Source organism: Nocardia jinanensis, assembly GCF_014645735.1.
GTDB classification, from domain to species: domain Bacteria; phylum Actinomycetota; class Actinomycetes; order Mycobacteriales; family Mycobacteriaceae; genus Nocardia; species Nocardia jinanensis.
The window spans coordinates 633,387-691,057 of the sequence record NZ_BMMH01000001.1 but is presented as its reverse complement, the minus strand read 5'-3'; the positions used below and the strand labels follow the sequence as shown (position 1 = coordinate 691,057).

The window sequence follows — 57,671 nt, the reverse complement described above, 5'->3', positions numbered from 1 at the left end:
GAAGAACAACTCGTCGGAGCGGTAGTAGCGGTACAGGATCCACAGCGAGACCAGCACCAGGACGACCATCGTGAGACGGATGGTCCAGGTGAGCCAGGGCGGCAGCCCGTAGTACTCCGCGTTTCCGGGGATGGCGCTGTTGAAATAGTCCCGGGTCTCGAACAGGTACGGCAGGGTGCGGGTGAAGAAACGTTCCGGATCCCGGGAGAGCGGCCAGGCGACGGCGGTCAGCGCGATCGGGATGGTCACCGCCGTGGCGACCAGGGTCCACTGTTTGCGGACCAGGGCGATCAGCAGCAGCGGCGCCAGGGTCGGTTTGACGGCGATACTGAGGCCGAGCACCACGCCTGCCCATATATCGCGGCGTCGTAACAGCAGGATCAGGAACAGCATCTCCGCCAGCAGCAGGCATCCGTTGACATTGGTGAACACCAGCGTGTTGATCACCGTCTCGGACAGGAACATCGCCAGCAGCAGCACCGGAGCGGCGATCGAGCGCAGGGTGTAGTTGAACAACCGCAGCAACAGGTACCAGGCGATCAGGATGGCGACAGCGTTGAGCAGGATGAACAGCCAGCGCGACTTCTCGTAGTCGATCACCGCGATCGGCGCGATCAGCAGGGTGCCGCTGGGCGGATACAGATAGTGCGGATCCACCCAGTCGAAGTTGGACGTGTAGACCTCGCGTCCGTTCAGGAAATCCAGCGAGGCCTGGTAGACCGGCTTGTAGTCATCGGTGATGAAACCGTTGACAGCCTTGATGAACACCCGGTTCAGCACGGTCATGACCGCCAGCGGCCAGAGCGCGAACCGGATCACGTCGGCGGTTGTTCGAGCAGTGCGGGGCTCGAGCTGTCGAAGGAACACCACGGCACGGTACACCGGGCGGTGCCGCGGTGTTGCCGGGGCCCACCCTCGACGCGCCGGTCAGACGCGCCTCGGGACGTGCTCGGGGAACCTTCGGGCGGTCGCGGTCAAGCCGGGCAGGCGGTGCCGTCGCCGGGCAGCCGGCCGTCCTTCAGGTAGTCCACGAGCGCGGTTTGCGCGCATCCGGAATGGGCGCTCACCGGATGACCCCAGCCCTGCCAGGTCATGGTCGAGCTGCGGGCGCCCGCGGCGCCGAGCGCGCCGGTCACCGAGGCCTGCGCGGTTCCGGTGACCGGGTCCCCGATACCGGTGAGCACCAGTACCGGCAACGCGAGCTTCTCCAGTGCCGGCGGTGCCTCGGTGACCGGCCACGCCGAGCAGGCCAGCATGGAGAGTGCGGTAGCGCGTCCGAACGCGGGGTACTTCTGCGCCCAGATGCCGGTCAGATCGGTGATCTGGGGTGCGGGCGGGCTCTGCGGCATATCGGTGCAGCCGTTGACGAACTGGCCGTCGCTCGTGGTGGCGGCTTCCTGCTGGTCGATGATCGCCTTCAGGGCCCCCGGATCGCCGCGACCGGCCGCCGACAGTGCGTCGGCGAATTCGCCGACCCGGCCGGTCCGGTCCGCGCGGGGGCTGCCGAGGAACCCGGTCACGGCTGTGCGGACCGCGTTTGCCGAGATGTCGCCCAGCCGGCCGTCGGCGGCTTTCTGCACCAGTGCGGTCACCGCCGCGCGCGGATCCGGTCCGAGCGAGCAGGAGATCCCGACGCACTGCTGCGCGAACGCCGACAGCGCGGCCTCGGCGCCCTGGACCGCCGTCTCGGTCCGGGTGATCGTGTCCACACCCACCGGAGCAGGAGAGTCGAGGACGAGACGGGCGAGCCGGTCACCGTATTTGCGGGCGTACTCCATCCCGACCAGTGCACCGCTACCGGTACCCAATACGGCGATGTGGCCGACATCCCACTCCCGGCGCAGCTGCTCGATATCGTCGGCGGCGTGCGCGGCATCGAAGGTGCCGTCGTAGGGCTGCAGGAAGTCGCGGCAGGCGATGGTCCCGTTGCGAGACAGGTCGGACATCCCGGTCACCGGATCGCCGCCGGGGCTGAACTGGGCATTGTCCTGCAGGCCCGCGCGGATATCGGCGGGCAGGCAATCGATCGCCTGGGAGGTGCCGATACCGCGGCGGTCCACCGCGACCACCGGGTGTGCGGTGAGCAGCGCGTTCGCCGGGCCGCTCGCCAGACCGGCGAGAGTGGCGCCGGAGGAGCGGTCCACACCGGAGGTCAGTACGACGGGTGTGGCGTCGGGCGGGGTCTGCGGTAGCCGGGCGCGTACCGCACCGGCGCGGAAATTGCCCAGTACCGAGCCCGCGCTGTCGATCGGAGTGGAGAAATCGGCGCATTCCAGCACCAGCCCGGCCGGTCCCGGACCCATTCCGGACCGGTCGAACGTTTCGCGGGTGCAATCGCGCCAGGGCAGATCCCTTTTCGGGACCTCCGCGGTGGGCGGCGGCGGGACCTGGGCCGAAGTGATGGAATCGCCTGGTACAGGCGGATGTTCGACGGCCACGTGCGGGCGGTCCGACGGACCGGCACCACATCCGGCGATCATGATCAAGAGTGCCGAGGCCGGCACCACTGCCCGAGTCCAGCGCATGCGCTACACCCTGCCAGGTCCGGATCGGATTCGCCCGAGCGGGACGTCCCGCATCCGCGCGGCCGCCGGCGTCACCTACTCGCGCCGCCGCGGGTTCACCCGCGCACCCAGCGAGCGAGCATCGTTCCGTCCGCGTCGAAGAGCAGATGCGCCGGGGCCATACGCAGGCCGAATTCCTCATGGGATACCGAAATCCGGCGTGCCCCACCGCCGACGAGCAGGGGCGCGGTGGTCAGGCAGAGTTCGTCGACAGTGCCTGCGGCCGCCAGCGATCCGAACAGTTGCGGGCCGCCCTCGCACAACACCCGCCGCAACCCGCGCGCGGCCAGTGCTTCCGGGACCGCGCGCGGCGCGATGACCTCGTCGCCGATCTCGATCACTTCCGCACCCGCGTCGGCGAGGGCGCGTACCCGGTCGGCGGGCGCCGCCGCCGTGGTGAGGATCAGGGTCGGGGTGCGAGCGGTGGTGATGACCCGATGGCCGGGGTCCAGCGCGGCGGAGGCGGTCACGATCGCGATCGGAGGTGGGGCGCCTTCGGGATGACCGCCGATGCCCCGGGCGAAGAGGTCGCGGCGCAGCCCGGCGTCGGTCTGCGCGCCCCCGTAGTTCTCGGCGCGTACCGTGCCCGCACCGACCAGCACCACTTCGCACAGTTCGCGCAGCAGATGGAACACCCGTTTGTCCGCCGGTGTGCCGAGCGCACCCGAGACACCGCCGGGGCCGGTGACGGCACCGTCGATACTGGAGACGAAATTGACCCGCAGCCAACTCTCTTCCCGTTCGCCCGGGTAGGCGTACAGATCGGCGAGCGCGTCGTTGTCGAGGTCTGTGAGCTGGATCGCATCGGGGATACGCTGCATACCAACAGCTCATACCACGTCACTAGGCTACGTCCATGCCGATGCGCCTCGTCGACCGCCGTCCGGAGGTCCCCGCCGACCAGCTGGTCGCCCAGATGGTACCGCCGCCCATGTTCGACGAGGTCGGTTTCGACACCTATATCCCCGACCCGAACGAACCCAGCCAGGCCGCGGCGGTCACCTCGGCCCGCGCGTTCGCGGACAAGGTCACCGCCATCCACAGGGCCGCGAACAAGAAATCCCTCTTCGGGAAGAAGAAACCGACCCAGGGGGCGGGCCTGTACCTCGACGGCGGCTTCGGCGTCGGTAAGACCCACCTGCTGGCCTCGATCTTCCACGGCGCCCCCGCGCCCAAATCGTTCGGGACCTTCGGTGAACTCACCAATCTGGTCGGTGCGCTGGGATTCGCCGGCGCGGTCGAGCGACTGTCGGCGAACAGCGTGCTGTGCATCGACGAATTCGAACTCGACGATCCGGGGGATACGATGCTGGTCTCCCGGCTGCTCACCGAGCTCTCCGCGAGCGGAGTGTCGGTGGCGGCCACTTCCAACACGCTGCCCGGTCAGCTGGGTGAGGGCCGGTTCGCGGCCCAGGATTTCCTGCGCGAGATCAAGAAGCTCGGGTCTATTTTCGATACCGTGCGGGTCGACGGCCCGGACTACCGCCACCGCGATCTGCCGCCCGCTCCCGAACCCAGCAGCGATACGCAGTTGACCGAGCGGGCAGCGGCCACGCCCGGCGCGACGCTGGACGAGTTCGACGCCCTGCTGCGCCATCTGAGCACACTGCATCCCTCCAAGTTCAGAGCGCTGATCGACGGCGTATCCGCGGTTTTCGTCTCCGGTGTGCATCCGGTGAACGATCAGGCGGTGGCGCTGCGCCTGGTGGTGCTGGCCGACCGGCTCTACGACGCGGGTACTCCGGTGACCGTCTCCGGTGCGAAACTCGACGAGATCTTCTCCCAGGAGATGCTCGACGGGGGGTACCGCAAGAAGTACCTGCGCGCGATCTCCCGGTTGCTGGCGCTCTCGCGTTTCGAGGTCCCGGCCTGAGGCAGCCCGCCGGTAGCCGGGCCCGCCGGATCGCTGTGGCGCCGACGCGTACGACAGGCCGCGACGCGCCGTTTCCGGGTTGACCCGGGGACCCCGGGTTGGTTTGCTGAGTCCGGCACGCCGCGCGGGGGTGCCGGCGAGCAGGATGGGAGTTCCGCCATGGTTCATCGTTCGGCGCGTGTACCGGCCGCTGTTCTCACCGGAGCACTGGTGGTGTTCGCTCCCGTCGCGGCGGTGAGTGTCGCCGCGCCACCGGCGGTCGGCGATGTGCTCACCGTCGATCGGTCACTACATCTGACGGGTGCGCCCAACGCCCGCGACCTCGGCGGTTACCGCACGATCGACGGGCGCACGGTGCGATCCGGTATCGCCTTCCGCACCGATCAGCTCAACAACCTCACCCCCGCGGATCTGTCCGAACTGAACCGGCTCGGAGTCCGTGAGGTCGACGATCTGCGCACCGTCTACGAGCGCGCTCTGGGACCGGACCGGGTTCCCGCCGGTGCGCGCGCCAACTGGTACGACATGATCGGCGCCGCCCCGTTGCCGGAACTGATGTCGACTCTCGCCGGTGGTAACGATCTGTACCGGGCGTTCATCACCGCCCCCGGGGCGAACCAGGCGGTGGCCGGAGTACTGCGTGATATCGCCGCGTCCGGGGCCGGTCCCGAGCCGGGGGCGGTGCTCTTCCACTGCACCGCGGGCAAGGACCGGACGGGCTGGACCGCCGCGGTCCTGCTCACGGTGCTCGGCGTGGATCGGGCCACGGTCGGCGAGGACTATCTGCTGTCCAACCACTACCGCGCCGCAGCGGCCGGTGACCCGGTGGGCGGGGTGCGGCAGGAGTGGCTCGACTCCGCTTTCGATCAGGTCGCGCGCAGCTACGGCAGTTTCGACCGTTACGTGAGCGAGGGACTGGGCCTCGGCCCAGCGGAGATCGACGCGCTGAAGCAGCGCATGCTGAGCTGAGAGCGATCGGGCGGGCCGGAAAACGAGCCCGTCAGAACTCGAGCCGCAGCACGTAATCGTGGTGCACCTGACGTCCCACAGTGAAGGTCCTGGTACCCACCTGCCGGAAGCCGTATCTGGCGTAGAAGCGCTGCGCCCGCAGGTTCTGCTGGTTCACGCCGAGCCAGACACCGGCACAGCCGGTGCCCCGGGCCTGCTCCAGTGCCGCGTGCATGAGCGCGCTGGACACCCCGGTGCCGTGATGGCCGGGTAGCACGTACATCTTGCTGATCTCGAGGACCGGATCCAGCGATATCGCCGTCGCCACCGCGGGGTCGGCCGGTGGGCCGCTGTGCAGGATGGCATATCCGACGATCTCGTCGTCGGCAACCGCTTTGAGGACCGTGCGTGCCGGATCGGACAGGTATTCGCCGAACCGTTCACCGGAAAGGACCTCCGCCAGGAACACCTCGATATCTTCCATATCCGAACCCGGCGGGCAGGCCAGCGGAAAGGTCGCGGCGGCGACATCGCTGAGCGCTTCGGCGTCCCACAGTCCGGCCCGGTCCACGGTGACAGTGGTCATATCTCAATGAGACCACAGCCCGGTGACGCACCGGTGTGTCCGCAGGTCCGGGAGGTGCGGGCGCATCACGCGGACAGCTCGTCCGGGCTCGCGCCCGGTCTTCCGCGACCTGCGGTGATAGGCGTAATGGAGCCTTCAGCTTTGCTGCCGGACACATCCGACGTAATCTCTCGCCCATGAGGAGCGGGAACCGCATCGCAATCGTCGGTGCGGGTATCGCGGGTCTGGTCTGCGCGAAGGTCCTGAGTGAGGATGGGTTCGCGGTCGAGGTATTCGACCGAGCCCCCGATATCGGCGGCGTGTGGAGCGAGACTCGCCGTTACCCGGGCTTACGCGCGCAGAGCAGCAAGAACACCTACCACTTCTCCGACCATCCGATGCCCGCCGACTATCCGCGGGTGCTCGACGGAGCACGGATGCAGGAGTACCTGGCGAGCTATGTGCGTGCCTTCGGCCTGACCGACCGGCTCCGGTTGCGCACCGAGGTGGTCGCGGCCGACCCGGTCGACGGCGGCTGGCTGCTCGAGATCCGCGACCTCGACGGTGTGCATCGCACGTCTTGCGATCACCTGGTCATCGCCAACGGTGTGTTCAGCGAACCCGCGGTCCCCGAGTTCGCGGGTGCGACCGAATTCGGGCGCGCCGGTGGTCAGTTGGGTCACAGTACGCAGTTCCTGGATGTGGACGCGGTGCGCGACCGGTCGGTAGTGGTGGTCGGCTACGGTGCCGCGGCCTGCGATCTGGCCACCGAGATCAGCCGGGTGGCCGCCGAGACCACGGTGGTGGCACGCCGCCTGCTGTGGAAGATGCCGCGTCGTCTCGCCACCGGACTGGACGCCGAACGGGTGCTGCTCACCCGCACCGGCGCCGCCCACTTCCGGCATCCCGAACCCGGCCGGTTCGAGCGGTTCCTGCACGGTCCCGGCCGCTCCTTCCGGGAGAGCAACCTCGATCTCGTCGAAGCGCTCGTGGCGCAGCGCTCCGGTGCCGCCGAGCTGGGCCTGGTGCCGCCCGCGCGGTTCGAACAGGCGCACGAGGCCGCGTTCGGCCTGGCCGCGGACGGTTTCGCCGAACAGGTGACGGCCGGTCGTATCACCGTATGCGGCGAGACGGATATAGCCGCACTGGGCGGCAGCCAGGCCGGGCCCTACGCCGAACTGTCCGACGGCCGGTTGGTCCGCGCGGATATCGTCGTCTGCGCCACCGGGTTCCAGCAGCGCGTACCCTTCCTGACCCCGTACGTGCAGCGTCAGCTCACCGACGACGACGGTAATTTCCGGCTGTACCGCCAGATTCTGCCGCTACAGGTACCGCATCTGACCTTCGCCGGCTACAACTCGTCGCTGCTGAGCGCGGTAGGCGCTGAAGTGGGCGCGCACTGGACCTCGGCCCTGCTCACCAGGAACCTGTCCCTGCCGCCCGCGGAGACGATGAACGAGCGGATCGAGGCCCGGCTGCATTGGATGCAGGAATATACCGGCGGGCATCACGCGCACGGCGCGTCGGTCACTCCCTACGCACTTCGCGATATCGACGAGCTGCTGGCCGATCTCCGGGTGAAACTGCCACTCGCGGCCCGCGCCGCGCAATGGGTGCGCCCCGCCCGGCCCGGTGACTACAAGGCGGTGTCGCGGCGGAAACGGGGCCCGGTGGCCCACGATCCCGGCTCCGCAGCGTACGGCGCACCTACGGTGCCACCGCAGCCCACGGCGCGCACCGGTGCGACCGAACCGATCCACACCGGCGCCGCCCGGCCCGAATCGCCGGGCGGACAGCCGGTGGCGTCCGAATCCCCGACAGTGCAGTTGCCGGGTTCGGCGCTCCCGGGCGCCGACGATCGGACCAAGATCCTCGCGGTGCCGGCCGGGCGCCCGCCCGGTTCGGACGAGAATCGGGCCACCCGATCTGCGCCCGGGAAGGCTCCGCAAGCGGTGAACGAGCCCCGGCCGGGTAACGCCCCCGAGCCGGTGAACACCCGGTGGCCCGTGAGCGCGCCGCAGCCACCGAATGCGCCGCGTCCGGAAGATGCCGTACCACCCGCCGCGCCCAATGGCCGATCCGCGGACACACCACCGCCCGCTGCCGCGCCGCAGCCGCCCGTGGATGCCGCACAGGCCGCGGATGCCGCCCGGCGCGCCGCGGCGGAGAAGCGGGCGGCGGGTATCGCCGCGCGGTCCAACAGCCCCACGATCCGGCTCGATATGCGTGCGGCCCAGGCCGCCGCGGCCGCCTATCCTCCCGCAGTGCCCGAACAGTCGCCCGCCGGCCCGGTGACGCCGGACGGGGCGCCGCAGGTCACGCACCCGGCGTCCCCCGCCGAGTCGGCCGAACCGAAACCGGAGTCGGCCGAACCGGATTCGGGGACGACCGAACCGGAGACCACGGATTCGACCACGGCGCCCGGAAGTACGGAATCGGACGGTATCGAACAAAGGCCGGACACCGAGTCCACCGATCCGGCCCCCGCGGCCACCGGACCGGAGTCCGCGGATTCGGTGCCCCCGCCCGGTGAATCGGAGTCCGCGAATTCGGCTCCCGCAGCCGATGATTCGGCGACCGCGGGTTCGGCGGCCACCGAGGCGGGATCGGCGACCACCGAGCCCGAAACGCAGGCCACCGGCGCGTCCTCGCGCACCTGATCCGGCCGTGCCGGATCTGGATCTGAACCTGCTGGTGGCGCTGCACGCCCTGCTCGAGACGAACAGCGTCACCCAGGCCGCGGAACGGCTCAACACCTCACCGCCCGCGATGAGCCGCACCCTGGGCCGGTTGCGCCGCGTCTACGGCGACCCGCTGCTGGTGCGCGCGGGGCGTCAGCTCGTGCCTACTCCGCGGGCGCTCGAGCTGCGGTTCGAGGTGAGCGCGCTGGTCGAACAGGGCCGGGCACTGCTGGCGAAACCCGATACGGTCGACCCGGCCGCCCTGGTGCGCGGTTTCGCGCTGCACGTCGACGACGCGGTGCTGCCCGAACTCGCTGCCCGGCTGCTCACCGAGGTCCGTGCCCAAGCACCGGGAGTGACACTGCGCTTCGTGCCGGGCGATACGGCTGCCTCGGCGAACGCGCTGCGCGACGGCAGTATCGATGTCCAGGTCGGTGTGATCGCACAGGCCGATCCGCAGACCAGGGTGGAACGGGTGCGCGGAGACCGGCTGATCGGTGTCGCCGCTCCCCGGCATCCACTGGTCACCGAACGGGTGACCGTCGCCGCGTATGCCGCCGCGGCCCATATCAGCATCTCGGCACGCGGTATCGCCCGCGGACCCATCGACGACCGGCTCGCCCTGCACGGCCGCACCCGCCGCGTGGTGGCCACTGTCCCCGATCTGACAACAGCGTTGCTGGCGGTGCGCTCCGGCGCCGCGGTGTGCCCGGCCCCGGCGGTCGTCGCGGCCACCGCGCTGCCCGCGTTGGGTCTGTGCTCGTTCGAGATCCCGCTGCCGCTGCCGGAAGTGACGATCTCGCTGGCCTGGCATCCGCGCAATACCCCGGACCCCGCGCACGCGTGGTTGCGCACCCTGGTGCGTACGGTCCTGGCGGCCTCCGATCCGGTGACCGGGACACCCCCGGGCGGGAAGATTGTACGGGTCCCATCTGGGTAACTGCTGGGCAGAAACCTGGCGGTGACCGGCATCTGTGGAGCACCCTGGAATATGTCGGCGTGGTGTCGGGCCGACATGGTGGGACGGGTTAGATGGGTGGTCGCATGCAGACGAAGCGGCGGACTGAAATACGGTGTGGGCGCCGGACGATGTTGTCCGACCTGGGTATATCCGACGGTCCGGTGGGTACGGACGACGCGGAGAAGACCGCATCGGGTTACGGTTGCGGCTGTGCTCGCTGTGTGGAGGCGCAGTGGGACGCGCAGCGACTCAAGTACTGGCTGGCGAGCCGGCTGCTCGCGTTCGGTGCGGACGAGGCGGTGGTGGACCGGCGCTGTGGTCCCGTCACGGTCGATGTCTGGTGGCGGCGCGGTACCGAGCAGTTCGCGATCGAGGTGCGTACCGGCCCACTGACTCAGGAACTCGCGCAGGAGCATACGGGCCAGTTGCGCGCTCTGGGGTACGCGGGCGTGCTGTGGTTGTGCGCTCCGGGTTTCTGGGTGTCTCAGCTGCCGGCCCTCGGTATCGCCGATCTTGCTCCTGTCTCCTGTGAGTACCGCGCGGTGACCGGCATGTTGGAAACCGGCCCCACCGGGCGGGTCGCGCCGGGTGAACGACCCTACGAGTTGCGGGAATTCCTCCGGCAGTGGGTGGCAGGTGAGGTCGCGTGGGGATACCGCGACCATATGCGGAAGGGATGGGCGGCCGTGACCGATTGGGAGAAGCACACCAGGACCCAGGCGCTGCTGCTCGAACAGCAGCGGCTGGAACTGATGACTCAGCGCACCACCCTGGCTGTGGCGCGGCAGGCGGTGCGGGAGAAGAAGCAGCAGCTCGCCAGAACGGTTGCCCGGATGGAACGTACCGCGCAGCGTGCGCGGGAACAGGCCGAGGCGGTGGCGGCCGTGGATCGCCGGATCGCCGATCAGCAGCGAGTGCACCGCGCGCTGGAGGACACCATCCGGCGCCTGCACAAAACCATCGACAACTGGCAGTTGATAGTCGTTTTCGTGATGCTGTTGCTGGTGACCTTCATCGCGGCGACCATGCTGGTCAAACCCTGACCCGCGGCTATCCGGGCCTGGGCGGTCCTTCGGCGTGGGTCACAGCGCGCGGAGGGCGGGCGGGACACCGAAGCAACCGTGGACGGACCTTCTCCAAGGCTGCGCAGGCCGCGCCGAGCGCGGCTGCACCAGCAGTAGGTCTCGCCGTGCCGGAACCGCCCCCGCGCCCCGAGGGTTTCCGGGACCGGCCGTAGCCTCACCGGTGAACGGGCTCGTACCGCGTGGCCGGGGCGCCCCGGCGGCCGGTGCTATCCGGCGGCCAAGCGGAACGGCGCCCGGTCCCACTGCCATTCGTGGCGGATCACCAGCGTGATCAGATCGAGGAGATCGAATCCGGTGTCCGCCCGCAGCTGTCGCAGCGCGGGCAGCCGGGCCGGACCCTCGGCGAGTAGTTCGCTGAGACGGTTCTCGATCCCGGCGGGCACGCGGCGGGCCGCCAGTTCCGGTTCGCCCACGGAGCTGCCCGTCCAGAGCAGCCAGCCCCAGCCGTTCTCGTGCGCGCGGGCCCGGGCGGCCGCGCACTTCATCCGGTTCACGTGGAAACCGATATGCCCCAGTGGTTGTTCATCGATCAGCACCCGGCGTCCGTCGGTGAGTTCGGCGACCACGGTCGGGAAGTGCAGATATTCCTCGCCGTCGATCCGATATCCCACGGCGTCCGGATATTCCTGAAAGGTGTGGATCCGGTCGTCGGTGTCGAGCAGGCGCAGGAGCCGGGCCTCCAGGCCGGAGTCGAATCCGATATCGCGTCCGGGTTTGTGCAGATAGAACCAGCCGCGGCCGTCGTCGTCCAGATCGAAGGTGCGTGCCGGAGCGGTGGGCAGCGGTGCGGGCGAACCGGATCCGGTGGGCCAATCGATCCGGTTCGGCCAGGGCGGCGGTGGTCCGGCGGGCGTCCCGTCGGCGCGCAACCGGGACAGCAGGTGATTGGTTTTCTTGCGCCAGCCCACGATGCGCTGGGTGACGAATCCGGCGATCCGTTTCGCGTCGGCGGCGGTATGCCCGGCCAGGCGCAATTTCAGGTACGACAGATCGTTCACCGCGATATCGGTATCGGTGGCGTAGGTTTCGGCCAGCAGCGCGCGCGTCAGCACCGAATCCCGGGTGCCCACCGGGTAGCGCCGGGCATACTCCGGGACCGGTAGCCGCCCCGCGCGCGCCGTGTGCCGGAGCAGTTCGCCGGCCGCCTTGGTGTGCAGCTGGCGCGCGCGGTCGCGGGAGAAGTCCAGCCGCGCGCCGATCCGGGTGAGCGTTTCCGGGCGGTCTCCGGAGATACCGAGCCGTAGCCGCAGGATCGTACCGGCCCGTTCCCGGTCGACCGCGTAATCGTCGACGAGCCCGGCCAGTTCGTGGGCACATTCCTCGAACTCGAAGGACAGGTGATCGCGCAGATCGTCGGGAAAGGAGTCCCCGGTATCCGTGCCGGCCGGATCGTCCGGCAACACGTCTCGGGCTGGTTCCGTCTGCACACACACCCCCTGTCGGGACCTCGGCGGACCGGTCGGCTCTAGCTCGTGCCGGTCAGCTTAACCTCGTCCGCCGACAATCCCGGCGGCTGCCGGGAGCCGCCGTTCGCGCGCCCGGGGCGATGCGGCACCCCGATCGGCCGGGAGGTCGTCCGCCCAGGGCCCGGCCCCGGACTCTCGGTAGCCGCCTTCTGGAGGCAGTAGCGACCCGGTCGCCCATCTGCGCGAGGTATCGGATCGCCGGAGGATCCGGTCTGTCCGAGCCGCGTATCGCGGGATCCCCGTCGAGGCAGATCGGGCCATTCGGACCTGTGATCTAAGATCTAATGAGGTTTGCCGAGTAATTGCCGAAGAAATATCGATCCACCGGCCGACGTTCGCGGAAACACCAGCGGAGACGAGCCCGCCACGACCGGTCACCGAGTTCGGACACGGTTGCACCGGATATCGGCGCGCTGATCCGACCGACAGATGTGGAGGATTTCGTGCTGCACACCGATATCCCGACCCGCGGCGAAATCGAAGCGCTCGCGGCCCTGACCGACAATTGGTGCGTCTCGATCTACACTCCCACCGAATCCGATTCGGCCAACCCGGACCGCAACCGGATCGCGTTCTGGGATCAGGTCCGCCGCGTGCTCGACCAGGTCACCGATCCCGAGGCCCGGGCCGCCCTGGAAGAGGAGTTCGACGTCCACATCGACGACGCCGAGTTCTGGCGCTACCAGTCGCGCACACTGGTCGTTCTCGCCACCCCGACGCGGATCCGCAGCTATCGCTTGCCCAACGAACTGAACGCCTCCGAAACGGTGGGCGACCGCTTCTACCTCAAACGCCTGCTCCGCGCGGTGACCTTCCCGCAGTCGGCGTTCGTTCTGGCCCTCGCCGAAGGCGGCGTCCGCCTGGTGGAGGTCACTGCCGACAAACCGGCGTACACGGTGCGGGTCCCCGGTCTGCCGACGAGCGCGGCCGATCATGCCGGCAGGGCGAGTCTCGGCGATCGGGCCCCGAAACGGCGGGTACAGGGCGAAGAGGGCCGCAAGATGCGGGTCCGCCAATACGCCCGCGCCATCGATACCGAACTCCGTGATTTCCTGTCCGGCCGTCACGTCCCGCTGATCCTCGCCGCGACCGAACCGATCGATTCCCTGTTCCGCTCGGTGAACAGCTACGACAACCTGCTCGCCGAAAGCATCCCCGGCAACCCGGAACACGCCTCCGACCAGGAGCTGGCGGAGCGCTCCCGGGCGATTCTGGACCGCCACTACGCCGCGCAGCTGGCCGAGCTCACCGAGCTGCTGAACCAGCGGCGCAGTGAGGGCCGGGCCGCCACCGACGTCTCCGATCTCGCCAGAGCGGCCGTCGCGGGCGCTGTCGACACCTTGCTCGTCGATATCGACGCCGCGGTCCCCGGCACCGTATCCGCCGACGGTTCGGTCACGTTCGGTGAACCGGGCGCGACCGACGCTCCGGGCATCCTGGACGAGATCAGCCGCCGCGTTCTGCTGACCGGTGGCCGGGTGCTGGCGGTCCGCGCCGACGATCTGCCCGACAGCGCACCGATCGCGGGGATTCTCCGCTACGCGGCGTAGCCGCCGGAAACTGAACGCGCTCGCCAGATTCGCGCCAGTGAGGTTCGCAGCGGGCATGACCGCGCCGTCTAACTTGGCGAAGTCCAGCTTGGTGCCGATCAGGCTCACAAAGCTCAAATGAGATCCGCGAAGATCGGCTCCGCTCAGATCGAGGTCGCCGAAGTCGACGCTGTCTAGCCTGCATCTGGGTAGAGATGCCTGACGCAGGTCGATAGACGTATTTGCCCAGGATTTCGGGTCGTCCAGCGGCCTGTGGCGGCGCTGGGTGAGAACGCTGACGATGGTCTGGCGAATCTCGCGTTCGGAACTATCAGGCTCCGAGTGATCTTCTCGTTGAGGAAAAGGGACCCATAGATACCACCGCAAGAGATTGATGCAGACCTGACGCTCGTCGTCCTCACCGAAGGCGTGCCAGTCGTCGGCGAGCGCGGTCAGTGCGTACACGCCCGCCTGCCGGATGGCGGAGGACTCGTCCGCGATCTGGGCGGCAATCGCGGTATAGCGGTCTCTGAGGTCCGATTCCCGCTCACGCTGGGTGTCCTCGGTATGCCGCCGGCGTTCCCGGGCTGTGTCGGCCTTGTGCTGCGCATCCGAGACATAGGCCAGGACACCGGCGCTGAGCGCGCCTGCTCCGGCGAGGAAGGTCGCGAGGGGCTGCGAGAATCCGGCAGGGACTCCGAACAGCAGGGCAGCCCCAAACCCGCCGATACCGCCCCCGGCTCCGGCGAGCGCTAGGCCGAACCAGTGCGACCGGCTCAGCCGGCATCGGGGTCGCCAGCGCCGCGCGCTCGGTGATCATGTTCCGTACCGGGTCGGCGTGCTCGAAGGACGGCACGATCACGGCGGTGGCGTTGTGCTCGAGCAGAGCGCCGGTCAGGATGAGCGCGGTCGCCAGCGGCCCGCAGTCGAGATAGACGGTGTGCACCAGGCGGTAGCCGTAGCGCTGCGCCACCTGGTGGATATCCACTCCGTTGCCGTGCGCGTCCTTGCGTATCAGGCCGATCGCCTTCGGTGAATCGCTCTGCATCGTGGGTCCCCTGTCGTATCCCCAGTTGGTATGCACCCGCCGCCGAGGGCTCGACCTCCCGGCGGCGGGGCTGTGAAAACCATCACGCCGTGGCGTACGAACCTTGTTCCGCTGGGGAACATTTGGGTCCGCGCCCGGTCGCCACACCGTCGCCCGAGAGATGAGGGACAATGCACGTAAGGCGTGGGTACTCGATAGGGAAAGCGCAGGTGCGCGGTATGACCGACGAACCGGATACCTTCATCGGGCAGCGGGTGCGCCAGATCCGGGCGCGGCGCGGCATCTCCCAGCAGGTCCTCGCAGACCGGGCAGGGGTGAGCCGGTCGGTGGTCGCGAAGTACGAGACCGGGCTACGGCCGGTCGATTCCCGCCGGACGCTGCTCGCGCTGGCCGGTGCACTCGGCTGCACACTCGGCGACCTCACCGGCGGCGAGGACCGGATAGACCCGGCCACCAGCGCATTTCACCGGTCGGTAGCCGATATCGAAACCGCCCTGTGGACACAGGGGAGCATCACCGACACCCGCCCGCCGCGCAGCCTTGATGAGCTGGCGGAGGCGGTCGAACTGGCTTCCCGGCTGCGCCATGCCGGGGACTATGCGGCGCTGGGTCCGCTGCTGCCCGATCTGCTGACCGATGCCTACCGGCTGACCGATGACGGCAGCGCGCAGTCGTGGGACCTGCTGGCGACCGCCGCCTACGGGGTGTCCTCCGCGCTGCGCCAGCGCGGCCATGACGCGCTGGCGTGGACGGCCGTGCAGGAGTCCGAGCGGGCAGCGGAGCGGGCCGACTCTCTTGCCCCGGTCGCTGCTGCCCAGTTCCTGAAGTCTCAGATACTGGCCGCGCGCCCCGGGGCGCTCACGGCAGCGCTGAGCACAGCGACCGGGGTGGCTGACCGGCTGACCACCGACGCACGCACGCGCGGCGAACTGGAGACGGTGGGCATGGCCCGGCTCCAGGCCGGATTCGCGGAGACCCTGGCCGGAGGGGACGCGGCACCCCACATTGCGGAGGCGGCGGAACTGGCGGAGCGGCTGGCGGAGGCCCCGGCCGGGCACAGCTCCGCCCGCAACCGGACATTCGGCCGGGCGAACGTGGCCCTCTGGCAGATGAGTTCGGCCGTGGAGCGGCGCGAGCCCAGTGAGGCGCTGCGGATCGCGGAGACGCTGGACCCGACTGCTCTCCCGAACGGGGTGCGGCACGCGCAGTTCTTCGTCGAGTTGGGCCGTGCGCACGCGATGAAGCGCGATCACCGTGCGGCGCTGCATGCGCTGCTGCGGGGTGAGCACGCCGCTCCGCAGCACGTACGCGGTATGGCTCCGGTGCGTGAGCTGGTAGGCGGGATGCTGCGCCAGGCTCAGCGTGGCCTCACCACGGGGGAGCTGGGGCGGCTCGCTCAGCGCGTCGGCGTCGTGGTGTGAGCCTGGGCCGCGCGCAGAGGATCAGTCCCAGGGCGTGGTCTTGAATCCGGCTGCCTTCATATCCCGCTTGGCCTCACGGACCTACGGAGTCGGGTCGATCTGCACGGCGAGTACGGCGCACTCGTAGGCCACGGTCACGATTCGCTCGGACAGCCCGTACACCGAGTTGTTGAACTCCGGGGTGCCGCTGCTGCCTACCGTCACCACATGCTCGAACGGGGGATACCACCAGGCGAAAAGCTGGCCGGTGGCAATGAGCGTGTCTCCCAGGGTGTCCGCGTACCCGCCGCCGAACACCCACGTGTTCCCGAGGTTCGTGCGCATTAGCGCGCCACCGCTGCCGGTCGCATTGAGGTCGCCCGCCGCCGCAGCCCAGCGCCGTGCCGCGTGGATGTACCCCGGTGTATCCCTGCTCCCCGACGAATTCCTCGAGCACGCCGATCGCGGTCGCCAGGTCGGGGACGACCGTAGGCGCCCCGGCATCGGTCAACAGCCGGGAGGAGAACGCGGACTCTACGAGTAACGGCTCATGGAGGCGGCGGGTATGCGCGGCGCGGTCCATGTCTTCCTGCTCCGTCTGATCCGGCGCGCATTCACTGGCGGCGTAGACCACCATCGGGGAGAACTCCAGCAGTTCGCCGCGCTCCCCGGCAGCCTTCACCGCCGGATCGACGTCACACAGGTCGGTGCTGTGGGTCCCGGCCCCGGTGTCGCAGTTGTACGGCTCCACGCGCACGCCGCCCAGTAGCCGCGCAGGCTCGTTCAGGTCGAACACGGTGGCTGCGGCAAACAGCCCGTGCCCGGCGGGTGCGAGCGGCGGTGCCTCGAATCTCACGGCGGGCAACGGGTTCGTCATGGTGATGGCCTCCTGGTCTCTGCGACCGAAGTTACGGCCGGACACCGCAGCCCCCGGAGGAGACGAGAGCGGGCGCGGCCCCCGAGACAGAAGGAGAGGGATGGTAGGCCGCGCCCTGAATCGGACGGTACGGCCGCGCCGCGCAGAGCCCCAGATATACAAACGGCCTCCGGTCCGTGAAGGACTGGAGGCCGTTCAGGGGTGTCCGGCAGTATCGAACTCCGACGAAACCGAGGGGGATCGATGGACATTACCGAGTGTAGGTAGTGGGTCTGCGACAGCCGGACCGCCGCATGCCTCAGATCAGAAGATGCACGAAAGATGCTCAGAAATCAGAAAGCCCCGGCAGTAACCGGGGCTGAACTGTGTAAACGATGGTGCGCGATACTGGGATTGAACCAGTGACCTCTTCCGTGTCAGGGAAGCGCTCTCCCGCTGAGCTAATCGCGCGAGGTGGAGACGGGAATCGAACCCGTGTGCACGGCTTTGCAGGCCGTTGCCTCACCACTCGGCCACTCCACCGCGCAAAGGGGGAAGGCATTCAATGCGCCTGGCCCTACCTCTCGAGCGGATGACGGGATTCGAACCCGCGACCCTCACCTTGGCAAGGTGATGCGCTACCAGCTGCGCTACATCCGCATTTCGCATCCCCGGCGGCCGTTCGGTCCTCCGTGGTGCGAGACAGAACATTAGCCCACGTTCGGCGGAACCTACAAATCGCCTGGTAGGCGTGTGTAAATCACAAACGTGTCATTTTCGGCGCCGCGGGGATGTCCGCGGGGGTGTGGGCAAGGCCGCTGGAGGGTCGGTTCCGGTTGTCGTGGGCGCCTGAAGCGGCCGAGCGCTTACGCGGACGAATGACAACAGGGTGATTTGGTGGCGAACGGGTGGTGCGTGTTAAAGTTCCTACTCGTTCGGAGGGCTTCGAAAATCCCGCCGAGCGGTTCTTCCCGGTCTCATAGCTCAGCGGGAGAGCGTCCGCCTCACACGCGGAAGGTCGCTGGTTCGATCCCAGCTGGGACCACTCGAATACGCCCTGATCTGTCCAGTTCAGGGCGTATTTCTATATTGTCTGACTGTCCGGGAGGGGAGGCCGTGATTGACCGCCCTGTACCCCCGTTTTCCGGTCTCTATCGCACGTAGATCGCACGGAGTCGGCCACGGTTTGGCCCTGCTGGGTGGTGGTCTGCGCATAGGTGGGGCTGGCTACCCGCCTGCCCCGATAGGGCCTGCCCTTCTCGCGTAGAGACTCCGCGGTCAAGAGTGGCGAATGCCATCAGCGAAGCTGACGCCGTAGGCGCTCTTGACGGTGGAGGGGCGCGGGAACATAATGCAGGCCACCAGTCAGCTGGGCCACGCGACCGAAGGTCGCGCAAATGCTGGATGGATCGCCGGCCTCATATCGCGATGACGGCTCAGAAGCGGACAATGACAGCCGTGCAACACTGGAATCTTCGTCTCGATGGACCCGATCAGGCTCTTGCCCTGCATCGGATGCTGATGGACCGCAAGTTCGACGGCCCGCCTGACGTGTTCTTCGGCAGCCCGTTCATCGCGGTCGTCCAGCACCGTCTACTCGACATGATCGCTGAGGCAGATCCTGCGAAGGAGCAGGATTGGCACCGATGGCGTCAGGCTGAACATCACCCCCATCGGGTGAAACAGGTCCGCAACTATCTTCAGGGTGTGAAAGGCTGGCCCACCATGACCGCTGATACTCGGCGCCAGTTCGTCCGGGATCTGTTCGCCCCGTTGCTGCCCAGCGAAGATCTGCTCGAAGAGCTGATGGGTCACGAGTCGTGACCGAGAATGACGGGTGCTCACCGTCTACAGGCGGGACCACAGCCGGTTGACCGGGCAGAGTGCCGGCCGATTCGTGGGCAGCTGCGGGAGGTAGGTCGGGTACGGCTCTCGTCGTGCCCACACTTCTCGGTTATCGAAAATCAGCCATCTCGGATCGGTGGCTGTAGCGCCAGCCGCGCCGCTGTCGGCCGACGCGCCGCGCTGGCCAAGCCTGCGCCGGTCTGCGCGGTTGCGTGGCGGACGGCGGCGGCACATAAGCGCCGTCGCTCTTGAACCTATATGGCGAAACTCGGCAACCACTTCGCGAAGGTGATTGTCGTGGTTCAACTGATGCTTGACACACCGGCTCCACCTGATGCTCGACACCGCTGGCCGTGGGTTGGATCGCTCGAACGTGAACGTTCGTGGTGAAGGACCCAGGCCTGATGCTGGTGGAGTTGAGTGTGGTCGAGCAGCGGTATTGCGACGACACTGGATGGAAGTCGTCGTGCTCGATGGCCGGGCTACGATCCGAGCAACTGGATTGGGCTACCGGAATTCCTGCACCACTTCGATGCCGCCCACGAGGTGGCGGTTGAACTCTTCGAGTTCCTCGGCGGGCACCCACAGTTCGAGGATCGTCTGCCCGCCTGCCTGGCGGATGGGATACCTGGCCGCGAAGTCGGCATCGATCTCGAACCGAGTCACGTAGCCGACGCCCGATGCCGCAACATTCCAGTCTCGTGCGATACGTATCGCGTAGTCCTCGTTCAACACCGGATAGAAGATCGGCTGATCGGGCAGCCGCGGCGGCCACGCCGTCCATCCTGACGCCTCGACCAGCGCCAACTCCTCCGGCCCCGTAGGTCGCCACAGGGTCAGTGTCTCGCGTTCATCCATCGCCGTTCCTCGGTCGCTCAGTTCGGCGAATCATGCCCCCTCCGACTGTCGGACAGCCAGTCCTTATTCGCGGCGGAAGCATCCACTGAACTCTCTAGAACAAACGTCAAGCCTCAACAGAGGCCACAACGTCAACCATCACCTGAACCTCGACAACCGCGCTGGGGCCGGAGAAGGCAAACCGGATCAAATTATTTCGAGCACGCTGGAGTGCGCCGCTGCTGTCGATCTCCGGTCGCCGCATCCGCTGCGTCGCTGGAATCGGGAAGGCTTGTCGCCGTGCGCAGGTTGTGGATCGATCAGCCGGGGTGCGCACGGAGTTTTTCGGCTGTGATCAACTCCGGGGGCTTGTGGATCCGCAGTGGTGGGAGTTCGTCGTCGTAGCGTTCGATCTCGACCAGGCAGCTGTTGACCGAGGGCCCCTGGGCCAGCGAACTGGTGCCGATATCGTTGGTGACCGTGTTCGGGTTGCCGTGTACGTCCAGCGAATCGGGGGCGGCGGGGTCGAGCGGGTCGTACCAGGCGCCGGTGGCCATGTGTACGACTCCGGGCCGGACCGCGTCGGTGAGCCGGAGGCCCGCGAGGAGGGCACCGCGGTCGTTGAAGACGCGGACGATATCGCCGTCGCGCAGGTCGCGGGTGGCGGCGTCGGCCGGGTGCATACGCAGGGGTTCGCGGTCGCGGATCTTGGATTCCCGGCTGGTGACGCCGTAGTCGAGCTGGCTGTGCAGGCGGGTCGCCGGCTGGTGGGAGAGCAGATGCAGCGGAAAGCGTTGTGCGCGTGGGCTGCCGAGCCATTCGCGGGCGGGGAACCAGGCGGGATGGCCGGGGGCGTCGGGATAGCCGAAATCCGCGACCGTGCCGGAGAAGATCTCGATCCGGCCGGACGGTGTGGCCAGCGGATGGCAGTCCGGGTCGTCGCGGAACCGTTCGAGGACGTGTCGGCTCTCGGGGAGTACCGGACGCAGATCGATCGGTTGCCCGGATCGGAACTCGGTGTAGCCGGGCAGGGTTATACCCGCGGCGGCCGCGTTGTCGGCGGTTGTCTGCCACAGGTGTTGCACCCATTGGCGCGCGGTGCGTCCTTCGGTGAACCGCTGCCCGAAGCCCAGCCGCTCGGCGAGATCGGCGAAGATGGCGTAGTCGTCGCGGGCCCGACCGTAGGGCCGCAGGGCCGGGAGCATGGGGGACAGCCAGTGGTCGGTGCGGGAGGCGGCGAAATCCTCGCGCTCCTGGGCAGCTGTGCTGGGCAGCACGATATCGGCCAGACGGGCGGTCGAGGTCCAGCTGATCTCGTTGACGACGACGGTGCGGGGGCGGGCCCAGGCGCGGCGTAACCGGTTGAGATCCTGGTGGTGGTGGAACGGATTACCGCCTGCCCAGTAGATCAGGTCGATCTCCGGGTAGGTGAGGACGCGGCCGTTGTAGTCGACGGTTTCGCCGGGGTGTTCCAGCATTTCGGTGAGCCGTGCCACCGGAACCACATCGGAGACCGGGTTGGTGGGCTGCGGCAGGGCGGGGATCTCGAAGGGTAGGTAGCGCCGCTGCATGGCGTTGGTCATGCCGACGCCGGTGCCCATGAGCACACCGCCGCCGGGCAGGCCGATATAGCCGAGTGCGGCGGCCAGCGCCCAAGCGGCCCAGTAGGTCTGCTCGCCGTGTTCGGCGCGTTGCAGTGCGTAGGGCAGCCCGATGACACAGCGTTCTCGGGCGAGCAGCCGGGCCAGGTCGCGGATCTCGTGCGCGGGCACCTCCGACAGCGTCGCCGCCCACTCCGGGGTTTTCGGCTCACCGTCCGCACGGCCCGTTACGTAATCGGCGAAGCGGTCGAAACCGGTGGTGTAGCGGTCGAGGAAGGCGCGGTCGTGCAGATCCTCCACAACCAGGGTGTGCACTATGGCCAGCATGATGGCGGTATCGGTGCCCGGCCGGCACGGGATCCAGCGCGCGGCCAGCGCGGGGTCGAGGTCGTCGCGGACGGGTCCGATATTGACGGTGTCGACTCCGGCGGCGCGCAGGGTCGCGAGATGGTCGCGGTAGCGGTGAGCGCCGTAGCCGCCCGGATTGACCTGTGCGTTCCGTGCCGCCGCGCCGCCGAAGAAGACGATGCGCGCACAGTGTTGGGCGATCTCTTCGGTGGTGGGCGACTGCCGCGCCGCGAAATAGGCGTTCATGCCGAGGACGTGGGGGATCGTCACCTCGGCAGCGGCGAACGAATAGGTGTCCACCGATGCGGTGTAGCCGCCGAACATCCGCAGGAAGCGATGGATCTGTCCCTGCGTGTGATGGAACCGGCCCGCGCTGGCCCAGCCGTAGGACCCGCCGTAGATCGCGCGATTGCCCGCCCGCTGCTGTGTCGACCGCAGGGCACCGGCGGTGATGTCGAGCGCTTCGTCCCAGTCGACCTCGACGAACGGTTCTCGGCCCCGGTGCGAGGTATCGCTTTTCTCGCGGTCCCGGTAGTAGCCGAGCCGGATGGCGGGGCGGGCGATGCGGTGATCCGGGTCGTGCAGTGCGGTCAGCGAGCGGCCGATCGGCGACGGGTCGGGATCGTGCCCGGCGGGAGTGACGTGGAGTTCGCCCGCGCCGCCGCGGCCGAGGAGGAAATTCCCCCAATGTGTGGCGGTCGGCAGTGGCTGCGTCATGCTGGTCCTTCCGGCGGTCCTGTGGCGATCCGGGTCATCGATCACGGTACGACCGGACTGTGGGTCGTGGTTGTGGGTGGGCCCGGGATCCGCGGTGGTGCGGAGTTGGCGCACCGTCTTGGCTCGATATCGCGGTACCGAGCGCCGGGTGCCGGGGGCACCCGAGTGCGACGGTCTGGGCGATTGCTATCTTGAACGTTGTTCAAGTCTGGGTGTGGCGGAGGTGTCGCGGTGAGCGGTGTCGAAAACGAGCGGGTGCCGCGGGCCGGTATCACCGCGCGCGATATGGCACAGATCGCGGTGTTCGCCGCGTTGATCGCGGCGCTCGGGTTGCCGGGTGCCATCACGGTCGGGTTCAGCGGTGTGCCGATCACTGTGCAGACCCTCGGTGTCGTGCTGGCCGGGGCGGTTCTGGGACCGCGCAAGGGCACGGCCGCCGTCGCGGTGTTCATCGCACTCACGATCATCGGGTTGCCGCTGTTGTCGGGCGGCCGGACCGGGTTGACCGCACTGGCCGGCCCGAGCGCCGGATATCTGGTGGGCTGGATCCCGGCGGCGCTTTTCATCGGCCTGCTCACCGCCCGGATCGTGCCCAAGTATCCGGTGGTACCGGCGCTGCTGATCAATGCGGTCGGCGGCATCGTGGTCATCTACTTCTTCGGCACGGTCGGGTTGTTGTTGCGCACCGATATCGGGCTGTGGCCGGCGATCACCTCCAACGGGGTGTTCTTGCCGGGAGATCTGCTGAAGGTGGTCGTCGCGACGACGGTGGCCAAGGGTGTGCACCGTGCCTATCCCGGGCTGATCCGTGCCTGACCGCGAACTCGGCGGGTACGGTGACGCGCCTGCGCTCGATATCGGCGGGCAGACCCTGACCTACGCCGAACTCGATCGCGCCGTCGACCGCTGGATCGACCGATCCGAACCGGGCCCGGCCGGATACGACGCATCGACACTGCCGATCGCCGAGGCGCTGGTCTGCGTCTGCGCTGCCGCCCGTCGCGGCGTCCCGGTCGCCGTCGAGGACCCTGCCGCGCGCCCGGTCCGGACCGCGCGCCCGGACTCGGCGTTCCTGTTGGTCGCCACCTCGGGGTCGACCGGGCGGCCCCGCCCGCTGGCCCGTACGGCGGCCTCCTGGTACGACAGTTTCCCGGCGTTCACCGCGATCACCGGTGTCACGGCCACCGATCGGGTCCTGCTCACCGGCCCACTGCACGCGACGATGCATCTGTTCGGGGCCCTGCACGCACTCTGGCGCGGGGCCTGCGTGACCGACGATCCGCGGCACGCCACCGTCGTGCACGCTGTCCCGGCGGTGCTGCGCGAGGTGGTGCGCACCGCGCCCGAGCTGCGTACTGCCGTGATCGCGGGAATCGCCCCCGATCCCGGGGCGCTGGCGGCGGCCCGCCATCTGCGCGTGGTCGAGTACTACGGATCCTCCGAAGTCTCCCTGGTCGCGGCGCGGCGAGTGCCCGGACCGCTGCGTCTGCTCGACGAGGTGGACGCCGAGATCCGCGACGGGTTGCTCTTCGTTCGATCGCCCTACACGGTGCTCGGGGCGCCCGAATGGTTCTGTGTCGGCGATCTGGCCGTACTCGGCGACGATCGTGAACTCGAGGTCCGTGGCCGCGGTGAGGCGGTGATCAATGTCGGCGGCACCACAGTCGTCGCCGAGGATGTGGAACGGGTCCTCGGCGGTATCGACGGTGTGGTGGCGGCCGCCGTGATCGGTTCCGCGCATGCGGTGTTCGGTGAAACAGTCGCGGCGGCAGTGCAATTGGACGGCATCGAGGTCGAAGACGTGCGGCGGCGGGCCCGCGGGCTGTTGAGCCGGGAAGCGATACCGCGCCGCTGGGTCCGGGTCGGTGAGCTCCCCACCACGACCGCCGGGAAGGTCGCCCGCGGCCGGTTGAAAGACTTGCTGGCGTGAGTGCTGTTCCTGTTCTCGTCGCCGCGCGGCGCACCCCGATCGGTACGGCCGGTCACGGGTTCGCCGAGTCGACGGTGATCGATCTGGCCGCCCCGGTGCTGGAAGCCGTGGTCGGTTCGTTGCGCGCGGCCGGGGTGGACGACGAGATCGACGATGTGGTGCTCGGCAACTGCCTGGGTCCCGGCGGGGATCCGGCACGGGTCGCCGCGCTGCGGGCCGGACTCGGGGTGCACGTGCCCGGAGTGACAGTGGACCGGCAGTGCGGTTCCGGACTCGACGCGGTGATGCAGGCGGCGCTGCGGGTGCGCAGCGGCGGTGACGAACTGATCCTGGCCGGTGGTGCCGAATCCGCGAGCACCGCGCCGTGGCGGTTCTGGCCGCCGCGGCCCGAGGACGAACCCGTGCGCTACACCCGGGCCCCGTTCGCCCCCGCCGGTTTCCCGGACCCCGATATGGGTGCCGCCGCCGACGATCTCGCCCGTATCCGCGGGATCGGGCGGGTACGCCAGGACGCCTACGCGGCCCGATCTCATACCCGTGCCGCGGCCACCGATTTCGGCGCGGAGATCGTGCCGGTGGCCGGGGTGAGCCGCGACCAGCGCATCCGTCCGGGAATGACCGCGCAACGGCTGGCCCGGTTGCGGCCGAGTTTCGGAGCGGAGGGAACCGCGACGGCGGGTAATTCGTGCGGTATCTCCGACGGAGCGGCCGTGCTGGCCGTGACGAGTGAGACGAGGGCGGCCGGGTTGCCCGCGTTACGGATCGCCGGCTCGGCGGTATGCGGTTCGGATCCCGCGCTGCCCGGGCTGGGGCCGGTCCCGGCGATCCGGAAAGTTCTGCGCCGCACCGGATATTCGGTCGCCGACCTCGGGATAGTCGAGATAACCGAGGCCTTCGCCTCGGTGGTGCTGGCCGTATCCGACGAACTGGGCTTGGACGAATCCGTGCTCTGCCCGGAGGGTGGCGCGATCGCCATGGGGCACCCCTGGGGTGCGTCGGGCGCGGTGCTGCTGGTGCGGCTGGCGAGCCAGATGTTGCGCCCGGGCGGGCCCGCGCTCGGGCTCGCGGCCTGTGCCATCGGCGGTGGACAGGGAATCGCCGTACTCGTGGAGCGGGTGGAATGAGCGAGATCGTTTTCGACGGGGTGAATCACCGCTACGGCGAACGCCGGGTGCTGCGCGAGGTGGACCTGCGCATCACCGAACGCCGTGTCGGCATCATCGGCGCCAACGGGTCGGGGAAGTCGACGCTGGCCCGGATGATCAACGGCCTGCTGACCCCGACCTCGGGCACCGTGACCGTGGACGGCTTGGACGCGTCGAAAAAGGGCGCCAAGGTCCGGCGCAAGGTGGGTTTCGTCTTCACCGACCCGGACTCCCAGATCGTCATGCCCACCGTCGCCGAGGATCTGGCGTTCTCGCTGCGACGTACCGGCCTGAACAGGGCCGAGATCGCGGAGCGGGTGACCGGGACCCTGGACCGGTTCGGGCTGGCGGCGCACGCCGAACATCCGTCCCATCTGTTGTCGGGCGGGCAGAAGCAGTTGCTGGCGCTGGGGGCTGTACTGATCCGGCGCCCGGAGGTGATCGTCGCCGACGAGCCGACCACACTGCTGGATCTGCGTAACGCGCGTGCTGTCGCGGCCGCGCTGGATTCGGTGGACCAGCAGGTGATCGTGGTGACCCATCAGCTCGGGCTGCTCGACAGTTTCGAACGGGTGATCGTTGTCGACGAGGGCGCGGTGGTATTCGACGGCACCCCGGCCGCGGCGGTACCGGCCTATCGGGAGTTGATCGAGTGATCGGGCTGTACCTACCCGGCCACTCGCTGCTGCACCGGACTCCCGCCGGTGTGAAACTGCTGTCACTCGTCACGGTCATCGTGGCGGCCACCGTTCTCGTGCGGACACCCGTTCAGGCCGGGTCGCTCGCGGTGGTCGTCGTAGGGCTGTTCGGGCTCGCCCGGATCCCGTGGCGGGTCGCTCTGGCGCAGTTGCGTCCGGTGGTCTGGATGTTGGCGCTGATCGCCGTGGTGCAGGTGCTGACGACCTCACCCGCGCGCGCCGTGGTGGTGTGCGGACTGCTGCTGATCTCGGTCGCGCTGGCCGCGCTGGTCACCCTGACGACCCGGGTGACCGAGATGTTGGACGCCGTCACCCGCGCGCTCGGTCCGCTGCGGCATATCGGTGTCGACCCGGAACGTATCGGTCTGATGCTGGCGCTGGCCATCCGCTGTGTGCCGTTGCTGGCCGGGATCGTGCGGGAGGTCGCCGACGCGCGGCGGGCGCGGGGCCTGCAGTGGTCGGTGACCGCGCTGGCGACTCCGGTACTGGTCCGGGCCCTGCGCACCGCCGACGCGATGGGTGACGCCCTCGCCGCTCGTGGTGTAGACGATGACTGAGCTGCTCGCCGACCGGATCGCGAGACAGGCGGCCCGGTATCCGTCGGCGACTGCCGTCGTCGCCACTCGAGGCCGTATCGCCTACGGCGAGTTCTGGGACCGGGTCGGCCGTACCGCCGCTGGGCTCGCCGGCGCGAACCGGGTGGCTGTACTGCCCACCTCCGATATCGACTCGCTGGTCACAGTGGCGGCGGCGATGTATGCCGGTGTGAGCGTGGTGCTGCTGCACCGGCATCTGCTGCCGGGGCAGCTGGACCGGGTACTGACCCTGAGCCGTCCGGCGCAGGTATGCGCCGCCGCCAGACATCATCGGCTGCTGCGCCGACTGGGCTGGGCGGGCCCGATCCGCACCGCGGCGGACCTGGAATCGGATGGGCCGGGTGGCCGGGCGCGGTTCGGCGGTGAACTCCTGGCCGGGATCACCTCGGGAACCACCGGTGAACCGAAACTGTTCGTCCGCGATCAACGGTCGTGGGCGGCGACCCTGGACCGGTCCGACGCGACCTTCGATATCGGCGCGGGGGATCGGGTCTCGGCGCCGGGCGTACTCGACCACACGCACTTCCTCTACGGCGCCTTGCACGCGCTGACCCGGGGCGCGGCGGTAGATCTGCGTCCGGTCATCGCGGCGCTGGCCGATCGTCCGACGCACCTGTACTCGGTGCCCGCCATCGCCTGGGAGGTGGTGCGGTCGGGGACGGGTCCGGTCGGCAGCGTGCGCGAGGTGCTGTCCTCCGCGGCGCGCTGGCCCCGGCCGGGCCGGGTGGCGTTGCGGGCGGTGCTGCCGAACGCCGCGCTCACCCATTTCTACGGTGCTTCGGAGCTGAGTTTCGTCTCGTTCGACCGCGACCTCGGTGGTTGCGACGAGAGTTCGGCGGGGGAGCTGTTCGACGGCGTCGAGGTGCGGATCCGCGACGGTCATGTCCACGTACGCAGCGATATGGTCTTCACCGGTTATCTGACCGAGGCGGGTGTGGTGGACGGCCCCGTCGACGGCTGGTTCTCCGTCGGTGACCGGGGAGCGTTGTCGGGCAACAGGTTACATCTGTTCGGACGCGACGGTGAGATGCTGATCCGCGGAGGTCTGAATGTGGAACCGGCGGCGGTGGAGGCCGCGCTGGCCGCGATCCCGGGCGTCCTCGAGGCCGCGTGCATCGGAATCGCGGACGAGCGCTGGGGCCAGATCCCGGTGGCCGCCGTCGTGGTGACCAGCGCCGCCCCCGGCCTCGAAGAGATCCGGAAGCGGCTGCGCGCGATCCTGCCGAGCCCGAGCATGCCCGACCGGATCCAGGTGGTGGCGCGGCTCCCGCGTACGCCCCGGGGCAAAGTGGACCGCACCGCGCTCACCACCCTGTTCGGCTGATACCGGGGCGGATGGGTCGTGCCGGTGCGACCCGGTGCCCGCGGCGATATCCCTGGAGGTGCAGAACCCGCCCTGCTCCAGGTAATCTCGCGTTTCTGACGCTTCCGGGACTTCGGTCGAGTGGCACCGGTTGCCGAGGCTCAGCTGCCGCGACTGGAGGACACTCTGAATTCCGTACGCCCCGCCGCTCCGATCGCCTTCGGGTCGCCCGAGAAGAGCGATGGACCCCGGATCCCCCTCTACTCCGACGAGATCGCCACGACACCCCACCGCGCCTATCAGAATATGCGTCGCCGGTACGGTTCGCTGGTACCGGTCGAACTGTCGCCCGGGATCCCGGCGACGCTGGTCATCGGATACCACACCGCAGTTCGGATTTTGAACGATCCCGAACATTTTCCCGCCGATTCCCGGATCTGGCAGCAGGACATCCCGCGCGACTGCCCGGTGCGGTCGATGCTGGAGTGGCGTCCGGCCGCGATCCGCAGCACCGGCTCCGAGCACACGCGTTATCGGCGAGCCACGGTCGCCGGCCTCGACGGTGTGGACCTGTTCGCGATGCACTCCACTGTCGAGCGGATCGCGCTCCCGCTGATCGACAGCTTCAGCGTGACCGGTTCGGCGGAACTGATCGGGCAGTACGCGTTTCCGCTGACCTTCGCGGTGGTCAACAGCATGCTGGGATGCCCGGCGGAAATCGGCCAGCGGGCGGCGGCCGGTATGGCGGCGATGTTCGAGGGCGCCGACGCGGACGCGGGCAATATGATGCTCGGCCAGGCGATGGCGGATCTGGTCGATTTGAAGCGGTCCGAGCCGGGCGACGATGTGGTGACGCGGCTGCTGGCGGATGCGGCCGCCCTCGACGACGAGGAGATGCTGCACCAGGTTCTCAGCTTCTTCGGTGCGGGTATCGAGCCGTTGCAGAATCTGATCGTCAACACCCTGCGGCTGATGCTCACCGACGAACGTTTCGCGGGCGGCATCCTGGGCGGGAGCCTGTCCACCCGGGACGCGTTGGACGAGGTGTTGTTCACCGACCCGCCGCTGTCGAACTATACGGTTTCGTTCCCCCGCCAGCCGATCCTCATCGACGGTGTGTGGCTGCCCGCACATCAGCCGGTGGTGATCAGTATGGCCGGTTGCAACAGCGATCCCGCGATCGATACCGGTGTCTACACAGACAATCGTTCGCACCTCGCGTGGAGTATCGGCCCACATGCCTGTCCGGCGAAATCAGTGGCTTACCTGGTAGCCCAGGACGCTATCGATCAGCTGCTGGACGCGCTGCCCGAGATTCGCCTGGCGGTCCCGGCCGATGAACTGACTTGGCGACCGGGACCCTTCCATCGTTCACTCACCGCGCTGCCGGTGACCTTCCCCGAGTCCGCGCCTCTGAGACCGGCCCCATAGAACCGTTCCACCGGCGCTCGACCGGCCGCGCCGGGGGAACGTGGACCCGGCGTAGCGCCGGCCGTTGCCACGGCTGGGAGCGCAGCGTTGGGCCCACCAATTAACGTGCTGGTCGCAGAGTTTCGAGTGTGAAGGGTTCTGGTGGTCGAGGTGTCGGTTCGGGATAAGAGCAGGGCGGTAGGGCTCACTACGCGTATCGCGGGGTACTACCTGCGGGATGTGATCCGGAGAACGGCTCCCACCGACCTCACCGAGGTGCCCGCGGCACCCGAACGGCTGACCGAGCAGTGGTTGACCGCAGCGCTGTGCGCACAGCATCCGCAGGCGCGGGTGGAATCGTTCACGTTGACCGAGGGCAGCAACGGCACCTCGTCGCGGCGCGGGCTGACCGTTCAGTACAACGAGGCCGGTACGGCGGCCGGACTGCCCACCGACCTGTTCACGAAATCCACTGCGGCGCTGACGATGCGCGTCGTCTGTGGGCTGTGCGAACTACTGGGGAACGAATCCGGTTTCTATCGACACATCAGGCCCGAACTCGATATGGAGGCGCCGTGGTCCTACCATGCTGCCTTCGATCCACGGTCCTATCGGTCGCTGTTCGTCCTGGAGGATGTCGTGGCCACCAAGGGTGCGACTTTCGGCAACCCGCTCACCCGCGTCCTGGACAAGTCCATGGCCGAGGATATGGTGGGCCAGCTGGCGGTCTATCACGGCGCGTACTGGGACAGCCCGCGGTTGCGCAGCGATTTCGGATGGTTGCTCACCGGTGAGCAGTGGCACACCACGATGAACAATATGATCAACACCGGCCGGATGTTCCGCAACGGTCTCGCGCGCGGTGCGGATGCGATTCCCCCGGAACTGCGCGGCCGCCAGGACGAATTGTGGCCGGGCCTTTTCCGGGCGATGTCGCTGCACGACCGCACCCCGCAGACCCTGCTGCACGCGGATGTGCACGCGGGGAACTGGTACGTCACCGGAGACGGCCGGATGGGCCTCTACGACTGGCAGTGCACCCTGCGCGGTAACTGGGCGCTGGATTTCGCGTACGCGATCATGTCCGCGCTGACCGTCGAACAGCGCCGGGAATGGGAGCGCGACCTGCTGGAATTCTATCTCGACCGGCTGCGGGCCGCCGGTGGCGCGGCGCTTGGTTTCGACGCGGCGTGGCTCCAGTACCGGCAGCAGACCTTCCAAGGTGTTTTCGCCTGGGTCGGCACCCTGGGGCAGGGCCGGATGCAGCCGGATATGCAGCCGCGCGATATCAGTCTCGCGAACTTCGAGCGGATCCTGCAGGCGGTCGTGGACCTGGAGTCCCTGGACAGTCTGGCCGAGTAGGGCGAGGCCGCGGCCGGCTCAGGTCCCGGGCCGGCCGGGGAGGGGATGGGCCAGGAATCCGTCGGCGAAGTACTGCATCGAGCCGCATCGGTCGCAGCGGTAGGCGTGCTGGTGGAGCAACTCCTGGCCCCATTCGGCGGGACGATCGGTGAGGATACCCGCGACCCCGGTTATGAAGCCGAGTACGCCGATATAGGTCCGTCTCCGTTCACACCAGGGACAGTCGAGGTCGACGGCTTCATGAATCCGGCGGATCTCGTTGTCCTGCTCCCGCATTCGCTGCCGCGCCTGCTCTATGTAGCGTTCCGCGTGGCCGAGTGTGAGCTGTTCGGGGGCGCTCCGGCCGCCGTCGTAGCCGGTATGGGCGGAGGTGCGCAGGTGCGCGAACTCGGCGGCCGAGCGGTGCACCTCACGGCTGCCACGTAAGCCGCCCGCTTTCCGGTAGGAGATCTCCGCCCGTGAAATACCTTCCGGCAGTCCGGAAGTCAGCTTCACATATTTGGGATCATCCATATTCGGTTTGAACTCGATGCCCCGGTCCGACACATGACAAAGGGTACCGCCGAGGGGTGAACGATGGCGGTCCGCGAGATGTCCGGCGGACCGTACCGGCGTTTGCCGGGCCCGGTGCGCGGCGGGTGCGCGGGGACGGTTACGCACGGTCACCGGTAAACATTGTGTTTCCGCTGGTCAGCGCATAGCGATGTTCGATAGAGTCGAACTTGTCCATCGAGGCGAGCCGATCGCGCCGATGGCCCGGTCACACGGGGGTGACTTCGGGGCGACGTGGTTCACCGGGTCTCAATGACACGTATCGATTGGGTAGCGATTGTCATTTTCGTCTCACTACCTCTATTGCCAAGTTTGGGTAGTTCTTTACTATATGTGGAGCCGGACTGTGGCTTCTCGCACGAGCGGGACGCCATGGGCATGGTTGTGACGGTATGCCGTAACGGTTCGTCCGCTCGCCGTTCGGTGAACTTCGATCAGCTGTCCTGCATGGGTTTTCGGCAGTATTCTGATAGTCGAGCCTGCTCGTCCGATGTGGTTCGAAGGGTGAGATCGTCCCCGTTCGATCGTCGCGGAGGCGGTATCACCAGCGGTGGCGATCCTCTCTTAAGTTTTGCTCAGTCTTTACCAATACCATAGCGATGGTTTAAAACTCGGCCCGTTGCCGTGCCGAGGACCTACTTCACCGCGAGATGCCGGTTCGCGGTCTGTGCCCGACTGGACATGTTGATCGTCAACCGACCTCGGCTTCGTGCCGAGTCGGCGAAGGAGAACAATGGCAACCAATAGCCCGAATTCCCCTGTATCACCGCCTGGATCGGGCTCGTCCGTGTTGGCGGCCGGGCCCGGATCCCGCTTTCCCTCCCTGAACCTGAACTCGATACTGCGCCACGACGTTCCGGCCTCGATCGTGGTCTTCCTCGTCGCGCTACCCCTGTCCCTCGGCATCGCGATCGCCTCCGGCGCCCCGGTGGCGGCCGGTCTCATCGCTGCCGTCATCGGCGGTATCGTCGCCGGCGCGCTCGGGGGCTCCGCACTGCAGGTGAGCGGCCCGGCGGCGGGCCTCACCGTGATAGTCGCCGAATCCATTCATCAATTCGGCTGGCGGGTGACCGGGTTCATCGTCGTGGCGGCGGGGGTATTGCAGATCCTGTTCGGTCTGAGCAGGATCGCTCGCGCGGCACTCGCGGTAGCGCCGGTGGTGGTGCACGCGATGCTCGCGGGTATCGGTGTCACCATCGCGCTGCAGCAGGCCCATGTGCTGCTCGGTGGTGAATCCAACAGCACCGCCTGGGAGAACCTCACCGAACTGCCCGGCCAGATCGTCTCCACGCACGGTCCCGCGGCCTTCCTCGGGATCACCGTCATCGCCATCATGCTCGGCTGGAAATACCTGCCCGAACGCGTGAAGGTGGTACCCGGTGCGCTGGCCGCCATCGTGGCGGCGACCGTGCTCTCGCTGGCGCTGTCACTGGACGTGAAACGGGTAACCATCGACGGGTCGCTGTTCGACGCGATCGGCCTGCCCGAACTGCCGCGCGGCGATTGGGCCGGTATCGCGATGATGATCCTGACCTTCGCGCTCATCGCCAGCGTGGAGAGCCTGCTGTCGGCCGTGGCCATCGATAAGATGCATACCGGGCCGCGAGCGGATTTCGATCGCGAGATGATCGGTCAGGGCTCGGCGAACGTGCTGTCGGGTCTGCTCGGTGGCCTACCGGTCACCGGTGTGATCGTGCGCAGCTCCACCAATGTGGCCGCGGGTGCCCGCAGTCGGGCGTCGGCGGTTCTGCACGGGGTGTGGGTGCTCGTGTTCTCGGTACTACTGGTGTCGCTGGTGGAGCAGATTCCGCTGGCCGCGCTGGCCGGCCTGCTGATCGTCATCGGCGTGCAACTGGTCAAACTCGCGCATATCCGGCTCGCGCACCGCACCGGCGACCTGCTCGTCTACGTCGTCACCCTGGCCGCGGTGGTGTTCCTGAATCTGCTCGAAGGTGTGCTCATCGGCCTGGCGCTGGCGTTCGCGCTGTTGATCTGGCGGGTCGTCCGGGTCACGGTCACGGCCGAACAGATCGGTGGCACCGACCGGTGGCTCCTCCGAATCGATGGATCCTGCACCTTCCTGTCGCTGCCGAAACTGTCCACCACTTTCGCGAAGATCCCGCCGGGAGTCGCGGTGACGGTGGAACTAACGGTGGACTTCCTCGATCACGCCGCCTACGACGCCATCACCGACTGGGCGCGCCAGCACGAGAGCAACGGTGGCAGTGTCGATTTCGTGGAGATCGGCGCCGCGCGGATGGCGAACGCGGAAGCGGCGCCGCCCTCGCGCAGTATGGGCCGGGTCGTTCTCGACGATGTTCTCGGACCCTGGCAGGTGGACCGCAACGGCGCGTCGAACGGAACAGGTGACAGCGGCGATCCACTGGTCAGCGGTATTGCCGCCTACCATCGCAGCCACGCGCATCTGGTGCGACCGCATCTGGACGAGCTGCGTCACCGGCAGGATCCGGATTCCTTCTTCCTGACCTGCTCGGATTCGCGGATCGTCCCGAATGTGATCACCAACAGTGGTCCGGGCGATCTGTTCACGGTCCGCAACGTGGGCAATCTGGTGCCCGAACAGGGTGACGCCTCGGTGGAGGCGGCGCTGGTCTTCGCGCTGGAGAAGCTCAATGTCCGGTCCGTGGTCGTCTGCGGTCACTCCTCCTGCGGGGCCATGGGCGCACTGCACTCGGGTGAAGCGGCCGGTCCGGGTATCGACCGGTGGCTCGAGCACGGGCAGCCCAGTCTGGAGCGGTACCGGGCCGGACATGTGGTCGGGCGCGCGGCCGAGGCCGCCGGGTTCGGTCCGGTCGAACAGCTGAGCATGGTGAACATCGCGGTTCAGCTGGAGAATCTGCGGCGGCATCCGTCGGTCCGCAGGGCTATCGCCGAGCGCGGGCTCACCGTCTCCGGTCTGTTCTTCGATATCGCGAGTGCCCGGGTCATCGAGGTCCGGGTCGACGGGACCGCTCCCATCGAGGACAACGACGGCTTACTCGAGCAGTTACAGAGAGAGCCGGCGCAGAGCGCCCGTTGAGGTTTCCGGATATGACCCGCCCGGGTGTTCCGGGCGGGTCACATCCGCCCTCTCCGGAGCCGGCCTCTCGTAGGCTGGTTTCCGTGGAAAGTCGTTCCGATTCCGTCGCGGATCGCCCTGGAGCCGAAAACGGCGCACAGGTGGATACCGCTACCGAACCCCAGGACTCCGAACGGTCCGGTCCCGCGCTCTGGCGTGCCTACCGGGACCGGATCGCGCGACGTCCTACGCTCGAGCTCGTCTACCGGGTCGGGGTGGCAGTCGTCGGCACCGTGGTGTTCGTCGCCGGGGTGATCACCATCCCGTTCCCCGGCCCCGGGTGGGCACTGGTATTCGCCGGTATCGGCATCCTCGCCACCGAGTTCGCGGTGGCGCGGCGTGCGCTGGTGTGGTTGCGGGACAAATATCGGCGCGGTATGGCCTGGTACATCTCGAGCGGGCCGCTGGTGCAGGTGATCGCCTTCCTCGCGACCTGCGCACTCGTGGTGGCCACCCTGTGGATACTCGGGACGTTCGGATTGGTCGCTGACTTGATCGGAGTCGATTGGCAGTGGTTGCACAGCCCCTTGATGTCGTGAGCCCGGTGGGTGGCGCGATGCTCACCGACGAACCGTGGCTCGCGGCCCGGATCGCGGACCTCAGCGCATCCTGGCGTACCGATTCGATGCGGGTGGGCGCGACGCTGTGGTGGTGTATGACGGCCTCGGCGCTGGTCGAACAGGTGGTGGGAGCGCTGGCGCAGGAGCGTCCGATACCGGCGCCCACGCTGGATCGTCTCGCGCTGACACTGCGCGCCGACGGGACGGTGGAACGGATCGAGATCGATGATGCCGGGACCGGTGAACCGGGCGGGGCTCCGGACGTCGCGGAACCGACTATGGGCCGCGATGCCGGCACCGCCGAGATCGATATCGCGGCGGCGCTGCGGGAGACCCTCACCACGGTGATCGACCGTCTCGCGGCGGTTTCGGGTGTCCGAGAAGCGGCGCTGTGGGCGGTGGTCACCGACGTGGTGGCCAGTTGGGCCGTCGACGCCGGGCGGCCGATCATCGGCCGGCGGCTGGCGGACGCGATCGGTGCGGTGCTGCCCGAACCCCGCTTCGTCGAGGTCGCCGGGCGAACGTTCGTCCGCCGTGCCTCCTGCTGCCTGGTGTACGAGGCGCCGGGCCGGGAGAAATGCGTGAGCTGCCCCAAGCGTCGCCCGGAGGAACGTGCAGCGCTGCTCGCGGACTACGCGCGGCGGGGGTGACGAGCCGGTTCCGCGTCGCGGCGGCCGGTGGCCCGCCGATCGTGCGGACGCCGCGTGCGACGACGCCCGGTCCATCGACACGCGTTACCGGCCGTGCCGATAGCATGGTCGCGGCCGGGCTGTGCCCGGTCACCGAAGACGGACGAGCCGTCACCGAACCGGACTGAGCCGGTGTGGGGCGAGCGGTCCGAAGCCCGAGCGAGCCGGAACGTATCCAGCCGCGGAGACCCGAGGAGAGCCCCACCGTGACCACCACAGCCCCCCGCAGCCCAGCCACCCTCGTCCGGGTGCCTGCCGGGACGACGGCGGGTGCCGCGGTGCGTGAGGCGGGCCTGCCCACCAAGGGCCCCGATACCGTCGTCGTCGTCCGCGATGCGGCCGGACAGCTGCGCGACCTCTCCTGGACCCCGGAACTCGATACCGAGGTCACCCCGGTCGCCGCGAACACCGAGGACGGCCGCAGCGTGATCCGCCATTCGGCCGCGCACGTCCTCGCTCAAGCGGTCCAGCAGGAGTTCCCCGAGGCGGTGCTGGGTATCGGCCCGCCGATCAGGGACGGTTTCTACTACGACTTCCGGGTCGACCGGCCCTTCACTCCGGACGATCTGGCCAAACTGGAAACCCGGATGAAGAAGATCGTCAAGGGTGCGCAGCGGTTCGCGCGCCGGGTGGTCGAGGTGGATCAGGCGCGTATCGAACTGGCGAAGGAGCCGTTCAAACTCGAGCTGATCAGCGATAAATCCGGGATCGACGATCCGGAGATCATGGAGGTCGGCGGTAACGAGCTGACCATCTACGACAATCTCGACCCGCGCACCGGCGAACGGGTGTGGGGCGATCTGTGCCGGGGCCCGCACATCCCCACCACCAAGTTCATCCCCGCCTTCAAACTGACCCGCAGTTCGGCCGCGTACTGGCGCGGTGATCAGAACCGCGAGGGTCTGCAGCGGATCTACGGCACCGCCTGGGAGTCCCCGGAGGCACAGGACGAGCACCTGCACATGCTCGCGGAAGCCGAGAAACGCGACCACCGCAAACTGGGCCTGGAACTCGATCTGTTCTCCTTCCCGGACGAACTGGGTTCGGGCCTGCCGGTCTTCCATCCCAAGGGCGGCATCATCCGCAAGGAGATGGAGGACTACTCGCGTCAGCAGCATGTGGCGGCGGGCTACGAGTTCGTCAACACCCCGCACATCACCAAGGCGCACCTGTTCGAGACCTCCAAGCACCTCGAGTGGTACGCCGACGGTATGTACCCGCCCATGCACCTGGACGCCGAACTCGATGAGGACGGCACCGTGCGCAAGCCGGGGCAGGATTACTACCTCAAGCCGATGAACTGTCCGATGCACAACCTGATCTACCGGTCTCGTGGCCGGTCGTACCGGGAACTGCCGCTGCGGTTGTTCGAATTCGGTTCGGTCTACCGGTACGAGAAGTCCGGCGTGGTGCACGGCCTGACCCGCGCCCGCGGTTTCACCCAGGACGACGCGCATCTCTACTGCACCCAGGAGCAGGTGGTCGAGGAACTGACCAGCACCCTGCGGTTCGTGCTCGACCTGCTGAAGGCCTACGGTCTGGACGACTTCTACCTCGAACTGTCCACCAAGGACCCCGACAAGTACGTCGGCTCCGACGCACTGTGGGAAGAGGCCACCGAGACCTTGCGCCAGGTAGGTGAGGCATCCGGTCTGGAACTCGTGCCGGATCCCGGGGGCGCCGCCTTCTACGGTCCGAAGATCTCGGTGCAGACCAGGGACGCGCTCGGCCGCAACTGGCAGATGTCGACCATCCAGCTCGATTTCTTCGAACCGGATCTGTTCGAACTCGAGTACACCGCTTCCGACGGCACCAAGAAGCGGCCGGTGATGATCCACCGTGCCCTGTTCGGCTCGATCGAACGTTTCTTCGGCGTGCTCACCGAGCACTACGCGGGCGCTTTCCCGGCCTGGCTGGCGCCGGTACAGGTCGTCGGCATCCCGGTCGCCGACACCTTCGTCCCGCATCTGGACGAGGTGGTGGCGCAATTGCGCGCGGGCGGCGTCCGCGCCGAGGTCGATCGCGGTGACGACCGGATGCAGAAGAAGATCTTCAACCACACCGCGCAGAAGGTGCCGTTCATGTTGCTGGCCGGCGCGCGGGATGTGGAGGCCGGCGCGGTGAGTTTCCGGTTCCGGGACGGCACCCAGGTCAACGGTGTGCCGGTGGGCGAGGCGGTGCGAGTGGTCGTGGAGTGGGTCCGCCGCCGCGACAATTCCTCGCCCACCGCGGAAACGGTTCGCCCCCTGGTGGACGGCGAAGGCGGTGCGCCCGAGTGATACCGGGTCGGCCCGGGCGGGGAAAGGGTATGGAGCATGAGTGAGCGCACGGTGCCGGATGATCTGACCGAGGAGTCCGGTCCGACCGGCCGGCGGTCGGACGAGATCGTGGATCGCGGTGCGGGCGAACCGGATCGGTTGCAGCGGCTGTGGACGCCGTATCGGATGTCCTATATCGCGGAGGCCGCCACCACCGCCCCCAAGGGCGCGACCGGGCATCCGTTCACCGATATCCCCACCATGTCCGACGAGGACGGTCTGGTCATCGCCCGGGGCGAGCAGGTGTACGCGGTGCTGAACCTGTACCCCTACAATCCCGGGCACATGATGGTGGTGCCGTATCGCCGGGTCGCGAACCTGGAGGATCTCACCGCCGCCGAATCGGCCGAGCTGATGGAGTTCACGCAGCGGGCCATCCGGACGATGAAGAAGGTGTCGCGGCCGCACGGTTTCAATGTGGGGCTCAACCTCGGCGGGGTGGCGGGCGGCTCATTGGCCGACCACCTGCATCAGCACATCGTGCCGCGCTGGGGCGGCGACGCGAACTTCATCACCGTCATCGGCGGCGTCAAGGTGATGCCGCAACTGCTGCGGGAGACCCGGGCCCTGCTCGCGTCGGCCTGGGAGGAGGCGTAGATGGGCGACGCCCGCTTCTTCTCGTTCGCCGGGATCGGCCCGGTGCGCGGATACCGCAGCGCAGAGGAGGGGTAGGTGCTGAGCATCTTCGGCCGGGCGACCTTCGCCAAGGCCACCGCCCCGCTGGGTAAGGCACTGGTCGGCACCGGTCTCACACCTGACGCCGTCACCCTGATCGGCACCGCCGCCTCGATCACCGCCGCCGTCACCCTGTTCCCCACCGGTCATCTGTTCTGGGGAACGATCCTCATCTGGCTGTTCGTCATGTTCGATATGCTCGACGGCGCCATGGCCCGGGCCCGGGGCGGTGGGACGCGCTACGGTGCGGTTCTCGACGCGACCTGCGACCGCGTCGCCGACGGTGCCATCTTCGGCTCGCTGGCCTGGTGGGCGGTCTACCACGAACAGAGCAGACCGCTGTTCGTCGCCACCCTGGTGGTACTGGTGACCTCCCAGGTCATCTCCTATGCCAAGGCCCGCGCCGAGGCCAGCGGCCTGTCCGCCGACGGCGGTCTGATCGAACGGCCGGACCGGCTGGTGATCGTGTTGGTGGGCACCGGATTGACCGGTATCGCCGGCTACTGGGGTATCGAATGGCTGACCTGGGCCGTGCACGTGGCGATGTGGATTCTGGCGGTACTGAGCATCGTGACGGTGGGGCAGCGAGTGCTGGCGGTGCGTAACTCGCCCGATGCCCGCGAAATCCTGGGTACGCCGAACAAGGGAACGGAGCAATCGTCGTGACGGGGTGGCGGGCCGGCGCGAGCGACCTCGGGTATGCCGCGAGCTGGCGACTGGTGCGCGCCCTCCCGGATGGGGTGGCGCGCACTCTGTTCGACCGGGTCGGCGATTTCGCGGCCCGGGAAGGGGGCCCGCTCCAGTTGCGGCGCAATCTGGCCCGGGTGGTCGGAATACCCGTGGAGGCTGTCTCCGACAGACTGGTCCGCGCGAGTATGCGTTCCTACGCCCGGTACTGGCGGGAGGCGTTCCGGCTGCCGACGATGGATCACGCCGATCTGGTGCGGTCGGGCCGAATCTCGGTGGTCGGCCGGGAACACCTGGACGCGGCCCTGCAGCGCGGGCGCGGTGTGGTGTTCGTACTACCGCATTCGGGCAACTGGGATATGGCCGGCACCTGGCTCGTACAGAACTACGGCACGTTCACCACGGTCGCCGAGAGGTTGGAACCGGAATCGCTGTTCGAACGGTTCGTCGCCTACCGGGAAAGCCTCGGATTCGAGGTGTTCCCGCTGACCGGGGGCGAGCAGCCGCCGTTCACCGCGTTGGCGAAGCGGTTGCGTGACAACAAGATCGTCTGTCTGATGGGGGAGCGCGACCTCACCGGTCGCGGTGTCCCGGTGACCTTCTTCGGTGAGCGCACCTGGATGCCGGCCGGGGCGGCCGCGCTCGCCGCGGAGACCGGTGCCGCGTTGATGCCGGTACACGTCTGGTTCACCGTCGACGAACAGGGCCGCGAAGGCTGGGTGGTGCGCACCCGGGAGCCGCTGGACGTCACCGGTGGAGTCGCGGCGGCGACCCAGGCCCTGGCGGATTGTTTCGCCGCCGGGATCGCCGAGCACCCGGCCGATTGGCATATGTTGCAGCCGCTGTGGGAAACGGATCTGTCCGAGGCCCGTCTGGACCGGATCCACACCGAACAGGCGCAGCGCGGTCTCCAGTCGATAGACGCCGGCGGAGATCGCGGCTGATGAGAATCGGCATGGTATGCCCCTACTCGTTCGACGTACCGGGTGGCGTACAGGCGCATGTGGTCGAACTGGCCCACGTCTTCCTGGAACGCGGGCACAAGGTGAGTGTGCTGGCGCCCGCCTCGGAGACGACCGAACTCCCCGATTTCGTGGTCTCGGCGGGCCGGGCGGTGGCGATTCCCTACAACGGTTCGGTGGCCCGGCTCTCCTTCGGACCGACGGCCTACACCCGGATCCGCCGGTGGATCGAGAGCAACGAGTTCGATGTCCTGCACATTCACGAACCCAATGCGCCCAGTTTGTCCATGCTGGCATTGAAGATCGCCGAGGGCCCGATCGTCGCCACCTTCCACACCTCCACCACCAAATCCTTGATACTGGCGACATTCCAGGGTGTACTCCGGCCCTATCACGAGAAGATCAGCGGCCGGATCGCGGTATCGGAGCTGGCTCGCCGCTGGCAGGTGGAGGCGCTCGGGTCCGACGCGGTGGAGATCCCGAACGGGGTCGCTGTGCAGGCCTTCGCCCGCGCGCCCCGGCTGCCCGGCTATCCGCGCCCGGGCGGCACCGTGCTGTTCCTCGGCCGTTACGACGAGCCCCGTAAGGGAATGGAGGTGCTGCTGGGGTCGCTGCCAACGCTGGTCGCCCGCCATCCGGATGTGGAGGTCCTGGTGGTCGGCCGTGGCGATGAGGACGGATTGCGCCGGGAAGCCGGGCCGCTGGCCCGGCACCTGCGCTTCCTCGGCCAGGTCTCCGATGCGGAGAAGGCCTCGGCCATGCGCAGCGCCGATGTCTACGTGGCGCCGAACCTGGGTGGGGAGAGCTTCGGGATCATCCTGATCGAGGCCATGGCCGCCGGTACCGCGGTGGTGGCCAGTGAACTGGACGCCTTCCGGCGGGTGCTGCGCGACGGTGCCGCCGGGCTGCTGGTCCCCATCGGCGATGCCACGGCCCTGGCCGATGCACTGGACACCGTGCTCACCGACGAGGTGCGACGCACCGATCTGGTGCGGACCGCGACGCAGGTGGTCGGCACCTACGACTGGCCGGTGGTGGCCGAACAGATCCTGCGGGTCTACGAGACCGTGGTGGTCGGCGATGTGCGGGTCCGGGTGGCCGGATGATCACTTTCTCCGCGACCACGGTTCTCGTTCTCGCGCTGATCGCCGCGCTGGTGGTGGCGCTGGGGGTGTGGGCCTATTCCACCGCCAACCGGCTGGACCGGCTGCACGTGCGTACCGACCTGGCCTGGCACGCGCTCGAGGCCGCCCTGGCCCGCCGGGCCGTGGTGGCCCGTGCGGTCGCGGTATCGCTGGCCGGACCGGGCGCCGGTCCGGCGGCCGACCGGGGCGAATCCGCCCGGCGGCTCACCGCGCTCGCCGACCGCGCCGAACGCACCGGTCGCGAAGACCGGGAAACCGTGGAGAACCAGTTGGCGGCGGCCCTGTCGGCCGTCGATATCACCCGGCTACCGACGCAGCAGGTCGCCGAGCTGGCCGACGCCGAAGCCCGGGTGCTGATCGCCCGCCGCTTCCACAACGACGCCGTCCGCGACACCCTCGCCCTGCGGACCCGGCGGCCGGTGCGCTGGCTGCACCTGGGCGGTACCGCGCCCGTGCCCACCTATTTCGAGATCGCCGAACGTGCCACGCCCGCGGCCTCGACCGGCCTGGTGGTGGACACCACGCGGGTATCGGCGCGGCTCGCGCTGCTCGACGAGCAGGACCGGATCCTGCTCATGCGCGGCCACGATCCGCTGGCACCGGAGGTGTCGTTCTGGTTCACCGTCGGCGGTGGTGTGGAGCCTGGGGAGAGTCTGCGGGAAGCCGCGGTGCGCGAACTGTACGAGGAGACCGGACTCACCGCGGATCCGGCCGCCCTGCGCGGCCCGATCTGGCGACGGGTCGCGGTGTTCCCGTTCAACGGTGATCTGATTCGCTCGGAGGAGCTGTTCTTCGCCCTGCGGGTACCGCGATTCGAACCCGCCGCGGCCGATCTGACCTATGTGGAGCAACGGTCCATCACCGGCAACCGATGGTGCGGTCCGGACGATATCCGGGCATACGTCGCCGCCGGTGAGATGGTCTATCCGTACCAGTTGGACGAACTGCTCGCGGAGGCGGCGGGAGCGGCCGACGCCGCGGTCGATCCGGAGGTCCGCTCCATCCGTTGAATGTGACCGGGCTCACTGGCGTGATAGGGTCGCAGACGGTTTGACGCACCGAGAATATGTCGATTCGGTGTGTGGAGGTGAGTACGTGTCCTACATCCTGTTCGATTACCTGTTGCCGATTCTGGGTCCCGGCGCCGCCGAATATTGGGCGAAGCTGCTTGTGGTCAACCCGATCTGATTCGGTTTCCAGCGCCCGCCGGGCCGGTGTCCCACCGGTCCGGCGGCGCCGTTTTCCGGTCCAGTAGCCGGAGGTCGCCGGATAAACGCAGGTGATGTCCAGTCCAGTGTGCGCCAACTGGCTATGAAGACGGTTTGTGGCTCCACCTAGAATCGTGGTGTTCATCGACCGATCCACACCTGGCAACAGACACAGGAGCTGCCGTGACCACGCCCGAGACCACCCAGACCCCCGACGCGACCCGCGAGGCCGGTACCGCCCGCGTGAAGCGCGGTATGGCCGAGATGCTCAAGGGCGGGGTGATCATGGACGTCGTCAACGCCGACCAAGCCAAGACCGCCGAAGATGCCGGCGCGGTCGCGGTGATGGCACTCGAGCGGGTCCCCGCCGATATCCGCGCCCAAGGCGGGGTATCCCGAATGAGCGATCCCGATATGATCGACGGGATCATCGAAGCGGTCTCCATCCCCGTGATGGCCAAGGCCCGGATCGGGCATTTCGTGGAGGCCCAGGTGCTGCAGAGCCTCGGCGTCGACTACATCGACGAATCCGAGGTGCTGACCCCCGCCGACTACGCCAACCACATCGACAAATGGAACTTCACGGTGCCGTTCGTCTGTGGCGCGACCAATCTCGGTGAGGCACTGCGCCGGATCACCGAGGGCGCGGCCATGATCCGCTCCAAGGGTGAGGCAGGCACGGGCGACGTCTCCAACGCCACCACGCATATGCGCAAGATCCGGCAGGAGATCACCCGGCTCGCCTCGCTGCCCACCGACGAACTCTTCGTCGCCGCCAAGGAACTGCAGGCGCCCTACGAGCTGGTCCGCGAGATCGCCGAGACCGGAAAACTGCCGGTCGTGCTGTTCACCGCCGGTGGTATCGCCACCCCGGCGGACGCGGCCATGATGATGCAGCTCGGCGCCGAGGGCGTTTTCGTGGGCTCGGGCATCTTCAAATCCGGTAACCCGGCGCAGCGCGCGAGTGCGATCGTCAAGGCGACCACCTTCTACGACGACCCCGACGTGCTGGCCAAGGTGTCGCGGGGCCTCGGCGAAGCGATGGTCGGTATCAATGTCGACGAGATCCCGCAGCCGCACCGGCTCGCCGAACGCGGTTGGTGATCGGCGCGCGGAACTCCGGCGCCGCGGTGCCGTTCTCATGTCCGGCTCGATCCGGCGCGCTCGATCCGGCATCCAGGTGTGGTCCCGGATCGAGGCGGGCCGGGTAGTCCGGCGCCGATGGAACTGCGGCAACACGCCGGCGCCGAGGTGGTGATCGCGGGCCGGTCCGCCGACCGGCCGGCGGCGGCGCCGGCCACGCTGACCGGAGGACCGGGAGCGGTGCGCACCCGGCAGGTCGACATCACGCGGGAAGCCGAAATAGAGAAATTGTTCGGCGACCTCGGCCGAGTCGATCACGCGGTCGTCACGGCCGCCGATGTGCGGGGAATGTATTCGCCGATCCGGTCTTTCGATCCGGCGGTGACCCGGTCCCTCGTCGATACGAAACTGTTCGGTCCGGCGCTGGTCGCCTAACACGCAGATTTCTGGGAACCGATCGGTGGTGGAGACCCGGTACAGCGGCACCGGGAAATGGCGGCGAAGCTACCGGTCGGCCGGATCGGACGTCCGGACGATATCGCGGCCGCTGTACTCGCCCTCATGCACAATCCGTTCGTCACCGGAACCGTACTGCACGCGGACGGTGGTCACCGCCTGGTCTGAGCGGTGTCTATCGGCGCCCTCGCTCAGAGGCCGACCGGTCGGCGGATACATGTGCGAGGGCGAGATGCCGGTTCGGGTTCTACGGGGCGCCGAGCGTCGAGGCCGCGCCGGCGGAGGTGCGCGTATCGGCACACTGTGGGTGAGTACGCCGCTCGGTCAGTTTGCGCCGACCCGCAGGGCCGGGTGGTCCGGATGATCCCAGCGCACGAAGAACGACGGTGTCGCGCTGTGCTCCCGGTCGTGAGTGAGAAGGCCCGGCACGGTCCAGGCATCCTCGTCCGGGGTGCCGCGGGTGAGCGCGGCCGCGCCGAGGTCGAGCCGGACGGTGAGGTCGAAGGGCAATCCGCGCCCCAACAGCATGGGACCCGCGACGAACAGCACCGTCGCGGGCAGTGCCGTGCGACGGCGGGCCCGTGCGGAACGGTCGGCGGCCTCGTCCCACAGCGCGGGCAGCCAGGTACCCGAGTCGTGAACCGAATCGAGGACTTCGCGATGTAGTGCCGAATAGTCGAACCAGCCGGTGCGATAGGAGGTCTCGTCGCGGCCGAACTCCATCCGCAGCGATGCCGGTCGCACGAAATCGTGCAGCGAGACCACTTCGGCCGGCCGGCCGTCGGCTCGGACCCGGTCGGCGGCACGGTGCGCGAACTCCAGGGGGTGCGCCGCGTCGGCGCCGTCGATACCGGCCACCCGGTGGCCGTCCAACGATCGCAGGCTCCGGGTCACCAGGTCGGCGAGTGCGTCGGGGGCGGTCGGGATGAAGCGTGGCACCCGACCATCACAGCAGGTCCGACCGGGCCGCCGGTGACGGGGATTACCCGCGACCGGGTCGTGGAAAATCGGACGGTCGGGATAATCTCAGCGGATGGCGACTATCGAAGAGGCACTGGAGATCGAACGCCTCGAGCGGGATATCTTCCGCGGCGCGTCCACCAAAACCCAGCTGCCGCGCACCTTCGGCGGACAGGTGGCGGGCCAGGCGCTGGTCGCGGCGGTCCGCACGGTGGAGCCGCGGTTCCAGGTACATTCGCTGCACGGTTATTTCCTGCGGCCCGGTAACCCCGAGGCGCCCACCGTCTACATGGTCGATCGGATCCGCGACGGTCGCTCCTTCTGCACCCGCCGGGTCACCGGAGTGCAGGACGGTGACGCGATATTCACCATGTCGGCTTCCTTCCACCTCGGCGACGAGGGGCCCTCGCATCAGGACGAGATGGCCCAGGTGGCGCCGCCGGACGATCTTTCCGATGCCAAGACCTCCATGGACCCGGAGCGGTTGTGGGCCATGCGGGAATGGGAGCACTGGGATATCCGCCCCGTACCGCAGGACCAGGTGACGCAGCGCCCCGGCGTCGTTTCCCCGCAACAGGTGTGGTTCCGCTATCGGCATCCGCTACCCGACGATCCGCTGTTCCACGTGTGCACGCTGGCCTATATGAGCGATATGACCCTGCTCGGCTCGTCCAAGGTCACCCACCCCGACGAGCCCACCCAGAACGCGTCGCTCGATCACGCGATGTGGTTCCTGCGCCCGTTCCGCACCGACGACTGGCTGCTCTACGACCAGTCGTCGCCGTCGGCCGGGTTCGGGCGCGCGCTGACCGGCGGCAAGATCTTCGATCGCGGCGGCCGCCTCGTCGCCGCCGTTGTCCAGGAGGGCCTGATCCGGAACCTGCGTTCGTAGCCCGGGGGCCGGTCGAGTCCGGGGTGACCCCGCGCACACCGTCCGGGCTCGTAAGCTCGCACGGGTGAACGAGTCTGCGGTTTCCCCGGAATCGGTGGCCGCACCGGATGCCGGTGCCGCACCCACCCAGCCCACCATCGGCGTGCTGGCCCTGCAGGGTGATGTCCGGGAACATATCGCCGTACTCGCCGAATGCGGTGCCCGCCCGGTTCTGGTCCGCCGGCCGGCCGAGCTGGCCGCGGTCGACGCGCTGGTACTGCCCGGCGGGGAATCGACAGCGATCAGCAAACTGCTCGAGATCTTCGAACTCCTCGAACCGCTGCGCGATCGGCTACACGACGGTATGCCCGCGTTCGGATCCTGCGCCGGGATGATCCTGCTGGCGAGCGAGGTACTCGATACCCGGCCCGACGCCCAGCACTTGAGTGGTATCGATATGACGGTGCGGCGCAATGCCTTCGGGCGTCAGGTCGATTCGTTCGAAACCGATATCGAGTTCGCGGGCCTGCCCGGCGGTCCGGTCCGGGCGGTGTTCATCCGCGCCCCGTGGGTCGAACGGGCCGGTGCGGGAGTCGAGGTGCTGGCCAGGGTGCCGGGTGGTCCGGCCGCCGGCCGGATCGTCGCCGTGCGGCAGGGCCGGGTCGTGGCCACGGCCTTCCATCCGGAAGTGACCGGTGATCACCGTGTGCACCGAATGTTCGTCGATCTGGTGCGTGGCGTAGCGTTATCGAGCGATACCGTGCCATCGACCTGAAGGAAGTAGGGAATGAGCGGCCACTCCAAATGGGCCACCACCAAGCACAAGAAGGCGGCGATCGATGCTAAGCGTGGCAAGCTCTTCGCCAAGCTGATCAAGAACATCGAGGTGGCGGCCCGGACCGGCGGTGGCGATCCGGAAGGCAACCCGACACTGTTCGATGCCATCCAGAAGGCCAAGAAGTCCTCGGTTCCCAACGACAATATCGAGCGGGCGCGTAAACGCGGCGGCGGCGAGGAAGCCGGCGGCGCCGACTGGCAGACCATCATGTACGAGGGTTACGGCCCCAACGGTGTCGCCGTCCTGATCGAATGTCTCACCGACAACCGCAACCGGGCCGCCGGTGAGGTGCGCGTGGCCATGACCCGCAACGGCGGGAACATGGCCGACCCGGGATCGGTTGCCTACCTGTTCCACCGCAAGGGCATCGTCACCTTGGAGAAGAACGGCCTCTCCGAGGACGATGTGCTGACGGCGGTCCTGGATGCCGGCGCCGAGGAGGTCAACGACCTCGGCGAATCGTTCGAGGTCATCAGCGAGCCCGGCGATCTGATCGAGGTCCGGAAGGCGTTGCAGTCCTCCGATATCGACTACGACTCCGCCGAATCCGGGTTCCAGCCGTCGGTGAGCGTCGCGGTCGACGCGGAGGGCGCCCGCAAGGTGTTCAAACTGGTCGACGCGCTGGAGGACAGCGACGATGTCCAGAACGTCTACACCAATATCGATATCTCCGACGAGGTACTCGCCGAACTGGACGCCGACTAGTCGGTGAGGTTCGTGTAGTAGTCCCGCAGGGCGGGATAGTAGTCGTCGAAATCGGGGCGTCGCGTGTCGGTACGCGACGCCCCGAGCGCGTCCAGGTAGTACTCCCAGCCGGGCCCGACCTCGGGGATCTGTGCCGTCGAATCCAGATGATGGATGAAGACCAGTTCGGTCTGCCCGTCCCGCTCGGTGAGTGTCACCTCCAGGTGCCAGCTGCCGTACTCGTCGACGGTGCGCAGGGCGAGGTGGCGGGGTGGTTCGCAGGTGTCGACGGTGTAATCGCTCCACGGCTGTCCTTCTTCGTAGGACATTCTCACCCGGATCGTCCGGCCTGGTCCCGCGTCGCCTTCCCAGGGCCCGAACCACCGTGCGGTGCGCTCGGATTCGGTGACACTGGCCCAAACGTCCTCGATGGGTGCGCGGTAGGTCCGGGTGAGGACCAGATCGTGTCCACCCGGGGTGGGTGCCAGGCGTCCGGTGGGGCGAATGCTCATGCGGTGTTCTCCTCGTTGTCGGAAAGTGCCGAGTCGCCGGAAGCCGGTGAGCCCGAATCCGGTCGGCTATCGGTGGACCGGCGTTCGCGCCGGGTCCGGTGGACTTCGGTGGCCAGCGCGTCCAGCCGGTGCTCCCAGGCGGCCGGTTCGTCCAGGGTGGCGAGCCAGGCGCGAAGACCGCGCAGTGGCGTGGTGTCCAGGGTGTAGTACCGCTGCCTGCCCACCAGCTCGTCGCGTACCAGGCCGCTGTCGCGCAGGACCCGCAGATGACGGCTGATCGCGGGCCGGCTGATCGGGAATCCCGCGGCGATGGCGCCCGCGGTGTGGCGGGTGCCGCGCAACATCTCCAGGATCTCCCGCCGTACCGGGTCGGCGATAGCCGCGGCCACTTCGTCCACCACAGAAGCGTAACCAAGTAGTTACGCATTTGTCCACAGGTCACGGCCCTCAGGTCTCGATCGGGAGAGCGCGGGCGTGCCGACGAGGAAGGGCCGGTGGACGGCGGCACAATGGCGATATGGTCGCTGTGACACTTGTGCACGGGGATATCACCGAGCAGCAGGTCGACGCGGTGGTGAACGCCGCCAATTCGGAACTGCTCGGCGGTGGCGGGGTGGACGGCGCCATTCATCGGCGCGGGGGGCCCGCGATCCTGGCCGAATGTCGGCAGCTACGGGAAACGGACTACCCGCGCGGGTTGCCCACGGGGCAAGCGGTGGCGACAACGGCGGGAGATCTACCGGCCCGTTGGGTCATCCATACGGTAGGGCCGGTGTGGTCGGCCCGGGGCGACCGGGCGGCGCAGCTCGCGCCGCTGCTGGCCTCCTGCTACCGCGAGTCGCTGCGGGTCGCGGACGAATTGGGTGCCCGCACGGTCGCCTTCCCGGCGATCTCCACCGGTGTCTACCGCTGGCCGATGGACGACGGCGCGCGGATCGCCGTCGATACCGTCCGCGCTACCGAGGCGCGGGTCGAGGAGGTGTTGTTCGTACTGCACGACGCGTCCGCGTACGACATCTTCGCAGCGCAACTGGCTCGCTGAGGACCCGGCGGCCGGAGTCCGTGTCACTGCCGCCGAGATATCCGGTCCTGCACTAGACTTCGAACAACTGTTCGTTCTGGGAAGGGATTCGTCGGTGCGGGTGATGGGCGTCGACCCCGGGCTCACCCGGTGTGGGGTGAGCATGGTGGAAGGGGGAGCGGGCCGCACTGTACGGGCGATCGCGGTGGATGTGGTCCGCACTCCGGCCGATATGGACCTGTCCCAGCGCCTACTGCGGATCTCCGATGCCGCCGAGGAGTGGATCCAGACTCACCGCCCGGAGGTCGTGGCGATCGAGCGAGTGTTCGCGCAGCACAATGTGCGCACCGCCATGGGTACCGCACAGGCGGGCGGGGTCATCGCACTGGCGGCCGCGCGCCGCGAGATCCCGGTGATGTTCCATACTCCCAGTGAGGTGAAGGCGGCCGTCACCGGCAGCGGCACCGCGGACAAGAAACAGGTGACCGCTATGGTCACCCGGATCCTCGGGCTCGCGGCACCGCCGAAACCGGCCGACGCCGCCGACGCACTGGCGCTCGCCATCTGTCACTGTTGGCGGGCGCCGCTGCTGGAACGAATGGCCCGGGCCGAGGCCCTGGCCGAGCGGGCCCGGCAGCAATACACACAACGACTGGAACAGCAGCGGAAGGCGGTGCGCGGGTGATCGCGTCCATTCGCGGCGAAGTCCTCGAACTCGCCCTCGATCATGTGGTGCTGGAGGCGGCGGGCGTCGGATATCAGCTCAACGCCACCCCCGCCACGCTGGCCGGGCTCATCCGCGGCGAGCAGGCCCGGCTCTGTACGGCGCTGATCGTGCGTGAGGATTCGATGACCCTCTACGGGTTCGCCGATACCGAGGCACGCGATCTGTTCGGCCTGCTGCAGACCGTGTCCGGGGTCGGGCCGCGATTGGCCATGGCGGTTCTGGCGGTGCTGGAACCCGAGGCGCTGCGCAAGGCTCTGGCGGCCGGGGATATCGCGGCGCTCACCCGGGTCCCGGGGATCGGTAAACGCGGTGCCGAACGGATGGTCGTCGAACTGCGGGACAAGGTGAACCTGGTCCCGGTACCGGCGGACAGCGCGACCACCGTCGTGCCGGTGCGCACACCGGTGCGCGATCAGGTGGTGGAAGCGCTCACCGGGCTCGGATTCCCCATCAAACAGGCCGAACCGACCGTCGACGCGGTTCTGGCCGAGAATCCCGACGCCGGGAATTCGGTCGCGCTGCGTGCCGCACTCGCGGTCCTGGGCAAGAACCGATAGGCCGCGATGGACCACGACGACGACACCCCGGAATCCCCGGAGTCCCCGGTCAGTGCCGGCTACCTGGCCTCCGACGGTGATACCGACTCGGGACTGCGCCCCACCTCGCTGGACGGGTTCATCGGACAGCCGCGGGTGCGCGAACAGCTGGCGCTCGTGCTGCGCGGGGCTCAGGCGCGTGGCGGTACACCCGACCACATCCTGCTGTCGGGACCACCGGGTCTGGGCAAGACGAGCCTGGCGATGATCATCGCCGGTGAACTGAACACCGCGCTGCGGATCACCTCCGGCCCGGCGCTGGAGCGCGCCGGCGATCTGGCCGCCATGCTCAGCAATCTGGTGCCCGGGGATGTGCTGTTCATCGACGAGATCCACCGTATGGCCCGGCCCGCCGAGGAGATGCTGTACCTGGCGATGGAGGATTTCCGGGTCGACGTGGTGGTGGGCAAAGGTCCGGGGGCGACCTCGATCCCACTCGATATCGCTCCGTTCACCCTGGTGGGCGCGACCACCCGGTCCGGCGCGCTGACCGGTCCGCTGCGTGACCGGTTCGGTTTCACCGGCCATATGGATTTCTACGAACCCGACGAGCTGTTGCTGATCCTGCAGCGTTCCGCGCAGATCCTCGGGGTGGGTATCGATACCGACGCCGCGGCCGAGATCGCGGGCCGCTCCCGCGGGACGCCCCGGATAGCCAACCGTCTGCTGCGCCGGGTCCGCGATTACGCCGAGGTCCGGGCGGACGGGCTGATCACGCTGGCCGTGGCGCGGGCCGCGCTCGTCGTCTACGACGTCGATCCGATGGGTCTCGACCGGCTCGACCGAGCAGTGCTGGGCTCCCTGGTTCGCGGTTTCGGCGGGGGCCCGGTCGGCGTATCGACGCTGGCCGTGGCCGTCGGTGAGGAACCGGCCACGGTCGAGGAGGTGTGCGAGCCGTTTCTGGTACGGGCCGGGATGGTCGCGCGGACACCGCGCGGCCGGGTCGCCACCGCTGCCGCCTGGTCGCATCTGGGCCTGACACCGCCTCCCGATCTGGCATTCGGCGCGCTGGAGGTCCGGAGTCGCGAACCCCACCCGGCGCTCGATCTGTTCGAGTGAACGCCCGCGCCCGCACCCGGGCGCTGACGCGCCGGTTCGCTCAGAGACCGAACTCGCGACGCACCCGGTCCACGAAGGCATCCACCTGGTCCGGGTGATAGCCGCGCCCGAACACGCCCGATGGTGCCCGGAAACCGCGGTTCAGGACCTCACCGGTGAGCGTGACGCGTCCCTCCAGTGCGGCGGCGACGAGGTCCAGCAGTTCGTCGACATCGCGCTCCCGGTACCCGCGGTGGCCGAACGGCGCTCGCGCGAAAGCGATCTGGTGAACTTCGTCGGGAGTCATCCGTCGATTATCGCGGCACCGGATGCTCGCCTCGGCCCTTCGCGCGAAGGTGACATCTGCCACCGGCCGGCCGCCGGCGCCGCCCGGACACCGCGTGTTCCGGCGTGCGGGTGTGGCGCGGATCCGAAGAACTGGCAGACTGTGTGCGTACCTGTCCCCTCCTCACCCAGATCAGGAACTGACTTCGACCATGGATCTGCTGTTTCCGCTCATACTGGTCGCGCTACTGGTGCCGATGTTTCTCGGCATGCGCCGCCAGAAGAAAGAGGCCGACAAAGTCGCCCAGATGCAGGACAGTCTGAAGGTCGGTGACCTGGTCACCACCACCTCGGGCCTGTACGGCACCGTGGTCGAGGCCGACGACACCAGTGTCGATCTCGAGATCGCCGAGGATGTCGTGACGACCTGGCTGCGTGCCGCGATCCGCGATGTGCGTACCGACGCCACCGCCGACGACGCCGAGGAGACCCCCGGTACGGATGCCGAGGGCGCCGAGTCCACCGACTCGCCGGCCGCCCCCGCCGCCGAGGAAACCCCTGCGCAGACCGAAACCCGGCTGACCAAGGACTGATCACCACGGCCCGGCCACCGGACCGGATATCCCGGGCGACCGGTGGTATAGGCATGTGCCGTGGCCGTTCCACCCAGAACTTCCGCCTAGGAGATGACGACCTGTGCCACCGTCCCAGGGATCGGCGCACCAACTCCGCTGGCTCGCCTTGTTCGGCGTGCTGGTGGCCGCGATCTACGCGCTGGTGTTCTTCACCGGTGACAAATCACCGACACCCAAACTCGGCATCGACCTGCAGGGTGGTACCCGGGTCACCCTGACCGCGCGAACGCCCGACGGGAACCGGCCCAGCAAGGACAGTCTCACCAAGGCACAGGAGATCATCGAGAACCGTGTCAACGGTCTCGGTGTTTCCGGTTCCGAGGTCGTGATCGACGGGGACAACCTGGTCATCACCGTGCCGGGTGAGGACAGCCAGCAGGCACGCACCCTGGCCAGTACCGCCAAGCTCTACATCCGTCCGGTCCTGAACTCCTCCGCGGCTCCGAACCCGCAGCAGGCACCGGGCCAGACGGCACCGGGGACCGCGCCGGCCCCGGGCGAGACCGCCCCGGCTCCGGAGCCGACCGCACCCGCCCCTGCCGGCGAGGAGAGCACGGTCCCCGGTGGCGACACCACAGAGGGCACGGCTCCCGATACCGGAGCCCAGGAAGACACGACTCCCGATACCGGCGCCACCGCCCCGGCCGAGGAGACCCCTGCCGCCGCGCCGCTGCCGGAGAGCGAAATCGACGTGCATCCGGCCCAGGCCCCCGGTGATCCGCCCGTGGAGCCCTCCGCGCCCGCCGAGACGACCCCCGCCCCGGCGCCGCAGGATCCGGGTGCGCAGCAACCGCCCGCCGAAGGCTCACTGAGCCCGCAGGAGCAGGCGCAGCAGGAGATCGAGATGGCCAAGGCCATCCGGCAGAGCACCGATCCCACCACCCAGCAGCTCGCCATGGCGTCCATGGACTGCACGGCGGCCGATCCGCTGGCCGGTAACGACGATCCGAATCTGCCGCTGGTCACCTGCTCCACCGACGGTAGAGAGGTGTTCCTGCTCGACAAGAGCCGGATCGACGGGCAGGAGATCGCGAACGCCACATCCGGCCTGAACACCGAGCAGGCCCGGCACGAGGTGAATCTCGAGTTCAAGGGCAGCGGTAGCGATGCCTGGGCCTCGCTCACCGGCGAATACGTACAGCAGCGGGTCGCCTTCGTCCTCGATTCGGAGGTGGTCAGCGCACCGGTGGTCCAGCAGGGACCGCAGCTGGGCGGGCGCACCTCGATCTCCGGCGATTTCAACGCCGCCAGTGCCAAGGAACTGGCGAACACCCTGAAGTACGGGTCGCTGCCGCTGTCGTTCCAGACCTCCGAGGCCGAGACGGTCTCCGCGACGCTCGGTCTCTCCTCGCTGAAAGCGGGTCTGCTCGCCGGTGCGGTCGGCCTGATCGTGGTCCTGGTGTACTGCCTGATCTACTACCGCATGCTCGGTTTCATCACCGCGCTGTCGCTGGTCGGGTCCGGTATCGCGGTGTACGGGATCATGGTCCTGCTCGGCCGCTGGATCGGGTTCACGCTGGATCTGGCCGGTATCGCCGGTCTGATCATCGGTATAGGTATGACCGCCGACTCGTTCGTCGTATTCTTCGAACGCATCAAGGACGAGATGCGCGAGGGCCGGAGTTTCCGGTCGGCCGTGCCCCGCGGCTGGCAGCGCGCCCGGAAGACCATCCTGTCCGGTAACGCCGTCAGCTTCATCGCCGCCGCCGTGCTGTACGTGCTGGCGGTCGGGCAGGTGCGCGGCTTCGCGTTCACGCTCGGGTTGACCACCATCCTCGATGTGGTCGTGGTGGTGCTGGTCACGGCGCCACTCGTCCACCTGGCATCCCGGTCCACCTTCTGGGGCAAGCCGTCGGTGAACGGCCTCGGTGCGATGCAGGAACTCGCCCGTGAACGCAAGGCGGCCGAAGCCGCGGTCGGGAAGGCGTGACGATGAACGGTCCCGTGACGATGGACAAACCCTCCGCGCCGCGCCCCTCCGGGGTCCGGCACAGCTGGATGAACCGGCTCTACACCGGTACCGGTGTGCTCGACGTGGTGGGCAACCGCCGCCGCTGGTATCTGATCACCGCTGCGATCGTGCTGGTGTGCCTGCTCAGTATGGCGGTGCGCGGCTTCACCTTCGGTATCGATTTCGTCGGTGGCTCCCGTATCCAGCTCCCGGCCGGTGATGTCACCACCGAGCAGGTGGAGACGGTCTACAGCGACACCATCGGTGCGGAGCCCGAATCGGTGCAGACTGTGGGTACCGGCGACGGTAAGACCATTCTGATCCGCTCGGAGACGCTGAACGCCGAACAACTCGGTGCCCTGCAGACCGCGCTGTTCGACCAGTTCCAGCCCCGTGACGACACGGGGAATCCGAGCCGTAACGCCATCAGTGCCTCCGATGTCAGCGAGACCTGGGGCGGCCAGATCACCCGGCAGGCGCTGATCGCGCTGGCGGTGTTCCTGGTCCTGGTGAGTATCTATATCGGTATCCGGTACGAACGCGATATGGCGCTGGCCGCGCTTGCCGCGCTCGTCTTCGACCTCTTGGTCACCGCCGGCGTGTACTCGCTGGTCGGTTTCGAGGTGACACCCGCGATGGTGATCGGCATGCTCACCATTCTCGGTTTCTCGCTCTACGATTCGGTCGTCGTCTTCGACAAGGTCGAGGAGAACACCCGCGGTGTCCTGCACACCAGCAGGCGCACCTACGGAGAGCAGGCGAACCTGGCCATCAACCAGACCCTGATGCGTTCCATCAACACCACCCTCATCGGTGCGCTGCCGATCATCGGCCTGATGGTGATCGCGGTGTGGATGCTGGGTGTCGGCACCCTGCAGGATCTGGCGCTGGTACAGCTCGTGGGCACGCTGGTCGGCGCCTTTTCGTCCATTTTCTTCGCGACGCCGCTACTGGTGAGCATCAAGGAACGCTGGGGCCCGGTGGCGGCGCACACCAAAAAGGTGCACGCGCGCCGTGCCGCACAGAGGAGTGGACGGCCCGTACCCGGTCCGGAACGGCCCGCGACAGCGCCCGGCCGGCGTCCCGCGGGCATCGTCGACGACCGGGATCAGCCCAACCCACGCAGGACCGGGCCCGGCGGACCTCCGCCCGGCGCCCGCCCCACCGGAAAACGACAGAGGCGGCACTGACAGACGAGGGGTAGATCGATGCGACACTCATCTCTGCGCCGGACGATCGCGCTGCTCGCGGCCACCGCCGCGGCTACCGCACTCGCGGCCGGATGTTCCGGCAAGGACAAGGTGCCCTCGATCGGGTACGCCGTCGACACCACCGTCACCAGCTACAACGGCGGGACGACCGCCGGTGCGGCCGCGGCGCAGGCGGTGTTCGGCCGGGTGCTCACCGGGTTCTTCTACACCGGACCGAGCGGTCAACCGGTCGCCGACTCCGATACCGGGACGGCCAAGGAAGTCCCCGGGGAAGCCCAGACCATCCAGTACCGGCTCAACCCCGCGGGCGTCTATTCCGACGGTGTACCCACCTCGTGCGACGACCTGGTCTTCACCTGGGCCGCGCGCAGCGGCCGGTTCCCCGGGTTCGATTCGGCGAGTACGGCCGGTTACGAGGATATCGAGCGGGTGGAATGCCAGCCCGGGTCGAAGGACGGCACCGTGGTCTTCCGGCCGGGTCGCCGCTATCTTCCTTGGCGCACCCTGTTCGGTGCCGGCGAACTGATGCCCGCGCATGTGGCCGCGCAGGTGGCCGATGTGCCCGATATCGTCGCTGCCGTCCAGAACGACGACCGGCCCGCGCTGGACCGGCTCGCCCAGTTCTGGAACACGGGCTGGAATCTGGCGCCCGGTGATCTCGATATCACCGCGTTCCCGTCCTCCGGTCCTTACCGGATCGAATCCTTCGATCTCGATGACGGCCTGGTCCTGGTCGCCAACGAACGCTGGTGGGGGGATACGCCCGCCACCGGCCGGGTCGTCGTATACCCGAAGCCGGCCGATCTCGCCGCACATATCGAGGACGGCTCGGTCGCGGTGGTCGATATCGGCACCGGTTCCCTGCCCGAGCTGAATCTGGACGCGTTCACCGTCCAGCAGCTGCCCAGCCGCGGTGTCGAACAATTGGTGCTCAGCACCGGCGGAGTCTTCGAATCCGACGCCGCGCGGCGCGCGTTCGCGCTGTGTGTACCCCGGCAGGCGCTGTTCGACCAGCTGGGCCGGGTGACCGACGCACCGGAGACGGGGCTGGGTTCGGGTCTCTCGGATTCGCGGACCGTACAGCCGGATTCGGCTTATTACCCGGCCGTCACGGGCGCCGCCGATCAGTTCGCCGGCGGCGATGTGGCCGGTGCGAAGGCCGCGCTCGCCGACACCGGGAAGAAACAGCTCACCGTCCGGGTCGGCTATCTTGCCCCGGATGCCCGGCGCGCCCGCACCGTCTCGCTGATCGCCGACTCCTGCAAACAGGCGGGGATCACGGTGGAGGATGCGAGCACCCCTGATTTCGGCTCCGCGCAACTGTCCGGCGGGGCCGTGGACGCGATTCTCGGCGGCCCCGGCGGGTTGCCCGGCCCGGCCGGTTCGCTCGACGGGATCGCCGCGGTCAGTGGGTTGCGCGGCGGTAGCGGCCTCAATGCCGGTCAGTTCCGCAACGGCCGCTACGATGCGATCACGGATCAGCTTGCGGCCGACGACAACTCGACAGATCAGCTGAACCTGCTCACCGAGGCCGAGAACCTGCTGTGGGCTCAGCTGCCGAGTGTTCCGTTGTTCGCGACTCCGCGCACCATCGCTTTCGGCGGTGGTCTGCAGAACGCTGTCGCCGGGCCCACCAGGGCCGGATCCGGCTGGAATATGGACCAGTGGGTCCTGCAGCGCTGAGCTGCGCCGGTTGCCGATGATGGAGGTGTCGATGAGCAAGCATGCGGCGGTCGAAGCCGCGGATACGGTCGCCGAACGAGGCGACCAGGCCGCCGCGATGGTGCGCAGATACACCCGCTGGGCGGATGACTTCCCGGAACCAGGGATCCGATTCGCCGATCTCACACCGGTTTTCGCCGATTCCGTGGGTTTCCGGACCGTTGTCGACTGCCTGGCGGCACTGGTACCCGACGCCGATCTGGTCGCCGGGGTGGATGCCCGGGGCTTCCTGCTCGGTGCCGGTGTCGCCGCGACCCTGGGCACCGGCGTCCTCGCCGTCCGTAAGCGCGGCAAACTGCCGCCGCCTGTGATCACCCGGGAATACGAACTCGAGTACGGTACGGCGGCCCTGGAGATCCCGGCCACCGGAGTGGCACTGGAGGGCCGCCGGGTCCTACTGCTCGACGATGTGCTGGCCACCGGTGGCACATTGGCCGC

53 protein-coding genes, 4 tRNA genes and 1 pseudogene (2 of these 58 cut by a window edge) are annotated in these 57,671 nt (G+C 68.2%); 41 read left to right on the top strand and 17 right to left on the bottom strand.

Features of this window, described 5'->3' with window-relative positions; genetic code table 11:
- From IEY68_RS03170 to IEY68_RS03160, 3 genes are all read right to left on the bottom strand, one after another.
- Positions 1–867, bottom strand: the 5' portion of a protein-coding gene (locus IEY68_RS03170; RefSeq protein ID WP_062996113.1) for a glycosyltransferase family 87 protein. The gene continues 480 nt to the left of window position 1, outside the view; only the first 867 of its 1,347 coding nucleotides appear in the window; it begins with the start codon at positions 865–867; the stop codon falls past the left edge of the window.
- 107 nt (positions 868–974) lie between these two features.
- Complete coding sequence (locus IEY68_RS03165; protein ID WP_062995965.1) at positions 975–2,525, bottom strand: alpha/beta hydrolase; 1,551 nt, start codon at positions 2,523–2,525, stop codon at positions 975–977.
- Between the two features lie 95 nt (positions 2,526–2,620).
- Positions 2,621–3,385, bottom strand: a complete 765-nt coding sequence (locus IEY68_RS03160; RefSeq protein ID WP_062995963.1) for a pyrimidine reductase family protein — start codon at positions 3,383–3,385, stop codon at positions 2,621–2,623.
- Positions 3,386–3,420: 35 nt separating this feature from the next.
- On the opposite strand from IEY68_RS03160, the gene zapE reads away from it, so the two are divergent.
- Complete coding sequence (gene zapE / locus IEY68_RS03155) at positions 3,421–4,437, top strand: cell division protein ZapE (RefSeq protein WP_062995961.1); 1,017 nt, start codon at positions 3,421–3,423, stop codon at positions 4,435–4,437.
- Positions 4,438–4,596: 159 nt separating this feature from the next.
- Entirely contained in the window at positions 4,597–5,406 is an 810-nt protein-coding gene (locus tag IEY68_RS03150) for a tyrosine-protein phosphatase (RefSeq protein ID WP_062995959.1), read from the top strand.
- A 31-nt stretch (positions 5,407–5,437) separates the two neighbouring features.
- Here IEY68_RS03150 and IEY68_RS03145 read toward each other — a convergent pair whose 3' ends face one another.
- A complete protein-coding gene (locus tag IEY68_RS03145) occupies positions 5,438–5,971 on the bottom strand; it encodes a GNAT family N-acetyltransferase (protein WP_062995957.1) in 534 nt (177 codons plus the stop codon).
- A 176-nt stretch (positions 5,972–6,147) separates the two neighbouring features.
- Here IEY68_RS03145 and IEY68_RS03140 point away from each other — a divergent pair, with 176 nt between their 5' ends.
- The 3 genes from IEY68_RS03140 (at position 6,148) to IEY68_RS03130 (ending at position 10,635) form a co-directional block, all read left to right on the top strand.
- Positions 6,148–8,610, top strand: coding sequence for a flavin-containing monooxygenase (locus IEY68_RS03140; protein ID WP_062995955.1), 2,463 nt, complete (start codon positions 6,148–6,150; stop codon positions 8,608–8,610).
- Between the two features lie 7 nt (positions 8,611–8,617).
- Positions 8,618–9,571, top strand: coding sequence for a LysR family transcriptional regulator (locus tag IEY68_RS03135; protein ID WP_189093991.1), 954 nt, complete (start codon positions 8,618–8,620; stop codon positions 9,569–9,571).
- Between the two features lie 149 nt (positions 9,572–9,720).
- The gene (locus IEY68_RS03130) at positions 9,721–10,635 is read left to right on the top strand and encodes a hypothetical protein (RefSeq protein WP_229718573.1); all 915 of its coding nucleotides are present in this window, start codon (positions 9,721–9,723) and stop codon (positions 10,633–10,635) included.
- Between the two features lie 248 nt (positions 10,636–10,883).
- On the opposite strand, the gene IEY68_RS03125 is transcribed toward IEY68_RS03130, so the two are convergent.
- Positions 10,884–12,104: a sigma-70 family RNA polymerase sigma factor gene (locus tag IEY68_RS03125; protein WP_229718572.1), complete on the bottom strand. Its 1,221-nt coding sequence runs from the start codon at positions 12,102–12,104 to the stop codon at positions 10,884–10,886.
- Positions 12,105–12,586: 482 nt separating this feature from the next.
- On the opposite strand from IEY68_RS03125, the gene IEY68_RS03120 reads away from it, so the two are divergent.
- Positions 12,587–13,693, top strand: coding sequence for a baeRF11 domain-containing protein (locus IEY68_RS03120; protein WP_062996104.1), 1,107 nt, complete (start codon positions 12,587–12,589; stop codon positions 13,691–13,693).
- Positions 13,694–13,720: 27 nt separating this feature from the next.
- Here IEY68_RS03120 and IEY68_RS37005 read toward each other — a convergent pair.
- Positions 13,721–14,137, bottom strand: a pseudogene (locus IEY68_RS37005) (pentapeptide repeat-containing protein); the annotation flags it as partial.
- 801 nt (positions 14,138–14,938) lie between these two features.
- Here IEY68_RS37005 and IEY68_RS03105 point away from each other — a divergent pair.
- Positions 14,939–16,141 carry a helix-turn-helix domain-containing protein gene (locus IEY68_RS03105; RefSeq protein ID WP_062995951.1) on the top strand — a complete coding sequence of 401 codons (1,203 nt, stop codon included), beginning with the start codon at positions 14,939–14,941 and terminating at the stop codon, positions 16,139–16,141.
- A gap of 81 nt (positions 16,142–16,222) precedes the next feature.
- Here IEY68_RS03105 and IEY68_RS03100 read toward each other — a convergent pair whose 3' ends face one another.
- The 4 genes from IEY68_RS03100 to IEY68_RS03085 form a co-directional block, all read right to left on the bottom strand.
- On the bottom strand, positions 16,223–16,465 hold the full coding sequence (locus IEY68_RS03100; RefSeq protein ID WP_062995949.1) for a hypothetical protein: 243 nt from the start codon (positions 16,463–16,465) through the stop codon (positions 16,223–16,225).
- Between the two features lie 907 nt (positions 16,466–17,372).
- A tRNA-Val gene (locus tag IEY68_RS03095) sits at positions 17,373–17,447 on the bottom strand.
- Between the two features lies 1 nt (position 17,448).
- Positions 17,449–17,519: transfer RNA gene (locus IEY68_RS03090), tRNA-Cys, on the bottom strand.
- 44 nt (positions 17,520–17,563) lie between these two features.
- A tRNA-Gly gene (locus IEY68_RS03085) sits at positions 17,564–17,636 on the bottom strand.
- A gap of 313 nt (positions 17,637–17,949) precedes the next feature.
- Here IEY68_RS03085 and IEY68_RS03080 point away from each other — a divergent pair.
- A tRNA-Val gene (locus IEY68_RS03080) sits at positions 17,950–18,021 on the top strand.
- A 404-nt stretch (positions 18,022–18,425) separates the two neighbouring features.
- Entirely contained in the window at positions 18,426–18,800 is a 375-nt protein-coding gene (locus tag IEY68_RS03075) for a hypothetical protein (RefSeq protein WP_063916190.1), read from the top strand.
- A 528-nt stretch (positions 18,801–19,328) separates the two neighbouring features.
- Here the strand turns inward: IEY68_RS03075 and IEY68_RS03070 are convergent.
- Both IEY68_RS03070 and IEY68_RS03065 read right to left on the bottom strand, forming a co-directional pair.
- Positions 19,329–19,679 carry a hypothetical protein gene (locus tag IEY68_RS03070; protein ID WP_062995942.1) on the bottom strand — a complete coding sequence of 117 codons (351 nt, stop codon included), beginning with the start codon at positions 19,677–19,679 and terminating at the stop codon, positions 19,329–19,331.
- Between the two features lie 299 nt (positions 19,680–19,978).
- On the bottom strand, positions 19,979–22,324 hold the full coding sequence (locus tag IEY68_RS03065; protein WP_062996101.1) for a molybdopterin-dependent oxidoreductase: 2,346 nt from the start codon (positions 22,322–22,324) through the stop codon (positions 19,979–19,981).
- A gap of 231 nt (positions 22,325–22,555) precedes the next feature.
- Between IEY68_RS03065 and IEY68_RS03060 the strand changes: the two genes are divergently transcribed.
- The 8 genes from IEY68_RS03060 to IEY68_RS03025 all read left to right on the top strand — a co-directional run bounded on the left by IEY68_RS03060 (position 22,556) and on the right by IEY68_RS03025 (position 30,768).
- Positions 22,556–23,140: a biotin transporter BioY gene (locus IEY68_RS03060; protein ID WP_189093989.1), complete on the top strand. Its 585-nt coding sequence runs from the start codon at positions 22,556–22,558 to the stop codon at positions 23,138–23,140.
- Positions 23,133–24,254: a class I adenylate-forming enzyme family protein gene (locus IEY68_RS03055; RefSeq protein ID WP_062995940.1), complete on the top strand. Its 1,122-nt coding sequence runs from the start codon at positions 23,133–23,135 to the stop codon at positions 24,252–24,254. Before IEY68_RS03060 ends, IEY68_RS03055 begins: the two co-directional genes overlap by 8 nt.
- The gene (locus IEY68_RS03050) at positions 24,251–25,378 is read left to right on the top strand and encodes a thiolase family protein (protein WP_062995938.1); all 1,128 of its coding nucleotides are present in this window, start codon (positions 24,251–24,253) and stop codon (positions 25,376–25,378) included. Before IEY68_RS03055 ends, IEY68_RS03050 begins: the two co-directional genes overlap by 4 nt.
- Positions 25,375–26,055 (top strand): energy-coupling factor ABC transporter ATP-binding protein, encoded by a 681-nt coding sequence (locus tag IEY68_RS03045; RefSeq protein WP_062995936.1) that lies wholly within the window; start codon positions 25,375–25,377, stop codon positions 26,053–26,055. The genes IEY68_RS03050 and IEY68_RS03045 overlap by 4 nt, the downstream gene beginning before the upstream one ends.
- On the top strand, positions 26,052–26,654 hold the full coding sequence (locus tag IEY68_RS03040; protein WP_062995934.1) for an energy-coupling factor transporter transmembrane component T family protein: 603 nt from the start codon (positions 26,052–26,054) through the stop codon (positions 26,652–26,654). Before IEY68_RS03045 ends, IEY68_RS03040 begins: the two co-directional genes overlap by 4 nt.
- Positions 26,647–28,017: an AMP-binding protein gene (locus IEY68_RS03035; RefSeq protein WP_062995932.1), complete on the top strand. Its 1,371-nt coding sequence runs from the start codon at positions 26,647–26,649 to the stop codon at positions 28,015–28,017. Before IEY68_RS03040 ends, IEY68_RS03035 begins: the two co-directional genes overlap by 8 nt.
- Before the next feature lie 165 nt (positions 28,018–28,182).
- Positions 28,183–29,427: a cytochrome P450 family protein gene (locus tag IEY68_RS03030; RefSeq protein WP_229718605.1), complete on the top strand. Its 1,245-nt coding sequence runs from the start codon at positions 28,183–28,185 to the stop codon at positions 29,425–29,427.
- A gap of 150 nt (positions 29,428–29,577) precedes the next feature.
- Positions 29,578–30,768: an aminoglycoside phosphotransferase family protein gene (locus IEY68_RS03025; RefSeq protein WP_189093988.1), complete on the top strand. Its 1,191-nt coding sequence runs from the start codon at positions 29,578–29,580 to the stop codon at positions 30,766–30,768.
- A gap of 18 nt (positions 30,769–30,786) precedes the next feature.
- Here IEY68_RS03025 and IEY68_RS03020 read toward each other — a convergent pair whose 3' ends face one another.
- On the bottom strand, positions 30,787–31,314 hold the full coding sequence (locus IEY68_RS03020; RefSeq protein ID WP_062995929.1) for a hypothetical protein: 528 nt from the start codon (positions 31,312–31,314) through the stop codon (positions 30,787–30,789).
- A gap of 739 nt (positions 31,315–32,053) precedes the next feature.
- On the opposite strand from IEY68_RS03020, the gene IEY68_RS03015 reads away from it, so the two are divergent.
- The 12 genes from IEY68_RS03015 to IEY68_RS02960 all read left to right on the top strand — a co-directional run bounded on the left by IEY68_RS03015 (position 32,054) and on the right by IEY68_RS02960 (position 44,350).
- Entirely contained in the window at positions 32,054–34,360 is a 2,307-nt protein-coding gene (locus tag IEY68_RS03015) for a SulP family inorganic anion transporter (RefSeq protein WP_062995927.1), read from the top strand.
- Positions 34,361–34,443: 83 nt separating this feature from the next.
- Complete coding sequence (locus IEY68_RS03010) at positions 34,444–34,938, top strand: TIGR02611 family protein (RefSeq protein WP_308434935.1); 495 nt, start codon at positions 34,444–34,446, stop codon at positions 34,936–34,938.
- Positions 34,935–35,609: a (2Fe-2S)-binding protein gene (locus tag IEY68_RS03005; protein WP_062995925.1), complete on the top strand. Its 675-nt coding sequence runs from the start codon at positions 34,935–34,937 to the stop codon at positions 35,607–35,609. Before IEY68_RS03010 ends, IEY68_RS03005 begins: the two co-directional genes overlap by 4 nt.
- Before the next feature lie 245 nt (positions 35,610–35,854).
- Positions 35,855–37,927: a threonine--tRNA ligase gene (thrS, locus tag IEY68_RS03000; RefSeq protein ID WP_062996094.1), complete on the top strand. Its 2,073-nt coding sequence runs from the start codon at positions 35,855–35,857 to the stop codon at positions 37,925–37,927.
- A gap of 36 nt (positions 37,928–37,963) precedes the next feature.
- Positions 37,964–38,563, top strand: a complete 600-nt coding sequence (locus IEY68_RS02995) for an ATP adenylyltransferase (protein ID WP_189093986.1) — start codon at positions 37,964–37,966, stop codon at positions 38,561–38,563.
- A 75-nt stretch (positions 38,564–38,638) separates the two neighbouring features.
- Complete coding sequence (pgsA, locus tag IEY68_RS02990) at positions 38,639–39,307, top strand: phosphatidylinositol phosphate synthase (protein ID WP_062995923.1); 669 nt, start codon at positions 38,639–38,641, stop codon at positions 39,305–39,307.
- Positions 39,298–40,272 (top strand): phosphatidylinositol mannoside acyltransferase, encoded by a 975-nt coding sequence (locus tag IEY68_RS02985; RefSeq protein WP_373292942.1) that lies wholly within the window; start codon positions 39,298–39,300, stop codon positions 40,270–40,272. The genes pgsA and IEY68_RS02985 overlap by 10 nt, the downstream gene beginning before the upstream one ends.
- On the top strand, positions 40,272–41,396 hold the full coding sequence (locus tag IEY68_RS02980) for a glycosyltransferase family 4 protein (protein WP_062995919.1): 1,125 nt from the start codon (positions 40,272–40,274) through the stop codon (positions 41,394–41,396). The genes IEY68_RS02985 and IEY68_RS02980 overlap by 1 nt, the downstream gene beginning before the upstream one ends.
- Positions 41,396–42,445, top strand: a complete 1,050-nt coding sequence (locus tag IEY68_RS02975; RefSeq protein ID WP_062996090.1) for an NUDIX hydrolase — start codon at positions 41,396–41,398, stop codon at positions 42,443–42,445. The genes IEY68_RS02980 and IEY68_RS02975 overlap by 1 nt, the downstream gene beginning before the upstream one ends.
- A gap of 381 nt (positions 42,446–42,826) precedes the next feature.
- Positions 42,827–43,747, top strand: coding sequence for a pyridoxal 5'-phosphate synthase lyase subunit PdxS (gene pdxS, locus IEY68_RS02970; protein ID WP_189093985.1), 921 nt, complete (start codon positions 42,827–42,829; stop codon positions 43,745–43,747).
- A gap of 117 nt (positions 43,748–43,864) precedes the next feature.
- Entirely contained in the window at positions 43,865–44,161 is a 297-nt protein-coding gene (locus IEY68_RS02965; protein WP_058853204.1) for an SDR family oxidoreductase, read from the top strand.
- Positions 44,162–44,218: 57 nt separating this feature from the next.
- Complete coding sequence (locus tag IEY68_RS02960; protein WP_082681112.1) at positions 44,219–44,350, top strand: SDR family oxidoreductase; 132 nt, start codon at positions 44,219–44,221, stop codon at positions 44,348–44,350.
- 156 nt (positions 44,351–44,506) lie between these two features.
- Here the strand turns inward: IEY68_RS02960 and IEY68_RS02955 are convergent, their stop codons facing one another.
- Positions 44,507–45,121: a nucleoside/nucleotide kinase family protein gene (locus IEY68_RS02955; protein ID WP_058853203.1), complete on the bottom strand. Its 615-nt coding sequence runs from the start codon at positions 45,119–45,121 to the stop codon at positions 44,507–44,509.
- A gap of 94 nt (positions 45,122–45,215) precedes the next feature.
- On the opposite strand from IEY68_RS02955, the gene IEY68_RS02950 reads away from it, so the two are divergent.
- The 3 genes from IEY68_RS02950 to IEY68_RS02940 all read left to right on the top strand — a co-directional run bounded on the left by IEY68_RS02950 (position 45,216) and on the right by IEY68_RS02940 (position 47,556).
- Positions 45,216–46,034: an acyl-CoA thioesterase gene (locus IEY68_RS02950; RefSeq protein ID WP_058853202.1), complete on the top strand. Its 819-nt coding sequence runs from the start codon at positions 45,216–45,218 to the stop codon at positions 46,032–46,034.
- 94 nt (positions 46,035–46,128) lie between these two features.
- A complete protein-coding gene (pdxT, locus tag IEY68_RS02945) occupies positions 46,129–46,788 on the top strand; it encodes a pyridoxal 5'-phosphate synthase glutaminase subunit PdxT (RefSeq protein WP_058853214.1) in 660 nt (219 codons plus the stop codon).
- 12 nt (positions 46,789–46,800) lie between these two features.
- Positions 46,801–47,556 carry a YebC/PmpR family DNA-binding transcriptional regulator gene (locus IEY68_RS02940; protein WP_062995917.1) on the top strand — a complete coding sequence of 252 codons (756 nt, stop codon included), beginning with the start codon at positions 46,801–46,803 and terminating at the stop codon, positions 47,554–47,556.
- Here IEY68_RS02940 and IEY68_RS02935 read toward each other — a convergent pair.
- Positions 47,553–48,047, bottom strand: a complete 495-nt coding sequence (locus IEY68_RS02935) for an SRPBCC family protein (RefSeq protein WP_058853201.1) — start codon at positions 48,045–48,047, stop codon at positions 47,553–47,555. The genes IEY68_RS02940 and IEY68_RS02935 overlap by 4 nt on opposite strands.
- Positions 48,044–48,445, bottom strand: a complete 402-nt coding sequence (locus tag IEY68_RS02930) for a metalloregulator ArsR/SmtB family transcription factor (protein ID WP_062995915.1) — start codon at positions 48,443–48,445, stop codon at positions 48,044–48,046. Before IEY68_RS02930 ends, IEY68_RS02935 begins: the two co-directional genes overlap by 4 nt.
- A 119-nt stretch (positions 48,446–48,564) precedes the next feature.
- Here IEY68_RS02930 and IEY68_RS02925 point away from each other — a divergent pair, with 119 nt between their 5' ends.
- From IEY68_RS02925 to ruvB, 4 genes are all read left to right on the top strand, one after another.
- Positions 48,565–49,089, top strand: a complete 525-nt coding sequence (locus tag IEY68_RS02925) for an O-acetyl-ADP-ribose deacetylase (protein ID WP_058853199.1) — start codon at positions 48,565–48,567, stop codon at positions 49,087–49,089.
- Between the two features lie 94 nt (positions 49,090–49,183).
- Positions 49,184–49,753, top strand: a complete 570-nt coding sequence (gene ruvC / locus IEY68_RS02920) for a crossover junction endodeoxyribonuclease RuvC (RefSeq protein ID WP_058853198.1) — start codon at positions 49,184–49,186, stop codon at positions 49,751–49,753.
- Positions 49,750–50,352 (top strand): Holliday junction branch migration protein RuvA, encoded by a 603-nt coding sequence (ruvA, locus tag IEY68_RS02915; protein WP_058853197.1) that lies wholly within the window; start codon positions 49,750–49,752, stop codon positions 50,350–50,352. Before ruvC ends, ruvA begins: the two co-directional genes overlap by 4 nt.
- A 6-nt stretch (positions 50,353–50,358) precedes the next feature.
- Complete coding sequence (gene ruvB / locus IEY68_RS02910) at positions 50,359–51,450, top strand: Holliday junction branch migration DNA helicase RuvB (protein WP_058853196.1); 1,092 nt, start codon at positions 50,359–50,361, stop codon at positions 51,448–51,450.
- A 40-nt stretch (positions 51,451–51,490) separates the two neighbouring features.
- Here the strand turns inward: ruvB and IEY68_RS02905 are convergent, their stop codons facing one another.
- On the bottom strand, positions 51,491–51,736 hold the full coding sequence (locus IEY68_RS02905) for a DivIVA domain-containing protein (protein ID WP_058853195.1): 246 nt from the start codon (positions 51,734–51,736) through the stop codon (positions 51,491–51,493).
- 190 nt (positions 51,737–51,926) lie between these two features.
- On the opposite strand from IEY68_RS02905, the gene yajC reads away from it, so the two are divergent.
- The 5 genes from yajC to IEY68_RS02880 form a co-directional block, all read left to right on the top strand.
- Positions 51,927–52,307, top strand: a complete 381-nt coding sequence (yajC, locus tag IEY68_RS02900) for a preprotein translocase subunit YajC (RefSeq protein ID WP_058853194.1) — start codon at positions 51,927–51,929, stop codon at positions 52,305–52,307.
- Positions 52,308–52,410: 103 nt separating this feature from the next.
- A complete protein-coding gene (gene secD / locus IEY68_RS02895) occupies positions 52,411–54,279 on the top strand; it encodes a protein translocase subunit SecD (protein ID WP_058853193.1) in 1,869 nt (622 codons plus the stop codon).
- 2 nt (positions 54,280–54,281) lie between these two features.
- Positions 54,282–55,490 carry a protein translocase subunit SecF gene (gene secF, locus IEY68_RS02890; RefSeq protein WP_082681111.1) on the top strand — a complete coding sequence of 403 codons (1,209 nt, stop codon included), beginning with the start codon at positions 54,282–54,284 and terminating at the stop codon, positions 55,488–55,490.
- Between the two features lie 18 nt (positions 55,491–55,508).
- Positions 55,509–57,194, top strand: coding sequence for an ABC transporter substrate-binding protein (locus tag IEY68_RS02885; protein ID WP_058853192.1), 1,686 nt, complete (start codon positions 55,509–55,511; stop codon positions 57,192–57,194).
- Between the two features lie 97 nt (positions 57,195–57,291).
- Positions 57,292–57,671, top strand: the 5' portion of a protein-coding gene (locus tag IEY68_RS02880) for an adenine phosphoribosyltransferase (RefSeq protein ID WP_058853212.1). Its footprint extends 127 nt past the window's final position; only the first 380 of its 507 coding nucleotides appear in the window; the start codon lies at positions 57,292–57,294; its stop codon lies off the right edge, out of view.

Bases quoted from the DNA above. Each gene is read 5' to 3' on its own strand.
- IEY68_RS03045 (WP_062995936.1), top strand. From the start codon at position 25,375: ATGAGCGAGATCGTTTTCGACGGGGTGAATCACCGCTACGGCGAACGC.
- IEY68_RS02950 (WP_058853202.1), top strand. From the start codon at position 45,216: ATGGCGACTATCGAAGAGGCACTGGAGATCGAACGCCTCGAGCGGGAT.
- IEY68_RS02995 (WP_189093986.1), top strand. From the start codon at position 37,964: ATGAGTGAGCGCACGGTGCCGGATGATCTGACCGAGGAGTCCGGTCCG.
- IEY68_RS02940 (WP_062995917.1), top strand. From the start codon at position 46,801: ATGAGCGGCCACTCCAAATGGGCCACCACCAAGCACAAGAAGGCGGCG.
- IEY68_RS03035 (WP_062995932.1), top strand. From the start codon at position 26,647: ATGACTGAGCTGCTCGCCGACCGGATCGCGAGACAGGCGGCCCGGTAT.
- IEY68_RS03070 (WP_062995942.1), bottom strand. From the start codon at position 19,679: ATGGATGAACGCGAGACACTGACCCTGTGGCGACCTACGGGGCCGGAG.
- IEY68_RS03140 (WP_062995955.1), top strand. From the start codon at position 6,148: ATGAGGAGCGGGAACCGCATCGCAATCGTCGGTGCGGGTATCGCGGGT.
- IEY68_RS02960 (WP_082681112.1), top strand. From the start codon at position 44,219: ATGGCGGCGAAGCTACCGGTCGGCCGGATCGGACGTCCGGACGATATC.
- IEY68_RS03075 (WP_063916190.1), top strand. From the start codon at position 18,426: ATGACAGCCGTGCAACACTGGAATCTTCGTCTCGATGGACCCGATCAG.
- IEY68_RS03015 (WP_062995927.1), top strand. From the start codon at position 32,054: ATGGCAACCAATAGCCCGAATTCCCCTGTATCACCGCCTGGATCGGGC.
- IEY68_RS02980 (WP_062995919.1), top strand. From the start codon at position 40,272: ATGAGAATCGGCATGGTATGCCCCTACTCGTTCGACGTACCGGGTGGC.
- zapE (WP_062995961.1), top strand. From the start codon at position 3,421: ATGCCGATGCGCCTCGTCGACCGCCGTCCGGAGGTCCCCGCCGACCAG.
- IEY68_RS03145 (WP_062995957.1), bottom strand. From the start codon at position 5,971: ATGACCACTGTCACCGTGGACCGGGCCGGACTGTGGGACGCCGAAGCG.
- IEY68_RS02905 (WP_058853195.1), bottom strand. From the start codon at position 51,736: ATGACTCCCGACGAAGTTCACCAGATCGCTTTCGCGCGAGCGCCGTTC.
- IEY68_RS03065 (WP_062996101.1), bottom strand. From the start codon at position 22,324: ATGACGCAGCCACTGCCGACCGCCACACATTGGGGGAATTTCCTCCTC.
- IEY68_RS03100 (WP_062995949.1), bottom strand. From the start codon at position 16,465: ATGCGCACGAACCTCGGGAACACGTGGGTGTTCGGCGGCGGGTACGCG.
- IEY68_RS03165 (WP_062995965.1), bottom strand. From the start codon at position 2,525: ATGCGCTGGACTCGGGCAGTGGTGCCGGCCTCGGCACTCTTGATCATG.
- IEY68_RS02885 (WP_058853192.1), top strand. From the start codon at position 55,509: ATGCGACACTCATCTCTGCGCCGGACGATCGCGCTGCTCGCGGCCACC.
- IEY68_RS02925 (WP_058853199.1), top strand. From the start codon at position 48,565: ATGGTCGCTGTGACACTTGTGCACGGGGATATCACCGAGCAGCAGGTC.
- yajC (WP_058853194.1), top strand. From the start codon at position 51,927: ATGGATCTGCTGTTTCCGCTCATACTGGTCGCGCTACTGGTGCCGATG.
- IEY68_RS03130 (WP_229718573.1), top strand. From the start codon at position 9,721: ATGTTGTCCGACCTGGGTATATCCGACGGTCCGGTGGGTACGGACGAC.
- IEY68_RS03160 (WP_062995963.1), bottom strand. From the start codon at position 3,385: ATGCAGCGTATCCCCGATGCGATCCAGCTCACAGACCTCGACAACGAC.
- IEY68_RS02935 (WP_058853201.1), bottom strand. From the start codon at position 48,047: ATGAGCATTCGCCCCACCGGACGCCTGGCACCCACCCCGGGTGGACAC.
- IEY68_RS03150 (WP_062995959.1), top strand. From the start codon at position 4,597: ATGGTTCATCGTTCGGCGCGTGTACCGGCCGCTGTTCTCACCGGAGCA.
- ruvB (WP_058853196.1), top strand. From the start codon at position 50,359: ATGGACCACGACGACGACACCCCGGAATCCCCGGAGTCCCCGGTCAGT.
- IEY68_RS02965 (WP_058853204.1), top strand. From the start codon at position 43,865: ATGGAACTGCGGCAACACGCCGGCGCCGAGGTGGTGATCGCGGGCCGG.
- IEY68_RS03105 (WP_062995951.1), top strand. From the start codon at position 14,939: ATGACCGACGAACCGGATACCTTCATCGGGCAGCGGGTGCGCCAGATC.
- secF (WP_082681111.1), top strand. From the start codon at position 54,282: ATGAACGGTCCCGTGACGATGGACAAACCCTCCGCGCCGCGCCCCTCC.